Source organism: Streptomyces sp. NPDC111744, assembly GCF_055634995.1.
The window spans coordinates 169377-221619 of the sequence record NZ_JBVKCG010000007.1 but is presented as its reverse complement, the minus strand read 5'-3'; the positions used below and the strand labels follow the sequence as shown (position 1 = coordinate 221619).

The 52243-nt window shown below is 71.2% G+C and carries 77 protein-coding genes and 2 tRNA genes (2 of these 79 only partly in view); 66 read left to right on the top strand and 13 right to left on the bottom strand.

The features are described from left to right. Both ACZ7OO_RS18615 and ACZ7OO_RS18610 read right to left on the bottom strand, forming a co-directional pair. A protein-coding gene (locus ACZ7OO_RS18615; RefSeq protein WP_471505837.1) for an ABC transporter permease crosses the window boundary here: on the bottom strand, positions 1-1462 show its 5' portion. Its footprint begins 1067 nt before the window's first position; the window shows 1462 of its 2529 coding nt (coding positions 1-1462); it begins with the start codon at positions 1460-1462; its stop codon lies off the left edge, out of view. Continuing rightward, entirely contained in the window at positions 1462-2235 is a 774-nt protein-coding gene (locus ACZ7OO_RS18610) for an ABC transporter ATP-binding protein (protein ID WP_471505836.1), read from the bottom strand. The genes ACZ7OO_RS18615 and ACZ7OO_RS18610 overlap by 1 nt, the downstream gene beginning before the upstream one ends. A 424-nt stretch (positions 2236-2659) precedes the next feature. Between ACZ7OO_RS18610 and ACZ7OO_RS18605 the strand changes: the two genes are divergently transcribed. Together ACZ7OO_RS18605 and ACZ7OO_RS18600 are read left to right on the top strand one after the other, a co-directional pair. Next, a tRNA-Leu gene (locus ACZ7OO_RS18605) sits at positions 2660-2742 on the top strand. A 104-nt stretch (positions 2743-2846) separates the two neighbouring features. Continuing rightward, a complete protein-coding gene (locus ACZ7OO_RS18600; protein WP_471505835.1) occupies positions 2847-4667 on the top strand; it encodes a tyrosine-type recombinase/integrase in 1821 nt (606 codons plus the stop codon). 138 nt (positions 4668-4805) lie between these two features. Here ACZ7OO_RS18600 and ACZ7OO_RS18595 read toward each other — a convergent pair whose 3' ends face one another. After that, the gene (locus ACZ7OO_RS18595; protein ID WP_471505834.1) at positions 4806-5624 is read right to left on the bottom strand and encodes a hypothetical protein; all 819 of its coding nucleotides are present in this window, start codon (positions 5622-5624) and stop codon (positions 4806-4808) included. A gap of 103 nt (positions 5625-5727) precedes the next feature. Continuing rightward, the gene (locus ACZ7OO_RS18590) at positions 5728-6144 is read right to left on the bottom strand and encodes a hypothetical protein (protein WP_471505833.1); all 417 of its coding nucleotides are present in this window, start codon (positions 6142-6144) and stop codon (positions 5728-5730) included. A gap of 262 nt (positions 6145-6406) precedes the next feature. Between ACZ7OO_RS18590 and ACZ7OO_RS18585 the strand changes: the two genes are divergently transcribed. From ACZ7OO_RS18585 to ACZ7OO_RS18495, 19 genes are all read left to right on the top strand, one after another. After that, positions 6407-6667: a helix-turn-helix domain-containing protein gene (locus ACZ7OO_RS18585; protein ID WP_471505832.1), complete on the top strand. Its 261-nt coding sequence runs from the start codon at positions 6407-6409 to the stop codon at positions 6665-6667. Then, positions 6664-6993: a hypothetical protein gene (locus ACZ7OO_RS18580; protein ID WP_471505831.1), complete on the top strand. Its 330-nt coding sequence runs from the start codon at positions 6664-6666 to the stop codon at positions 6991-6993. The genes ACZ7OO_RS18585 and ACZ7OO_RS18580 overlap by 4 nt, the downstream gene beginning before the upstream one ends. Positions 6994-7075: 82 nt before the next feature. Continuing rightward, a complete protein-coding gene (locus ACZ7OO_RS18575) occupies positions 7076-7471 on the top strand; it encodes a hypothetical protein (RefSeq protein ID WP_471505830.1) in 396 nt (131 codons plus the stop codon). Further along, entirely contained in the window at positions 7471-7719 is a 249-nt protein-coding gene (locus ACZ7OO_RS18570; RefSeq protein WP_471505829.1) for a hypothetical protein, read from the top strand. The genes ACZ7OO_RS18575 and ACZ7OO_RS18570 overlap by 1 nt, the downstream gene beginning before the upstream one ends. A gap of 59 nt (positions 7720-7778) precedes the next feature. Further along, entirely contained in the window at positions 7779-8588 is an 810-nt protein-coding gene (locus tag ACZ7OO_RS18565) for a hypothetical protein (RefSeq protein ID WP_471505828.1), read from the top strand. Then, on the top strand, positions 8585-9664 hold the full coding sequence (locus ACZ7OO_RS18560; RefSeq protein ID WP_471505827.1) for a YqaJ viral recombinase family nuclease: 1080 nt from the start codon (positions 8585-8587) through the stop codon (positions 9662-9664). Before ACZ7OO_RS18565 ends, ACZ7OO_RS18560 begins: the two co-directional genes overlap by 4 nt. Beyond that, on the top strand, positions 9664-10668 hold the full coding sequence (locus ACZ7OO_RS18555) for a recombinase RecT (protein WP_471505826.1): 1005 nt from the start codon (positions 9664-9666) through the stop codon (positions 10666-10668). The genes ACZ7OO_RS18560 and ACZ7OO_RS18555 overlap by 1 nt, the downstream gene beginning before the upstream one ends. A gap of 188 nt (positions 10669-10856) precedes the next feature. Continuing rightward, entirely contained in the window at positions 10857-11207 is a 351-nt protein-coding gene (locus ACZ7OO_RS18550) for a hypothetical protein (RefSeq protein ID WP_471505825.1), read from the top strand. Continuing rightward, positions 11204-11923, top strand: coding sequence for an exonuclease domain-containing protein (locus ACZ7OO_RS18545; RefSeq protein WP_471505824.1), 720 nt, complete (start codon positions 11204-11206; stop codon positions 11921-11923). The genes ACZ7OO_RS18550 and ACZ7OO_RS18545 overlap by 4 nt, the downstream gene beginning before the upstream one ends. A 77-nt stretch (positions 11924-12000) precedes the next feature. Then, positions 12001-12762 carry a hypothetical protein gene (locus ACZ7OO_RS18540; RefSeq protein WP_471505823.1) on the top strand — a complete coding sequence of 254 codons (762 nt, stop codon included), beginning with the start codon at positions 12001-12003 and terminating at the stop codon, positions 12760-12762. Further along, complete coding sequence (locus tag ACZ7OO_RS18535) at positions 12759-13331, top strand: RusA family crossover junction endodeoxyribonuclease (protein ID WP_471505822.1); 573 nt, start codon at positions 12759-12761, stop codon at positions 13329-13331. Before ACZ7OO_RS18540 ends, ACZ7OO_RS18535 begins: the two co-directional genes overlap by 4 nt. Then, entirely contained in the window at positions 13328-13774 is a 447-nt protein-coding gene (locus ACZ7OO_RS18530) for a hypothetical protein (protein WP_471505821.1), read from the top strand. Before ACZ7OO_RS18535 ends, ACZ7OO_RS18530 begins: the two co-directional genes overlap by 4 nt. Next, complete coding sequence (locus tag ACZ7OO_RS18525) at positions 13761-14393, top strand: hypothetical protein (protein WP_471505820.1); 633 nt, start codon at positions 13761-13763, stop codon at positions 14391-14393. The genes ACZ7OO_RS18530 and ACZ7OO_RS18525 overlap by 14 nt, the downstream gene beginning before the upstream one ends. After that, entirely contained in the window at positions 14390-14674 is a 285-nt protein-coding gene (locus tag ACZ7OO_RS18520; protein WP_471505819.1) for a hypothetical protein, read from the top strand. The genes ACZ7OO_RS18525 and ACZ7OO_RS18520 overlap by 4 nt, the downstream gene beginning before the upstream one ends. After that, positions 14674-14970, top strand: a complete 297-nt coding sequence (locus ACZ7OO_RS18515) for a WhiB family transcriptional regulator (RefSeq protein ID WP_471505818.1) — start codon at positions 14674-14676, stop codon at positions 14968-14970. Before ACZ7OO_RS18520 ends, ACZ7OO_RS18515 begins: the two co-directional genes overlap by 1 nt. Before the next feature lie 216 nt (positions 14971-15186). Continuing rightward, positions 15187-15396 (top strand): helix-turn-helix domain-containing protein, encoded by a 210-nt coding sequence (locus ACZ7OO_RS18510; RefSeq protein ID WP_366026527.1) that lies wholly within the window; start codon positions 15187-15189, stop codon positions 15394-15396. An 80-nt stretch (positions 15397-15476) separates the two neighbouring features. Beyond that, a complete protein-coding gene (locus ACZ7OO_RS18505) occupies positions 15477-15818 on the top strand; it encodes a hypothetical protein (RefSeq protein WP_471505817.1) in 342 nt (113 codons plus the stop codon). Positions 15819-15850: 32 nt separating this feature from the next. Continuing rightward, a complete protein-coding gene (locus ACZ7OO_RS18500) occupies positions 15851-16333 on the top strand; it encodes a hypothetical protein (RefSeq protein WP_471505816.1) in 483 nt (160 codons plus the stop codon). Further along, positions 16330-16764 (top strand): hypothetical protein, encoded by a 435-nt coding sequence (locus ACZ7OO_RS18495; protein ID WP_471505815.1) that lies wholly within the window; start codon positions 16330-16332, stop codon positions 16762-16764. The genes ACZ7OO_RS18500 and ACZ7OO_RS18495 overlap by 4 nt, the downstream gene beginning before the upstream one ends. A 77-nt stretch (positions 16765-16841) precedes the next feature. Here ACZ7OO_RS18495 and ACZ7OO_RS18490 read toward each other — a convergent pair whose 3' ends face one another. After that, the gene (locus ACZ7OO_RS18490; protein WP_471505814.1) at positions 16842-17114 is read right to left on the bottom strand and encodes a hypothetical protein; all 273 of its coding nucleotides are present in this window, start codon (positions 17112-17114) and stop codon (positions 16842-16844) included. Between the two features lie 228 nt (positions 17115-17342). Between ACZ7OO_RS18490 and ACZ7OO_RS18485 the strand changes: the two genes are divergently transcribed. The 12 genes from ACZ7OO_RS18485 (at position 17343) to ACZ7OO_RS18430 (ending at position 24851) form a co-directional block, all read left to right on the top strand. Further along, a complete protein-coding gene (locus ACZ7OO_RS18485; RefSeq protein ID WP_471505813.1) occupies positions 17343-18629 on the top strand; it encodes a hypothetical protein in 1287 nt (428 codons plus the stop codon). Next, complete coding sequence (locus ACZ7OO_RS18480) at positions 18626-19036, top strand: hypothetical protein (RefSeq protein WP_471505812.1); 411 nt, start codon at positions 18626-18628, stop codon at positions 19034-19036. The genes ACZ7OO_RS18485 and ACZ7OO_RS18480 overlap by 4 nt, the downstream gene beginning before the upstream one ends. Continuing rightward, positions 19033-19491, top strand: coding sequence for a hypothetical protein (locus ACZ7OO_RS18475; RefSeq protein ID WP_471505811.1), 459 nt, complete (start codon positions 19033-19035; stop codon positions 19489-19491). The genes ACZ7OO_RS18480 and ACZ7OO_RS18475 overlap by 4 nt, the downstream gene beginning before the upstream one ends. After that, positions 19481-19963 carry a hypothetical protein gene (locus tag ACZ7OO_RS18470; protein ID WP_471505810.1) on the top strand — a complete coding sequence of 161 codons (483 nt, stop codon included), beginning with the start codon at positions 19481-19483 and terminating at the stop codon, positions 19961-19963. Before ACZ7OO_RS18475 ends, ACZ7OO_RS18470 begins: the two co-directional genes overlap by 11 nt. Continuing rightward, entirely contained in the window at positions 19960-20304 is a 345-nt protein-coding gene (locus ACZ7OO_RS18465; protein WP_471505809.1) for a hypothetical protein, read from the top strand. The genes ACZ7OO_RS18470 and ACZ7OO_RS18465 overlap by 4 nt, the downstream gene beginning before the upstream one ends. Then, on the top strand, positions 20301-20777 hold the full coding sequence (locus tag ACZ7OO_RS18460) for a hypothetical protein (RefSeq protein ID WP_471505808.1): 477 nt from the start codon (positions 20301-20303) through the stop codon (positions 20775-20777). Before ACZ7OO_RS18465 ends, ACZ7OO_RS18460 begins: the two co-directional genes overlap by 4 nt. Beyond that, on the top strand, positions 20777-21703 hold the full coding sequence (locus ACZ7OO_RS18455; protein WP_471505807.1) for a hypothetical protein: 927 nt from the start codon (positions 20777-20779) through the stop codon (positions 21701-21703). Before ACZ7OO_RS18460 ends, ACZ7OO_RS18455 begins: the two co-directional genes overlap by 1 nt. A gap of 365 nt (positions 21704-22068) precedes the next feature. After that, a complete protein-coding gene (locus ACZ7OO_RS18450; protein ID WP_471505806.1) occupies positions 22069-22350 on the top strand; it encodes a hypothetical protein in 282 nt (93 codons plus the stop codon). Then, positions 22347-22784 (top strand): hypothetical protein, encoded by a 438-nt coding sequence (locus ACZ7OO_RS18445; protein ID WP_471505805.1) that lies wholly within the window; start codon positions 22347-22349, stop codon positions 22782-22784. The genes ACZ7OO_RS18450 and ACZ7OO_RS18445 overlap by 4 nt, the downstream gene beginning before the upstream one ends. Further along, positions 22781-23047: a hypothetical protein gene (locus ACZ7OO_RS18440; protein ID WP_471505804.1), complete on the top strand. Its 267-nt coding sequence runs from the start codon at positions 22781-22783 to the stop codon at positions 23045-23047. The genes ACZ7OO_RS18445 and ACZ7OO_RS18440 overlap by 4 nt, the downstream gene beginning before the upstream one ends. Then, on the top strand, positions 23044-23217 hold the full coding sequence (locus ACZ7OO_RS18435; protein ID WP_471505803.1) for a hypothetical protein: 174 nt from the start codon (positions 23044-23046) through the stop codon (positions 23215-23217). Before ACZ7OO_RS18440 ends, ACZ7OO_RS18435 begins: the two co-directional genes overlap by 4 nt. Then, entirely contained in the window at positions 23217-24851 is a 1635-nt protein-coding gene (locus ACZ7OO_RS18430) for a hypothetical protein (protein WP_471505802.1), read from the top strand. Before ACZ7OO_RS18435 ends, ACZ7OO_RS18430 begins: the two co-directional genes overlap by 1 nt. A gap of 109 nt (positions 24852-24960) precedes the next feature. Here the strand turns inward: ACZ7OO_RS18430 and ACZ7OO_RS18425 are convergent, their stop codons facing one another. After that, positions 24961-25194, bottom strand: a complete 234-nt coding sequence (locus tag ACZ7OO_RS18425; RefSeq protein ID WP_471505801.1) for a DUF8108 domain-containing protein — start codon at positions 25192-25194, stop codon at positions 24961-24963. A gap of 167 nt (positions 25195-25361) precedes the next feature. Between ACZ7OO_RS18425 and ACZ7OO_RS18420 the strand changes: the two genes are divergently transcribed. After that, positions 25362-25430: transfer RNA gene (locus tag ACZ7OO_RS18420), tRNA-Ser, on the top strand. Positions 25431-25543: 113 nt separating this feature from the next. Here ACZ7OO_RS18420 and ACZ7OO_RS18415 read toward each other — a convergent pair. Together ACZ7OO_RS18415 and ACZ7OO_RS18410 are read right to left on the bottom strand one after the other, a co-directional pair. Next, entirely contained in the window at positions 25544-26710 is a 1167-nt protein-coding gene (locus ACZ7OO_RS18415; RefSeq protein ID WP_471505800.1) for a UDP-N-acetylglucosamine--N-acetylmuramyl-(pentapeptide) pyrophosphoryl-undecaprenol N-acetylglucosamine transferase, read from the bottom strand. Between the two features lie 123 nt (positions 26711-26833). Continuing rightward, entirely contained in the window at positions 26834-27064 is a 231-nt protein-coding gene (locus tag ACZ7OO_RS18410) for a hypothetical protein (protein ID WP_471505799.1), read from the bottom strand. Between the two features lie 269 nt (positions 27065-27333). On the opposite strand from ACZ7OO_RS18410, the gene ACZ7OO_RS18405 reads away from it, so the two are divergent. Continuing rightward, the gene (locus ACZ7OO_RS18405) at positions 27334-27894 is read left to right on the top strand and encodes a hypothetical protein (protein WP_471505798.1); all 561 of its coding nucleotides are present in this window, start codon (positions 27334-27336) and stop codon (positions 27892-27894) included. Positions 27895-27900: 6 nt separating this feature from the next. Here ACZ7OO_RS18405 and ACZ7OO_RS18400 read toward each other — a convergent pair whose 3' ends face one another. The 4 genes from ACZ7OO_RS18400 to ACZ7OO_RS18385 all read right to left on the bottom strand — a co-directional run bounded on the left by ACZ7OO_RS18400 (position 27901) and on the right by ACZ7OO_RS18385 (position 30368). Continuing rightward, positions 27901-28773 carry an ATP-dependent DNA ligase gene (locus ACZ7OO_RS18400; protein ID WP_471505797.1) on the bottom strand — a complete coding sequence of 291 codons (873 nt, stop codon included), beginning with the start codon at positions 28771-28773 and terminating at the stop codon, positions 27901-27903. Positions 28774-28813: 40 nt separating this feature from the next. Further along, on the bottom strand, positions 28814-29164 hold the full coding sequence (locus ACZ7OO_RS18395; RefSeq protein WP_471505796.1) for a DUF6233 domain-containing protein: 351 nt from the start codon (positions 29162-29164) through the stop codon (positions 28814-28816). 396 nt (positions 29165-29560) lie between these two features. Further along, positions 29561-30067 carry a hypothetical protein gene (locus ACZ7OO_RS18390; RefSeq protein WP_471505795.1) on the bottom strand — a complete coding sequence of 169 codons (507 nt, stop codon included), beginning with the start codon at positions 30065-30067 and terminating at the stop codon, positions 29561-29563. Next, positions 30036-30368 (bottom strand): hypothetical protein, encoded by a 333-nt coding sequence (locus ACZ7OO_RS18385; protein WP_471505794.1) that lies wholly within the window; start codon positions 30366-30368, stop codon positions 30036-30038. Before ACZ7OO_RS18385 ends, ACZ7OO_RS18390 begins: the two co-directional genes overlap by 32 nt. A gap of 146 nt (positions 30369-30514) precedes the next feature. Between ACZ7OO_RS18385 and ACZ7OO_RS18380 the strand changes: the two genes are divergently transcribed. From ACZ7OO_RS18380 to ACZ7OO_RS18330, 11 genes are all read left to right on the top strand, one after another. Further along, positions 30515-30907, top strand: a complete 393-nt coding sequence (locus tag ACZ7OO_RS18380; RefSeq protein WP_471505793.1) for a hypothetical protein — start codon at positions 30515-30517, stop codon at positions 30905-30907. Continuing rightward, positions 30904-31053 (top strand): hypothetical protein, encoded by a 150-nt coding sequence (locus ACZ7OO_RS18375; RefSeq protein ID WP_471505792.1) that lies wholly within the window; start codon positions 30904-30906, stop codon positions 31051-31053. The genes ACZ7OO_RS18380 and ACZ7OO_RS18375 overlap by 4 nt, the downstream gene beginning before the upstream one ends. A 109-nt stretch (positions 31054-31162) precedes the next feature. Continuing rightward, positions 31163-31405, top strand: coding sequence for a hypothetical protein (locus tag ACZ7OO_RS18370; RefSeq protein ID WP_471505791.1), 243 nt, complete (start codon positions 31163-31165; stop codon positions 31403-31405). Between the two features lie 85 nt (positions 31406-31490). Further along, on the top strand, positions 31491-32645 hold the full coding sequence (locus ACZ7OO_RS18365) for a hypothetical protein (protein WP_471505790.1): 1155 nt from the start codon (positions 31491-31493) through the stop codon (positions 32643-32645). Continuing rightward, positions 32645-33337: a nuclease-related domain-containing protein gene (locus tag ACZ7OO_RS18360; protein ID WP_471505789.1), complete on the top strand. Its 693-nt coding sequence runs from the start codon at positions 32645-32647 to the stop codon at positions 33335-33337. The genes ACZ7OO_RS18365 and ACZ7OO_RS18360 overlap by 1 nt, the downstream gene beginning before the upstream one ends. Further along, positions 33334-33489, top strand: a complete 156-nt coding sequence (locus ACZ7OO_RS18355) for a hypothetical protein (RefSeq protein ID WP_471505788.1) — start codon at positions 33334-33336, stop codon at positions 33487-33489. The genes ACZ7OO_RS18360 and ACZ7OO_RS18355 overlap by 4 nt, the downstream gene beginning before the upstream one ends. A gap of 114 nt (positions 33490-33603) precedes the next feature. Beyond that, positions 33604-33813 carry a hypothetical protein gene (locus ACZ7OO_RS18350; protein ID WP_471505787.1) on the top strand — a complete coding sequence of 70 codons (210 nt, stop codon included), beginning with the start codon at positions 33604-33606 and terminating at the stop codon, positions 33811-33813. Continuing rightward, positions 33810-34751, top strand: a complete 942-nt coding sequence (locus ACZ7OO_RS18345) for a hypothetical protein (RefSeq protein ID WP_471505786.1) — start codon at positions 33810-33812, stop codon at positions 34749-34751. The genes ACZ7OO_RS18350 and ACZ7OO_RS18345 overlap by 4 nt, the downstream gene beginning before the upstream one ends. Positions 34752-34770: 19 nt before the next feature. Next, positions 34771-35232, top strand: a complete 462-nt coding sequence (locus ACZ7OO_RS18340) for a hypothetical protein (RefSeq protein WP_471505964.1) — start codon at positions 34771-34773, stop codon at positions 35230-35232. Then, on the top strand, positions 35229-36176 hold the full coding sequence (locus tag ACZ7OO_RS18335; protein ID WP_471505785.1) for a hypothetical protein: 948 nt from the start codon (positions 35229-35231) through the stop codon (positions 36174-36176). The genes ACZ7OO_RS18340 and ACZ7OO_RS18335 overlap by 4 nt, the downstream gene beginning before the upstream one ends. Before the next feature lie 354 nt (positions 36177-36530). Further along, on the top strand, positions 36531-36767 hold the full coding sequence (locus ACZ7OO_RS18330) for a hypothetical protein (protein ID WP_471505784.1): 237 nt from the start codon (positions 36531-36533) through the stop codon (positions 36765-36767). A gap of 60 nt (positions 36768-36827) precedes the next feature. Here ACZ7OO_RS18330 and ACZ7OO_RS18325 read toward each other — a convergent pair whose 3' ends face one another. Then, positions 36828-37439, bottom strand: coding sequence for a hypothetical protein (locus ACZ7OO_RS18325; protein WP_471505783.1), 612 nt, complete (start codon positions 37437-37439; stop codon positions 36828-36830). A gap of 165 nt (positions 37440-37604) precedes the next feature. Between ACZ7OO_RS18325 and ACZ7OO_RS18320 the strand changes: the two genes are divergently transcribed. The 20 genes from ACZ7OO_RS18320 to ACZ7OO_RS18225 form a co-directional block, all read left to right on the top strand. After that, positions 37605-37775, top strand: coding sequence for a hypothetical protein (locus ACZ7OO_RS18320; protein ID WP_471505782.1), 171 nt, complete (start codon positions 37605-37607; stop codon positions 37773-37775). Positions 37776-37932: 157 nt separating this feature from the next. Continuing rightward, a complete protein-coding gene (locus tag ACZ7OO_RS18315; protein WP_471505781.1) occupies positions 37933-38424 on the top strand; it encodes a hypothetical protein in 492 nt (163 codons plus the stop codon). Between the two features lie 75 nt (positions 38425-38499). After that, entirely contained in the window at positions 38500-39264 is a 765-nt protein-coding gene (locus ACZ7OO_RS18310) for a PP2C family protein-serine/threonine phosphatase (protein ID WP_471505780.1), read from the top strand. Between the two features lie 123 nt (positions 39265-39387). Continuing rightward, positions 39388-39744: a hypothetical protein gene (locus ACZ7OO_RS18305; protein ID WP_471505779.1), complete on the top strand. Its 357-nt coding sequence runs from the start codon at positions 39388-39390 to the stop codon at positions 39742-39744. Positions 39745-39877: 133 nt separating this feature from the next. Beyond that, a complete protein-coding gene (locus tag ACZ7OO_RS18300; RefSeq protein ID WP_471505778.1) occupies positions 39878-40345 on the top strand; it encodes a hypothetical protein in 468 nt (155 codons plus the stop codon). Positions 40346-40366: 21 nt separating this feature from the next. After that, the gene (locus ACZ7OO_RS18295) at positions 40367-41296 is read left to right on the top strand and encodes a hypothetical protein (protein WP_471505777.1); all 930 of its coding nucleotides are present in this window, start codon (positions 40367-40369) and stop codon (positions 41294-41296) included. 120 nt (positions 41297-41416) lie between these two features. Further along, on the top strand, positions 41417-42046 hold the full coding sequence (locus ACZ7OO_RS18290) for a hypothetical protein (protein WP_471505776.1): 630 nt from the start codon (positions 41417-41419) through the stop codon (positions 42044-42046). Positions 42047-42131: 85 nt separating this feature from the next. After that, entirely contained in the window at positions 42132-42662 is a 531-nt protein-coding gene (locus ACZ7OO_RS18285; RefSeq protein ID WP_471505775.1) for a hypothetical protein, read from the top strand. Between the two features lie 78 nt (positions 42663-42740). Then, positions 42741-43265: a hypothetical protein gene (locus tag ACZ7OO_RS18280; protein ID WP_471505774.1), complete on the top strand. Its 525-nt coding sequence runs from the start codon at positions 42741-42743 to the stop codon at positions 43263-43265. 13 nt (positions 43266-43278) lie between these two features. Further along, positions 43279-43722, top strand: a complete 444-nt coding sequence (locus tag ACZ7OO_RS18275; protein WP_471505773.1) for a DUF6884 domain-containing protein — start codon at positions 43279-43281, stop codon at positions 43720-43722. A gap of 111 nt (positions 43723-43833) precedes the next feature. Then, a complete protein-coding gene (locus ACZ7OO_RS18270; protein WP_471505772.1) occupies positions 43834-44097 on the top strand; it encodes a hypothetical protein in 264 nt (87 codons plus the stop codon). Between the two features lie 56 nt (positions 44098-44153). Next, entirely contained in the window at positions 44154-47003 is a 2850-nt protein-coding gene (locus ACZ7OO_RS18265; RefSeq protein ID WP_471505771.1) for a DUF3560 domain-containing protein, read from the top strand. A gap of 118 nt (positions 47004-47121) precedes the next feature. Then, the gene (locus tag ACZ7OO_RS18260; protein WP_471505770.1) at positions 47122-47799 is read left to right on the top strand and encodes a hypothetical protein; all 678 of its coding nucleotides are present in this window, start codon (positions 47122-47124) and stop codon (positions 47797-47799) included. A 164-nt stretch (positions 47800-47963) separates the two neighbouring features. Continuing rightward, complete coding sequence (locus ACZ7OO_RS18255; RefSeq protein ID WP_471505769.1) at positions 47964-48359, top strand: hypothetical protein; 396 nt, start codon at positions 47964-47966, stop codon at positions 48357-48359. Positions 48360-48424: 65 nt separating this feature from the next. After that, on the top strand, positions 48425-48943 hold the full coding sequence (locus tag ACZ7OO_RS18250; protein ID WP_471505768.1) for a hypothetical protein: 519 nt from the start codon (positions 48425-48427) through the stop codon (positions 48941-48943). A 30-nt stretch (positions 48944-48973) separates the two neighbouring features. Further along, positions 48974-49444 (top strand): hypothetical protein, encoded by a 471-nt coding sequence (locus ACZ7OO_RS18245; RefSeq protein WP_471505767.1) that lies wholly within the window; start codon positions 48974-48976, stop codon positions 49442-49444. Positions 49445-49461: 17 nt separating this feature from the next. Beyond that, entirely contained in the window at positions 49462-50487 is a 1026-nt protein-coding gene (locus ACZ7OO_RS18240) for a DUF3560 domain-containing protein (protein ID WP_471505766.1), read from the top strand. A 133-nt stretch (positions 50488-50620) separates the two neighbouring features. Next, complete coding sequence (locus ACZ7OO_RS18235) at positions 50621-51187, top strand: hypothetical protein (protein ID WP_471505765.1); 567 nt, start codon at positions 50621-50623, stop codon at positions 51185-51187. A gap of 80 nt (positions 51188-51267) precedes the next feature. Next, positions 51268-52095 carry a class I SAM-dependent methyltransferase gene (locus tag ACZ7OO_RS18230; protein WP_471505764.1) on the top strand — a complete coding sequence of 276 codons (828 nt, stop codon included), beginning with the start codon at positions 51268-51270 and terminating at the stop codon, positions 52093-52095. A 114-nt stretch (positions 52096-52209) separates the two neighbouring features. Then, a protein-coding gene (locus tag ACZ7OO_RS18225) for a hypothetical protein (protein WP_471505763.1) crosses the window boundary here: on the top strand, positions 52210-52243 show its 5' portion. The gene runs 272 nt beyond the window's last position; the window shows 34 of its 306 coding nt (coding positions 1-34); the start codon lies at positions 52210-52212; its stop codon lies beyond the right edge, outside the window.

Genomic DNA, 52243 nt, shown 5'->3' with positions numbered 1-52243 from the left:
GCGGGTTGCGCACCGAGTTCTGCCGGGCGAGCTTGCCGGCGACACCGAACCCGCGCAGCAGCGGGGCGGCGGCCGCGATCAGCGGACGGGAGAGGAGGGGGGTGAGGACGAAGACGCCGATGATGAGGAGTACGGCGCCCAGGCCCATCGGCGCCTGGCCGTCGGAGCCCGCCATCGTCGTCGCCGCCAGGATCACCGCGACGCCCGCCGCGGAGAACAGGGCGCCGATCGTGTTGCGCAGCACCAGCGACTTGGTGGTCGGGGCCGAGTGGAGCGCGCTCATCGCGGCGACCGGCGGGATCTTCGCGGCCCGGCGGCCGGGCAGCCAGGCGGCCAGCATGGTGATGACGACACCGACGGCGAGGGCGGCGGCCACTGTGCCGGGGCTGACGACCAGAGGGCCGTCCGGGACGGTCGCGCCGAACGAGCCCAGCAGCGCGCGCAGTCCGGCGCCGATGCCGATACCGGCGACCAGACCGGCCACCCCGGCCACCGCGCCGACCACGAACGCCTCGATCAGCACCGAGCGGGTGACCTGGCGGCGGGAGGCGCCCACCGCCCGCAGCAGTGCCAGCTCCTTGGTGCGCTGGGCGACCAGCATGGTGAAGGTGTTGGCGATGATGAACGTGCCGACGAACAGGGCGATACCGGCGAAGACCAGCAGGCCCTGGCGCAGGCCGCTCATGCCGTCGGCGATGGACTTCGCCTGGTCGTCGGCGAGCTTGTGGCCGGTGGTGGTCTTCACGAGCTTCTTCGGCAGCGCCTGGTCCAGCTGGGACTTGAGGGCGGTCTGGCCGGTGCCGGACTTCGCGGTCACGTCGATCTCGTCGTACGCGCCTTTCTTGCCGAACAGCTGCTGCGCGGTCGCCGTGTCGAACAGGGCGAGGCTGCCGCCGGCCGCGACATTGCCGTCGTCGGTGGTGAAGACGCCGGCGACGGTGGGCGTGAGGACCGGGCCGTTCACCGAGACGCGCACGGTGTCGCCGACCTGGTAGCCGGCCCGCTCCGCGGTCTTGGAGTCGATCAGCACCTCGTTCGCGCCGCTCGGCGCGTGCCCGCTGACCAGCGGGTAGCGGGCGTCCTTGGTGCCCCAGTAGTTGCCGCCCTCGGACTGCCAGCCGCCGCCGATCAGCTTGCCGTGCTTGTCCGCGATCGCGGTGAAGCCGGAGACGACACCGGTGGCGGAGGCCGCCCCGGGGACCTTCGCGGCCTTGTCGAGCATGGCCTGGGTGAGGTCGGGCGTCCTGCCGACCTGGTCGCCCTTGGAGTCCTGGTACTCGGCGGTGACGGCGACGTCGACGCCCTTGAAGCCCTTGGCGGAGCTGTTCTGGTAGGCGTCCGAGATGGTGTTGGTGAAGACCAGGGTGCCGGAGACGAAGGCCACGCCGAGCATCACGGCGAGCACGGTCATCAGCAGCCGGGCCTTGTGCGCGAGGACGTTGCGCAGGGCGGTGCGGAACATCAGCTGGTACGGCCCTTCGCGTCGAACTGCTTCATGAAGTCGAGGACGCCTTCGGCCGTCGGCCGGTACATCTCGTCGACGATCCGGCCGTCGGCGAGGAAGACGACCCGGTCGGCGTAGGCCGCGGCGACCGGGTCGTGGGTCACCATGACCACCGTCTGGCCCAGTTCGCGCACCGAGTTGCGCAGGAAGCCCAGCACCTCGGCGCCGGAGCGGGAGTCCAGGTTTCCGGTCGGCTCGTCACCGAAGATGATGTCCGGCCGGGAGGCGAGCGCGCGGGCGACGGCGACGCGCTGCTGCTGGCCGCCGGAGAGCTGCGAGGGCCGGTGGCTCAGCCGGTCCTTCAGACCGACCATCTGGATGACGCTGTCGAGCCACTGCTTGTCCGGTTTCCGCCCCGCGATGTCCATCGGGAGGGTGATGTTCTCCAGGGCGGTCAGCGTCGGCAGCAGGTTGAACGCCTGGAAGATGAACCCGATCTTGTCCCGGCGCAACTTGGTGAGCTGCTTGTCCTTCAGGGAGCCCAGTTCGGTGTCGCCGATCCGCACGGAACCGGAGGAGAAGGTGTCGAGGCCGGCCACGCAGTGCATCAGCGTGGACTTGCCGGAGCCGGACGGCCCCATGATCGCGGTGAACTCGGCCTGCCGGAACTCGACGGTGACGCGGTCCAGGGCGACCACCTGGGTCTCGCCCTGGCCATAGATCTTGGACAGCTCCGTGGCGCGAGCGGCCACGGAGGTGGTCCGCCGGTCGGCGATGGGTGTGGTGGACACGGAAGGGCGCTCCTGTCGGGACGACGGCTTTCATGGGGACCTCACCATCGTCTCGGCCGTACGGGCCCGTGTAGTCAGCCGCAGTTCCGGTTCCGGAGGGCGACCAAGGGGGGACCGGGAGTGCGCCGTGTCATACCTGGGGATGACGGCGGACCCTTAGGCCCTGTCCAGTCCGGTGACCCGGAACCGGTCGTTCCCACTCGTCGAGAACAGGTGGAGCCCCCTTGTTCGGACGGTGAAATTCCGTCATTCCCGGTACGCGTGCACCCACCGCGCGTAACGCTATTGGCAAGTGCGGATGGCCCGTTCCGGTGGCTGATGCACCCTCAGACGTCAATAAAATAAGACAACATCGGGTCGTCCGTCCGCTGTTCGGGGGACGCCTCCCGATAGGCTCGGAATCTCGTAGCGGAGCCCATGGCCTGCCCGGATGGTGGAATGCAGACACGGCGAGCTTAAACCTCGCTGCCCCTCGCGGGCGTACCGGTTCAAGTCCGGTTCCGGGCACCTTCCCCTGTACGGCGCCTGACCTGCGAGTACATCGGTCGGGCGCCGTATCTCTTCCGCACAACTGGCGCACCGCTGGCGCACGCTCCCTTACTCTGCCCCGCATGGCATACGTGAAGGCGATGAAGAACAAGGACGGCGAGGTCACCAGTCATCGCGTTCGCTGGCGCCTGGGGGGCGCCCGGACGGGGGAGTGGCAGGCCGAGCGGTTCGACGGCGACGAGGCCGGCGCGGAGGCGGCAGAGATCTTCTGCCAGGCCGTCAACGACAACGGCCAGCAGTGGCCGCCCGGGTGGGTGAAGGGTCAGGGGTACATCGATCCGACGGCCGGCATGGAGGAGCGGTTCATCTTCCGCGAGTACGCGCGGGAGGTGATCAAGAACAAGACGGGCGTGGAGGAGCGCTACCGGGAGGACTGCTACCGGGAGCTCGAGACGTACCTGGTGCCGACGTTCGGCAACTGCGACATCCGCTCGTCCGAGCACTTCTCGAAGGCGACGGTCTCGGCCTGGGTCAACAAGATGGCCAAGACGTACGTGTGGCGCGGGTCCACGCGCAAGCTCATGTCGCCCAAGACGCTGAAGAACCTGCACGGCCTGTTGAGCAGCATCCTCAACGAGGCGGTCCACGCGGAGCCGCCGCTGCGGGAGCGCAACCCGTGCGCGGGGATGCGCCTGCCTCGCCTCGATGACGACGGGATCGATGACGACGGCGACGGCGAGGACATGACGTTCATGACGCCCGTCGAAGTGGCGGGCATCGTGGAGTGTCTGAAGCGCCCGGAGGACAAGCGACTGGTCCTCGTCGCGTACGGCACCGGCATGCGGTGGGGCGAGATCACCGCGCTCGCCAAGATGCACGCCCGCACCCCGGCGGCCGGCGAGTTCGAGCTGCGGGTGGCGCGTGCGTGGAAGCGCAAGCCCGGTGAGGGCTTCGTGCTGGGCGTGCCGAAGTCGAAGGCGTCGAAGCGCAACGTGTCGATCAGCGCGGGCCTGTGGCAGGTCCTGCTCGATGGCGGCCTGGCCGGTATGGCGAGCAAGGCTTTCCTGTTCCACAACGGCCAGGGCGAGCGGCTGGTGTACTCGACGTTCTACGACCGGTGGGTGGCGGCCGTCGCCGAGGCCCAGGAGCGCGGCCTGCTGCCGGACTGGAAGCACCCGACGTTCCACGACCTGCGGCACTCGCACGTGGCCGCGCTGCTGTCGGACCGGCACAGCCTGACGTACGTGCAGCGGCGCCTCGGGCACGAGTCGATCAAAACGACGTCGGACAAGTACGGGCACCTGCTCAAGGAGGCCCACGAGGGCGCGTTGGCGACGATCGACCGGGCGCTCGGCATCGAGCCGGTCGCCCAGACGGTGGACGTCGCGAACGAGGAGCACGAGGCGCGCATCCCGGTGCAGGACCCGGGCCGCTCGGTGTACGCGCTGCACGTCGGCTCGAAGACGCTCGGATTCTGGCGGGCGGAAGACGCCGAGGAGACCGCGGAGCGGTGGGCACGGGACCGCGGCGGCCCGGTGCTGGTGGAGAAGTGGTCGACGGACTGGTGGATCCGGATCCAGGGCGGCCAGGTCGGCAGCGACAACGGGCTGAAGGCGGTGCGGTCGGAACTGCCGGCGCGGGCGTTCATCTGGGAGGTGGGCCCGACGGTGTACGCCGCGGACGGCACAGAGATGGTCTCGGCTCCGGGCGTACACGAGGCACGCGGCCTGTGGGTGTGGGACTGGGAGCCGGAGTTCACCGACGAGCCGGCCCACAGTGCGGCGGAGTGGCGGCGCGGCGACCTCGCGGAGACGGAGGCGCGGGCGTGGGGGCCCGACAAAGGCGCTGTCCTGGCCGCCTACGCGTCCGCTCGGGCGGACGCCCTGCGTATCTGCGGGCTGCACCCGGACCGGGCTGCGAGCGGGCGTGAGCCGGTCTCCTGACGGCTCCGATGCCGCCACCCGGCCGTGGTCGGAGATGAACCGCAGCAGCGCCGGAACCGGTCGCGCGACCGGTTTTCCCAGTAGACGACCAAGGGGCCCTTCGAGGGCCCCTTGAGGTCGTGTGCGTCGTGACTCGTTTCAACGGCCGTGCTGCGTCGCGACTTCCGCGCATAGCCCAAGGACCGGTCGGACGCCGATGCCGACGCCACGGCAGTCGTCGTTCTTCCCGTCGTGCCTTCCGTGTGCTGGAGGTGTGTGGTCCCTGCCCGGCTTGTCCGTGGAGGACGGCCGGGTCTGGGTGGGCGGTGCAGGATCGGCCGGGCCGGTTGCAGCGGGCGCGGACGGACTTTGTTCGGGCGTCGGTGTGTGGCCGGGCTCCTCTGGGGCGGTCGGGTCGACGTCGCCCGACGGCTCTTCCTTCGGCTCGGCTCTGCCGCTGTCTGTTGGCCTTGGGCTCCCGCTCTCGCCTGTGGTGACGTAGCCCGCATCGTCCTGCGCCGCCACCTGGTCCTCGCCGTCGTTCCCGGAAGAGGCCGCCGACGGGGCGGCGGCGGGCGGGGTGGCTGGGCCGGGCACTGCCGGCGCGCTCTCGGTGGATGTGAGGTACAGCGCGGCGGCGGTTCCAGCAGCAGCGACGACTACGACGGTGCCCGTGGCGGTCGCGGCCCGCTTCCGTTGCCAGAGGGAGCGGAAGCGTTCACCGAGTGACGTGAGGACCGCTGCGACGCCGCTGCCGATGTAGAGCGCGAGATGCCGCTTGCGTCGAACCGGCTCCGGTTCCTCGTCGTCCTCGGGTTGGGTGGCCAGCGGTTGCTGCGTGAGGGCAGCGATCTTCTGGGCGGTGACCTCGGCACGCAGTTCGTTGATCAGCGCCGCGTGTTTCTGCTGGGCCCGGTAGATGAGGACGATCGCCAGGACCGCCGCGCCGAGGACCCCAGCGAGTAAGACGTCTTGCACGTATGCCCCCTGGGAAACAGCTTTCTATCTGTTGGGGCATGATGTGACGCTTAGTCAGCCGTTGTGTGCGTTATGTGAAAACGTAACATTCTTGTGACATGCGTCAACTCGCGTGACGGCGCTGAACATCTGATCCCTGTGCCGCCCTGGCGGGCTCGGTGCGGCCGACCCTGCGGAGGACTTCGTCCTGGGCCTCGGGCGGCAGGGTCGCGAGGAGTGCCGCGATGGCGTCGATGTGGGCGTCGTTCGCGTAACCGGTGGCGGCTGGCGTCGCGGTGGCGCCCGTCGGCGCCTCCAGTTCCGCCAGGAGCTCGGCGGCCTCGGTGCGGCCGGTCTCGGCGAGCTGTGCGGAGGTGACGCCGACAGCCAGGCACATGCGGGCCAGGGTGTCGTCCGGCGCGTTCACCTCGATCCGCTGGCCGCTGACCGACTGGTAGCCGGCGATGATCTGGCCCCAGCGGGAGCGGCTGATGCCTGCCTGTCTCGCGGCGTCTTCGACGCGGATCCGCTTCCGCTTCAAGGCGGCCTTAATGAGCGCGGCCTCAGGCGGAGGGGCGGGGCTCGGGCTCTTAGTCATGCTGTGCAGCTTCCCACGACTAGACGCTAGTCCGCCATCCAGGGCGGTGCGAATTTGTAGTGAAGTTCGTCAAGTCTATGCGCACTAGTCCGTCTAGTTTACGCCCCGTGCGCCCCCCCTGAGCTACTACACGCCACTACACATCCACTACACGGCACTACGTCTAGTGGTTGCACTAGACGCTAGTGGCGACTAGTTTGATCTCATGACCCATCCGCCCGGAGGGCGCCGTAGGCGTCCGCTGAACCATGAGCCGAGTGCCGTGATCTACGCCCGCGAGAAGGCGGGCCTGACACAGCAGGAACTCGCAGAGCGGTGCGGCATCAGCCAACAGCTCGTGAGCAAGATCGAGTCGGGGGCCCGCAATGCCACCCCGCGGGTTCTGAACAAATTCGCTGACGCGCTCAACTGCCCCGTCGTCGTCTTGGAAGCAAAACGTCAGACGGCAGGGGCGGGTGCCTCATGACCGCCTGGACGCGCAAGCACTGCGTCTGTACCGAGGTCCGCAACCTCGACTACGACGAGGCCGCAACGGCGCTCAAGATCAAGCGCCGATGGCTGGAGGACAACATCAGCCGCCTGCCGCACCAGAAGTTCGGTGGCAACCCGGCGGTCTTCTGCATGTGCGACCTGCGAGTGATCCAGGCGATGCAGGCCGTCTTGCCCGCCGACGCCCTTGCCGTCATCGAGCCGGTCGAACCGGCCGAGCAGACCCCCACCACGCCGCCCGTCCGGGCGCTGGCCGCCATCAAGCCCGCCAAGGGCCGGGGACGCGCCGTCGCCCAGGTGTGACGGCTTGCGGGGCCGCCAGACCGTGCCGGGTCCAGCAGCCCCACAAACGCAGGCCACCTCAATCCCGTGAATCGAGGTATCCGTGAACCACGATGTTAGCCCCGAGCAGGCCGCCGCGGCGGCTCTCGCTCATCTCCTCGGCCAGCGCCCTGAGCTGTCCAAGCTGGTGTGGACTGTCGGCGAGACGCCGGGAGTTCTGAAGGGCCACCAGATCGCCGAGTCCGGCAACGGCGAGGTCATCGACGTCTGCGCCGACCTGATGGGCGGCACCGTCGCCCGCTCCAGCTGCAGCCGACGTGGTGACGACCGCCAGGGCGTCGCCCAGCTCGTCACCGTGTACGCCGGCGTGCCCGTCGAGGTGTGGGCCAGCTATCCGCTGCCCGACAACCGTGGCCTGATCGCCGCCGACCTGCGTGACCTCTTCGCCGCCCGCCCGCTGGGCGCGCTGGTCTGCCTCCCTGGCGGAGGTGCCCGGTGATGGACGCACTGATCCTCGGCGCGATGGCCGCCTGCTTCGTGCTCCTGGTCGTGGCCGTCGTCTTCGGCCGCACCGAGACGGACCGGTCGGCGCACGGCGCGCAGATCCCGCACCCCCGCAAGCACGACCCGAGGACCTGCCTTGCGTGCGCGCAGATGCGGCACCCCTCGCAGTCCGGCGCCCGCCACCAGTTGGCCGCTGCCCTGATCGGCCCGCGCCGGTCAGTGGAGAACGGAGGCACGAAGTGAGCCCCAGGGGACCGCGAGTTGCAAGGCCTCGCCCGAGCGGCTGGGCGGAGCCGACGGTCGTGGACCACGAGGCCGTTGCCGCCGACGCTCAGACCCACCCGGGTCAGTGGAGGCATTGCGGCAACTACCGGACCATGCAGGCCGCCGACGGCGTCGCCCGCATGATCGGCATGGGCAAGGTCCGGGCGTACCGGCCGGGCGGCACCTTCGAGGCGTACGCGGCACGGATCACCAGCGGCGAGGGCGCCGTGTGGGTCCGGCACGTTGCCGGGATCGACGTGACGCCGCTGCCCGCGTCGCTGACGGTCCGGGTCCCGGACTACGGCAGCCAGCCCGGCTACGAGGGCATGCAGGTGCGCACGGTGCAGATCTCCGCGTGCTGCCCGGTGTGCGGCGGCCCGCGCGGCAAGATCCGCCCGGACCGGTTCGTCCGGGAGGGCGTGCGCCACGTCCGTGACGCGTGGGACAACCCGTGCGGCCACAAGGACCTGTATCAGGCGGTCCTCGTGGAGGCCCGGCGGCGGATCACCGACACGACGACCCGAGACCGGCGCAAGCCTGAGCTTCGGGGCGTGCCGGGCGGCCAGCACGAGGCCGCCGTGAACCACCTCGTCCGCCTGATCGCCGACAACCCGAACCTCAGCGCGCACAAGGCGGTCCCGCTGCTGCAGGAGGCCGGACACATGGCGGCGGCCGTCGAGATCGCCGCCTACCTGCGCAGCGCACTGACGGCGGGCAACACCACCGTCAGGTCGGCCGTGCTCTACCTCAACCACCGCGACGAGGAGGAGCTGAGCGCCCTCGACTCCGCCGTGACATGCCTCGGCGACCAGACCAACACCAGCACCACCACGGGGGACAACCAGTGACTACCGCAACGCTCGACCGCGAGGACACCACTTCCGAGGCGGGCCTGCCCGAGGCCCCGACCGCCCGGCTCATCCTGCCCGCCGGGGACCTGAACGACCCGGACTACTACGCGGCTTGGCTGGCCAAACGCCGTCAGGGGATCGGCGGCTCGGACGTCGCCGGGATCCTCGGCCTAGCCGGGAAGTACAACAGCCCGCGCCGCGTCTTCGAGGAGAAGCACGGCCGGCCCACGTTCCAGGAGACCGAGCCCGCCGAGATCGGCCGGGAGATCGAGGACTTCATCGCCTCGATGTTCTCCAAGCGGTCCGGCCTGGGCGTCGCCCATCCGCCGGGCACGCTGCAGAACCTTGAGCGGCCGTGGATGCACGCCAACGTCGACCGGTACGTCCTCGGCGAGACCGGCGCCGTGGTGGCGCCGCTGGAGTGCAAGAACCGCAGCGAGTACCAGATCGACCAGTGGGAGGACGGCGTCCCGGACGCCCCCGCCATCCAGTGCTACTGGTACATGGCCGTCGGTGGCTGGGACCACGGCTACGTCGCCGCCCTCGTTGGCGGCAACAAGCTCCGCTGGCACCGGCTGGAGCGCGACGAGGAGATCATCGGCGAGCTGGTCGAGCACTGTGAGAGCTGGTTCCACAAGCACATCGTGGAGGGCTTCCCGCCGCCGCCTGACGGCCTGGAGGACACCGCGAACCTCCTCGCCCGCCTGTGGGAGGTCAAGCCCGAGGCGGTCGCCGAGATCGACGCGGCGAAGGCCGCCGACGTCCTCGCCCGGCTGGAGAAGGCCGACCAGAAGGTCAAGGCCGCGCAGGACGAACTCCGCACCATCCAGAACGAGATGCGGCTGCTGACCGGCGCGAACGAGATCGCCAAGGCCAACGGGCAGGTCGTCTGGACGAACAAGCAGAACGGCACCTTCGCGCCGAAGCGGTTCGCCGAGGAGCAGCCCGAGATCGCCGCGAAGTACCAGACCACCGTGCAGGTCCTCGACGTCGACGCGCTGAAGACGCAGCAGAAGGACCTCTACCGCAAGTACAGGGCTCGCCGTCTGGTCGTGCCTGGGAAGGGACGCTGATGACGACCGCGCTCACGCTCAAGGACCGTATCCGGGCCGCCCGTCAGGCGGGCGGCCCCGCCGCCCCGGCCGAGCAGCACGACCAGGCGCCGGACAGCCCGGCCGAACTCGCCGACATCCAGGGGCACGAGCAGGTAGAGCCCGCCATGAACCAGACGGTCATGGAGTGGCTGAATGTCTACCGCGGCCACTTCGAGGAGGCCCTGCCCGCCTGCGTCGACCAGGCCGCGTTCTTCGCGGCCGTCCGGTCGGTTCTCCCCGAGCTGGCCCGGTGCACGCCGGCCTCCGTGCTGCAGGCGCTGCTCACTTGCGCCCGGTTCGGACTGGTCCCCGACGGACACCAGGCCGCCATCACCCGGCAGGGCACGACGGCCGCCTTCGTGCCGATGTACCAGGGCTACATCGAGCTGATGTACCGCTCGGGCCTGGTCCAGTCGGTGCACGTCGGCGTGATCCGCGAGCACGACGAGTACGACTACGTGCCGACCGCCCGCTACCCCGACGACTTCGTGCACCGGCCGAACCTCAAACTGTCGCAGAAGGAGCGCGGCGAGGTCGTCATCGCGTACGCGTACGCCTGGCTCAAGAACGGCGCCCGCTCGCAGGTGATCCTCCTGACGCGGGAGGACGCCGAGGAGATCCGCGACGAGTTCAGCGAGTCGTACCAGCGGGCCGAGACAGCCGGGACCCGCGATTCGTACTGGCACCGCTTCTTCCTGCGGATGTGGGAGAAGTCGGCGATCCGCCGCCTGATCCGGGTCGTGCCCAAGTCCGCCGAGCTGCGGGCGCTTGCCAACGCCGACGACGCCGGCGACCGGGGCGAGGTGCAGATCCTGCACGCGCCCGACACCGAGGCCGCCCAGCTCCTCGCCGAGGCGGAGCGGGCCCACACCGCGGCGGAGGCGTCCCAGGACGTTCGCCCGGCCCCCGCGAAGGCGCGGCCTTTCAAGAAGCGGTCCCAGCCCCGTCGGTCGACGCGCGCGGGCCGCAAGGGACGGAGGTAGCTGTGTGCCCTCGTCCTCGCACCATCCGGTCAGGCGAGAGGTACGGCCGCCTGACCGTCACCCGGGACCGGCGCCCCGGTGAGCCGCGGGTGCAAGTCCGCTGTGACTGCGGCACCGAGACGACCGTGAACTTCCGGGACCTGGGCCGGTGCACGAACTCGTGCGGTTGCCTTCGGACGGAGCTGCTCGTGGAGCGGAGTACCACGCACGGTCACAGCGGCACGTCGATCTACATGACCTGGCAGGACGTGATCGGCCGCTGCACCAACCCCAAGCACAAGAGGTGGGCCGACTACGGCGGACGCGGCATCACCGTGTGCGAACGCTGGCGGGACTTCGCCAACTTCCTTGCCGACATGGGGGAACGCCCGGCCGGCCTGGAGCTGGACCGCATCGACAACAACCGCGGCTACGAGCCCGGCAACTGCCGCTGGGCCGACCGCTCCACCCAGATGAAGAACCGGCGGGACGTCGCGTACGCCGGCACGGTCCGCGACGAGCTGACGGGCCGGTTCCTCTCGAAGGGAGACCACGAGTGACCCGAAAGACATGGCTCGACTTCCCCTTGATCGGGTTCGACACGGAGACCTCCGGTGTGAACGTCCGCGAGGACCGGATCGTGTCGGCCTGCGTTGTCCGCTGGGGCGGCGGTCTGCCGACCGAGCCCCGGAACTGGCTGTCGGATGTGGGCGGGATGGAGATCCCGGCCGAGGCGAACGCGATCCACGGCATCAGCACCGAGCGGGCCCGCACGGAGGGCCGCCCGGCCGCCGAGGTCATCCGGGAGGTCACCGAGGTGCTGTCCGCGTACTCGATGGTCGGCCTGCCGATCGTGGCCATGAACGCCCAGTTCGACCTGACGTTGCTGGAGCGCGAGTGCGAGCGGTACGGCGTCAAGAGCCTGTGGGACTCGACGCCGGTTGTCCTGGACCCGCGCGTGCTGGACAAGCACGTCGCGAAGTTCCGCAAGGGCAAGCGGAACCTGGGCGCGATCTGCTCGTTCTGGGGCGTCAAGCTCGACGGCGCGCACAACGCCGAGGTCGACGCGAAGGCGGCCTGCGGGGTCGTCTGGAAGATCGCCCGCCGGTACCCGTGGCTGACCCGCGAGGAGCTGGGTGACCTGCACGAGATGCAGGCCGCATGGGCGCGGGAGCAGACCCGCGAGTTTCGCGAGTACCTCGCCAGCGTCGGCCACCAGGTGGACGACGACCCGTTCGATTGGCCGCTTCTCCCGGCCCCCGCCGCCACGGCCTGACCGGCCGCTGCCGCCGCCCGGGGGCGCACCCCGGGCGGCGGCCCTCACCGCTTCCACCTCACCAGGCAGGACACCCCATGAGCTACGACGAAGAGGGCACTTTCCACGAGCCGTTCGGCCCCGAGTACGTGCGACCCAAGCAGGCCGACTGCCCCAACTGCCCGTGCTGCAGCGCCGCCCTGTGCGAGCGGGGCCGGGCGGACGTGACCGGCTGTACGAACCACACCAGCGACGAGACCCGCGCGACGGTCGCGGGCTGCCCGTGCTCGGCGGAGTCGACGCACGGCACGATGGCGTGGCACATGGCGCGGATCCGCGCCGTCACTGCGGCGAAGACGAAGCCGCTGCTGCCCGCCGCCGAGACGCTGCTGCGGGAGATCGCCACCGAGCAGCCGGTCAACGACCCGGACGGGACGCTGCTGCCGCAGCTGACGGTCCGCCGCTACGTCGAGCTGGGCGAGAACGGGCCGAGGCTGACCGCGTTCGGCCGGCTGTACCTCGACGCCCGGGTCGAGCAGTGGGCGGCCACCGCGGTCACCGTCGTGGACGTCGACAAGAAGGCCGGACTGGCGCGCGTCGTTCTTGCCCGCCGGGTGGCCGACTCGACGGTGTCCGTGCCGATGTACCAGCTCGCCAACCCCGGCACCGGCCTGGGCGTGGACGAGTTGCCGGGCGTGACGCTGCACGCGTACGCGAACACCGCCGCCGCCCGGGACGAGGACGTAGTCCTGTTCGGGATCAGCAACCCGCGGGTCCCCGCTCCGCCGTACAAGCCCGGCGGCATCGTGACCGCGCCGGTGGCCCCGGTGGGCACCGAGCCGGCCGGGGGTGAGGGATGACCGTTTCGGCAGCCGAGCGGCCGGGGGACCGCGAGCGTGCTGAGCACATTGGGGGCTTCCTGGCGCCCGGCCGTACGGACGACACGTGGGGCACGGTCTACCCCGGCGAGCCCCACAGCAAGGCGCGTCCCCGGTTCGACAAGGAGGGCCGCGCGTACAAGGACCCGGCGGACAAGCAGGCCGAGGAAACGACGAAGTGGTGGCTGCGGCAGCGGTGGCGGAAGGCGCCGCTGACCGGGAACGTCGCCCTCGGCTGCGTCTTCTTCCGGTCGTCCATGCAGCTGATCGACGGCGACAACATGCTCAAGCACGTCTGCGACGCCGGTAACGGCATCGTGTGGCTGGACGACTCGCAGGTCACCGCGAAGTACTGCGAGGTCCAGCTCGACCCCGAGCACCCTCGCACTGTGCTCGTGGTCGGCCCACACGTCTCCACGATGCGCCGGGGCACCGACAACGTCCGCACCTGCCCCGGCTGCATGGAGCAGTTCGTGCCGTCGCGGGGCGCGCAGGTGTACTGCAACGCGGACTGCTACAAGGCCAACCGCCGGAAGGTGGTGAGCCGGTGACCGCCAGCTGGGAGAACATCGCCGCCGTCCTGGAAGGGGAGACGGTCTCGGACGCCGAGTTGGCCGAGCGGCTGGACTGCGGCCCGGACCTGGTGGCCCGGGTCCGCGCCAGCCTCGGCCAGCCGGCTTTCCCGGCACCGCCCAGTGCGACCGCCTCCTCGGAGGAGCAGCGGTTCCGGGAGCTGGCCGTTGAAGGCATCGACGGCCATGTGCGGTGGTCGGGTCGCACCACCCGGGAGGGGGTGCCGCTGGTCGACCACTTCGTCACCGCGGCCCGAGTCGCGTTCCGGCTGCACCACGGCCGGGAGCCCGAAGGGCAGGTGCGCGGCACCTGCCTGGTGAACCACTGCCTGGCGGGCGAGCACCTCGCCGACCGGGTCATCCGCGAGCGTCGCCGCGAGCAGGCCAGGGCCGACAGGGAGGCGCTGGATGACCTCGTATAAGGCCGACGTCCGCGCCGCGCTGTGGGAGCAGATCGCCCGCCTGTTGAAGTCCGAGGACGTCTCCAACACGGAGGCTGCCGTACGGCTCGGCGTAGATCGCCGATTCGTCGCACGGGTGCGGGCCGACCTCGGTCTGCCGCAGTACCAGCGGCCCCCGGTGCGGTGGACGCAGGAGCGGTTCGACCAGATGACGCGGCAACTGCGCGGCGGCCACCGCCGATGGCTGGGCCGCACATCCCCGGACGGCGTGCCGATGGCGAGCCGTGACGAGTCCGCGTACCGGGTCGCGTTCCGGCTGCACCACGGACGTGACCCGGTGGGCCGCGTCGAGGGGACGTGCACCAGGAAGCGCTGCGTGGCGGGCGGACACCAGCGGGACGACGTCATGCGGAAGACCACCCCCGAGCTGCCGGTCGGGCTCACGCAGAACGGCATGGACCTGGTTGCGATCCGGCGCGCGCTGAGCGGCGAACCGCCATACCCGCCGCTGAAGCCGAAGGAACGGCGGTACGCCTTCCGCCAGGCCGACCCTGACCTGTCCATCGCCGAGCTGTCGGCGCGGCTGGGCTGTGCCCCGCGCACGATCTCGCGGTGGCGGGAGAAAGGGGTCCCGGCGTGATCCTGCACCTGTTCCTCGCATGGATCGACCTCGCCCTGGCCGTGGACGCCGCCGTGTCCACCGCGCCCGAGTGGGGACCGCCCGCAGCAGCCTGCGCCGTCCTGCTCGCCCTGGCCTGGCTCGCCCTGTCGGACAGTGCCCGGACCCGTGTCCGGACACTGTCGGCCCCTCTCCTTCACCTTCCCCGCTTCAAGCCGCTGACCTGCAAGGACACGTGTCCGGACACGTCAGCGGACACCAGCCCGGACACGTTCGGACACGACTCCCGAGGAGGCCGCTGATGCGCACCAGCTACGACGCCCCGAAGACGCACAGCCGACCCGACTGGTGGGGTGACGACGCACTGTGCCGCGAGTACGACCCCAGCCAGTTCTTCCCCGAGGACTGGCGGCGCGGCCCCGGGAAGCTGCAAGCGATCGTCGCCAAGCAGATCTGCGCCCGCTGCCCGGCCATCACGCCGTGCCTGGACGGGGCCCTCGAGCGCCGCGAGCCGGTCGGGATCTGGGGCGCCCTCGACCCCGACGAGCGAACCGAATTGGTGAACAGCCGTGGCCGGACGCAAGCCCCGGCGGCCTAGACAGCCCAAGCGGCCAGAGCCGCCACCGACCGGCGTCCTCGACTGGACGCACGGCCACTGGGGCGGCGTCGAGAGGAAGTGCCGCTACTGCCCCGGCCTCACCCCGCTGCGAGACAGCGACGGGAGACCCGCGCACAAGGTGTGCGCGGAGGAGGCCATCGCCCGACAGGTCGAGGAGTACGCCGAGGCCTGGGAGAACGAAAGGCTCCGCGAACAGTGAAGTACGCGAAGATCCCCGCCGACCAGCGCGAACGGATCGCGCTCGAGATGAGGGACCGGTATTACCGCGGGTCGTCCATCCGCAACCTGCGCGACCACTACGGCTACTCGTACGGCACCGTGCACAACCTCCTGCTGTCGGTCGGCACCACGCTGCGCGGCCGTGGCGGCATCAAGGGCGCCAAGCCCAAGAAGAAGCAGGCCTGACCCCACCGACCGGCCCGGGGCGGCTGCTTCCCCGCCAACGCCGCCCCGGGCCCCTTCAACGACCAGCCAGGAGACACCTCATGGAGAACCGAACCGTCGTCGGCCTCGCCGCCGCCGCGGTCGCCGCGCTCATCATCGGCACCGCCTGCAGCGGCCAGCTCGGCGACGACGACAGCGGATGCCAGGGCGCCGCGCAGCTGCACGCCGCCCCGGCCGCCGCGGCGAAGCCAACCCGCCTCCCGGCCGGCTCGGTACGGAAGGTCCCCGCCGCCCCGCCCAAGACCACCAAGGCCCCTGCCACCCGCCGACCGGCCCCCCGGATCTCGAAGGCCCCGCACGCCACGAAGACGCCGCACACGGGCAGCCACGGCCACCACGGCGGCCACGGACCAGACATCGACATCGACCTCGACGGCTGCTGACCCACCCTCACGAGCACTTCCCGGAGCACCCCATGATGGACACCGACGCCGCCGCACGGCGCATCTACGCGGCCCTCGCCGCAGCCATGGACGGCGACGCCGACACCGCCGCCGACCACATCCAGGCCGTCGCCACCGACGGCGACATCAACCGCATCTACGGGATCTGCTGCGCCCTAGGACACGCCGCCACCCGCTCCCTGCAGATCATGTTCGGCGACCAGGCCCCGCGCCCCGAACGCGGCGACATGTGGGTCCTGCACCAGCTGGAGCCCGAACTGCGGCCCGACCGGGCCCGGTCCGGCGAGGACAGCCCGGCGCAGATGTTCTCGCTGCGGTTCATCACCGCGTACGCCAACGGCGACGCCGCCAACGACGAAGCCCTCTTCGAGGCCGCCGCGCAGATCGGCGGCGAGCACCTCGTCCGCTGCGTCGTCCAGCTCGTCGCCGACACGGCCGGCCTGTGCAACGCCGGACACGCCGCCCTCGGCACCACCCCCGGAGCAGCCGCGTGACCACCCCGCCGCCCGGCGTCCGCCTGTTCCACGGCGGCGTCCCCGGCCTGCGCCCCGGCGCCCTCGTCCTCCCGCCGGTCGTCACCGGCGTCGAGCACACGCTGACCGGCACCGCGCAGGCCCTCGGCGCCAGCCCCGAACACGCCCGAGGCGACCGCGTGTACGTGACGACCGGCCGGGACGTCGCCCGCGTTTACGCGGCATTCAAGCCGGACGGATCGCTGTACGAGGTCCAGACGGACGCGCCGCTGGAGGCTGACCCGGACTGCACGGTGCCGGGCGTCTCATTCGCGTGCACGGCCGCCGTCGTCGTACGGGTGGTCGACCCGGTCGTGCTGTTCCGGGACCGGCCGTTCGACGCGTGGGTGCGCATGCTCAACCGGGCCACCGAGGCGGCCGGAGCACTGGCCGGCGGGCGGCAGGCCGGATGATGGCAAGAACAGCGCACACGCGCGAGGCGGGGACGGCGCTGGTCTGCTGCCCCCGCCTCGGCGTGCCTCCGCGCGGCTCAGTCCTCGTCGGCCTTACGCCGGCTGGTGACGGTGGGTTCACGCAGGCGCTCGACCTCGGCGGCCCGCGCGATGCGGCGGATGGTTTCGTAGCTGACGCCGGTGTGCTCGGCGACCTCGCCGGGCTTCATGCCGTCCTCTGTGAGGGCCTTGACGACGGCCGCAGCGAAGATCTCAGCCCCTTCCTTACGGATGTCGTCAGCCCTCTTCTCGGCGGCCTCCTTCGCCGCCACGGCGTCCTTCAAGCGGGTCACTGGGGTCTCCTCCGGCATGAACTGATCTTCCCACAGGGCTTTGGCCACAGGGGGCTTGGCCTCGTGGGTTTGTGCGCCATCTACTACTACCGCATAGCCAACATGATGGTTGGCCAAATGCTATGTTGGCTAAGTCTTGATCATCGCGATGTGGGCGGTGATCAGCCCACCAGTCATGCCCGCCCGACAAGCCACTGGAAAGCCCGTGAACGACTTGATCGATGAGGGACCGAGGGGAGGTGCAGAGTGAGCCTGTATCCGATCCTTTGGGCTGCAGAGCACGCCCCCGTCCGTGACGCCGAGGAACGCGCGATCCTGATCGCCCTCGTGATGAAGGGCGACTTCGACGGCTGCAACTGCTTCCGGTCGTACGCGACGCTGGCCAAGGTCGCGCGCGTCGACGCGAAGACGGCCGGTCGCCGATGCCGCGAGATGGAGAAGCGTGGCATCCTGCGGCGGCAGGAGGAGTACCGCTCCCAGGCCTGGCTGGCGATCCCGGAGAAGCAGCGTCCCGTCGTCTGGGAGGTCATGATCCCGGCCGAGTTCTGGAGCCCTCTCCAGCTCGCCGAGGTCAACGAGCAGCGTGCCTCGATCGGCCGCCGCCCGCTGACCGCCGAGAACCGGCCTGCGCTCGCCGAGGCACCTGCCAAGAAGACCCGCGCCGACAAGGGCATGAAGCGGTCGAAGAAGGACGACCAGCCGGGTGATGACCCAGGGACTGAGAGTCCCCGGGGCGAGCCCGAGGCCGATGCTTCCGACGTCGCGGACCCAGGGACTGATAGTCCCCACCCCCAGGACTACGAGTCCCGACCCCCAGGACTAGCAGTCCCACAACCTTCTGAGACACCTTCCCAGTCACCATCCGAGGAATTGGCGCCTTCGGCGCGAAGCGCTGGTGACGCCCGTAGGGCCTCTACCGGTAGTGGCGCGCGCGCTCGAGGCGGCTCCGCCGCGCCGAAAAAGCGCACGCCCTCGAGGAACAGGACCCGGCTGACCCGCGACGAGCTTGCGGCCGTTGCCGTCGTGGAGCGGGCGGTACCGCCGTCGCTGCTGGAGCTGCTGGACGGCGAGAAGGTCCCGCACGGCTGGCGGGTGGCGGTGGCCCGGGAGCTGGAGAACCGCACCGCGGAGCAGCTTGCCGACCGCGTGGCCCGCCGCTGGGTGCGGCACCGGTACCAGAGCGCTCTCCTTGCCGGGAAGGGCATCGCGAACCCGTACGCGGTCCTGCAGGCGCTCTTGAGGCCCGGCGAGTGCCCGGATGCCGGGTGCGAGGACGGCGAGTTGATCGACACCGGCGCCGACTGCCGGGCCTGCCAGGAGCGCAGGGCCAACCGGCGCGGCGGCGTGGCGGTGCCGTCGCAGCGGACCGGGCGGTCCTGGTGGGAGTGCCGGTTGTGCCGCAACCCGAAGCACAGCGAGCCCGAGCCGGAAGACCGCGAGTGCCGGGACTGCAAGCAGGAGGCCATCGCGGTCTGCGAAGCCCTCGCAGCCCGCCTGAACGCCACCACGAGCCAGGAGGCAAACACCGCATGAGCACCGAAGTGACCGAGCTGGGCGAGGCGCTGCGCGCCTTGGGTGAGCGAGGTGAGCACCTGATCGCCCTGCAGCCCGCTCCGGAGGACCTGGACGAGATCCGCGAGGAGATGGACGCTGCCCGGCGGCTCCTCGTGGTGGCCCGCGCCTCGCTGGCCCGCAGGTGCGCGCAGCACCCGAACGCGCCGACCGACCCGGCAGCCGGGGGCGCGTGCCTGTTCTGCGCGACGAACCGCCGCCGCGGCGAGGCGGCCACCGTCACCCAGGCGGTGCCGCTGCAGACGGTGGCCCGCGCGGTCGCCGAGCTGGGCCAGGAGGAGGCCGTACGCCGGTACGGGGCGCAGGTGGTGACCCGGGCGGTGCTGCGCTGCCGCACCGACATCGCGCTGCTGCAGGAGTCGGCGTGAGCGGCGACCTGACCCCGCGTGAGCAGGCCGCCCGTGCCATCGCTGACTTCGATCAGGCGATGCGCGACCCGCACCGCGCCGTCGACCCGATGGGTGTGCTGTTCGCGGCGCTCGGCGACGCGGCCAACCGGCATGCGACTGAGGCGCGGGCCGCTCGGACCCGGTGGCGGAACCGGCCGGAAGCCAAGGCCCGCCGGTCGGCCGCCGCGAGGAAGGCCGCTGAGACCCGGGCGGCGAACAAGGCCACCGAGCGGGCCGCTGCGCTCGCCGAGTACGAGCGCGATGCCCGCGTGCCCACGGTGACGTGCCCGCACATGGACTTCGTCCCGTACGGCGGCGGCGAGACGACCTGCATTCGAGAGCCAGGCCACCGAGGCGAGAACCACGAGGACATCGACGGCCACACCTGGCCGAACGAGTGCGACGAGGACTGTGGAGAGATCTGTGACTGCTGAAACGACTACACAGGCCGAGGGGCCCCGGATCGTCGGCGAGGCCCTGGCGAAGGGCGTGACCGGCGACCTGGAGGGCGGCGTCGACCTGATCGTGCCGCTGATCGCGGCCGGTTGGGGCAGCGCGTACGCGCTGGCGGCGATGCTCGCCGAGACTGCATCGCACATCGCCCGCCGCGACCACCAGCCCGGCACGGTGTTCGGGATGCCGGTCCAGAACGCGGTGACCGGCGAGTGGGCATCGGCGGAGGTGCTGCCGCCGCACGTGCGGTTCGCCGCGCAGTTCACCACCGCGTGGGCGAACCGTGACCGGGCGCACGCGGAAGCCATGTTCACCGCCCTGTACGAGCACTCCGCGCCGGACGGCAGTGAGCTGGTCGACGGGCTGCTGACGCTGTTCCAGATGGCCGTGTGCACCTCGCAAGAGGTGGTCGCCGAGGAGCGGGCTAAGCGGGAGCAGGGGAGCGGCTCGTGACCCTGGTGACCCGCGACAAGAGGACCGGGCTGCGTCGGGGCCCGATCCGCTTCCCCGACGGGCATCCGCCGGTGCCGTCCGGGTGCCGCTGGTGCGGCATCCCCGAGGCCACACACGGCCGGGGCTACATCGCGTCGGCCGGGATGCACACGTGGGAGCAGCCGACCAGCGCGCAGGTCCTGCGCCGTTTGCGGGCCCGCGCCCAGGCCCAGCAGGAGGCCCGCCGCATGGCGCCGATCCTCGCCGCGTTCGAGCGGGGCGCCGACCTGGTCGGCCCCCGCGAGCGCCGCCGACGCGAGCGTGCCGAACAGACCACCCCGACCAGCGGAAGGACCGCATGACCACCCTGACCCCGGCGCGGCTCGTGACCGCGGCCGATCCGACGCCCGTCGAACAGGCCGTTGTGGACGGCATCGCCGACGAGTTCGGGCCCGAGACGTTCCTGTGGATCGTCTTCCACCGGCCTGATGGCGGAGCCCGCATCTGGTTCGCGTGGACCGACGGCGGGCCCGCGCTCGGCGATCGCGTCGACCAGCTGGCCGTCGCGACCGGCCTCGACGCGGCGGACTGGCTCCACATCGGCGACCGGCACAAGCAGCTCCACCACCGTGGCCGCATCCGCACCGAGGCGTACCCGCTGCGGCCGGTCCTCGCCGATGTCCAGGCCGGCGAGCGCTGCCCCGGCGACCGGCGCGAGCGGCTACTCGCCGTGATCGCCGCTGCGATCGCCGACGCCGGACGCACCACCGAACCGGCCGTGCCGCACTGGCACGGCTTCGGACCCACCCTCATCAACCGGAAGGACCAGCACTGATGAAGGACCTGCGTACCGAAGACGACGTCCGTGGCTTCCTCCGCCTCTGCCTCAACCCGGGCCATGGCATCGATCGGGCGCCGCTGCAGCTGACCAAGGTCATGCCAGAGCCGCTGTACGAGGCCGTGGTGCGGTATGCGCCGCACCTGGCCGAGCTGCGGCAGGCTGCCGAGTTCCGTGAGGAGCAGGGGCACATGGCACGCCAGATGTACGCCGACGGCCTCGCCGAGTTCATCCGCGGCGACAAGGCGAGCCCAGCCCCCACAGCAGTGACGCCCGAGCCAGTCAAACCGGCGCTGTGCCCGCAGAACCGGGTGAACGACGTCATCCGCCTCGGCGACAAAGCCGAACTAGGCGAGCACTTCTTCAAGACCCCGGCGCTCGGCGGCCCGGCCCGCTGCGTGTACTGCGGCAGCCGCATCCCCGAGCCGCCCGCCTACCGCACACCCGACGGCCGGCTGTGGACGCTGGCCGCCGAGCCGCACCCCACCACCGGGCAGCCGCTGTTCGAGAACCCGACCGCCCCGGTCCGCTACGACTCGGCGAAGCTGCGCGAGGTGTACGCCGGCGAGGTCTTCGAGGTGTGGCCCGAGAGCAGCAAGCCGAAGACGGTGCAGGACTGCCCCGGCGTCGGCGAGTACGGCAAGGGCCTAACCGGCAAGACGGTGCACATCGGCTGCTGCGAGCCGTCCAGCAGCGACGGCGGCGCCGAGCGGGCCGCGGCCGACGCCGCGGCCCCGGTCTGGGTGTTCAACGACCGCTCCGTGAACCGGATGACGAAGCACGCCCGCCACCCGGAGAACCCGGCCGTGACGCTGTGCCCGCGCGAGTACCAGGCCAGTAAGCCGATCCGTGCCGACCAGGCCGCCCAGCTCGCCATGTGCGGTAGCTGCCGCCGCGCCCTGACCGGCGCCGTCGAGGACTGAGGCCTCGTGCCGCAGCGAACGGCCGCCCTGCCCGTAACAGGGCGGCCGTCCAGCCCCAGCAAACCAGACGGGCCGGCGAACGCCAGGCCCCACCCCGGAAGGCGCCACACACGTGACCGATCAGCACCAGCGCGTCGGCTCCTGCCCCTGGGGGTCCTGTGCGCGGCCGTGCTTCGAACGACTGCCCGCCTGCCCTCAACACGGCTACGACTGCGAGCCCGACGGCCACTGCGAGCCGCCCACCGTGAACGGAGAGGTCGTGTGATGCACCCGCTACTCGGGGTGGTCCTGGCGTCGCCGCTGCTGCTGGCCGCCGCGGTCGGATCCGCGCGCCGCTGCGTGCGTGCCTGGCGGCGGTGGGCGCAGTGAGCCGGGTGGGCTGCCTGGCGTTCGTCGCGTACGGCGTCGTCTTCCTCGCCTCCGCGACGAAGGGCGCCGTCCTCCTCGGCAGCCACGCCCCGCTGTCGCATGCGACCAGCGCTTACGTGGTCGCCCTCGTCTGCCTCCTGGCCATGCTCCGGGAGGCCAGCCTGCAAGCCCTCGAGGAACCTCGCCCGCAAACCCGAACCTGCACCTGCGAACTGTGGTGGACGTCCATGGGCCGCCTTCACGACGACTGGTGCCCACACAACCGGAGCAACCGTTGATCAAGCCCGAGATCGTGCACGCATGCCCGCCGCCCGGGCAGGGCCTCACCCCGTGCTGCGGCCGTTCGCCGATCGAGGTGGCTAGCCACCGCATCAGCAGCGACCCCACGGCCGTGACCTGCCGTGAGCGTTTGGCGGCCGAGCTGGTGGTCGACGCCGACCGCGGCGAGTCCCCCTTCGGCTGGAGCGGCCAGACCACGGCCGGCGGCGAGCCCGGCATGACCGTTGAGGCCCTCGCGCACGCCGTCGACAACGCCAGCCCGTATCCGTACGACCTGCCGCGCGAAGTCCGCGTGTTCATCGCCAGCCAGCTGCTGGAGATGTGCGACGTCCGCGCGCGCCCCGACCACCCGCTGTGGCGCTACAACCCCGGCCGGCCCCCGCCGACCGCCCAGCCCGAGCCCGCCCCCGCCCAGCCCGAGGAGTCCGCATGAAGGTCACAATCGAACAGGTCGCCGCCCTGCGCACGGCGAGCCGCAGCTACCGGCTCACGCCCAGCGACAGCAAAGCCAAGGAGGAGATGGAGATCCCCTCAGAGGAGATCGTCATCACCTGGCAGCAGCTGAACGACAACACCCCCACCGTCACCGTCACCGCGGCGACCGGCCCCGACGGATGGCACCTGCCCCTCCCGCAGCGCCCCGACTGGCTGGTCAACCTCATCCGCAGCGGTGCCCCCGAATGGTGGCAGTCGTGACCGACGAGCCCCGGCGCCTCGACTGCGCCCAGCAGTGCCTGATCCCCGACGGCGTCACCCTCCGCGAAGTGCCCCGCCCCCGGCACGCCTGGAGCGACGTCGTCAACTGCCCCAACGACGACTGCGACCGCTCTTTCATGGTCGCCACCGACCCCGCCCCGGAGACCTGATGACCGACCCCAAGACGCCCGAGGACAGCCGTCCGGACACTGTCCGGACAAGCCGCACCAGCGGGACTGACGCCCTCGGCGTCCTGCTGGGCATCCCGCTGCGCGACCGCATCGACAGGCACCTGCTCGACGGGCAGCGCGCCGAGGCCGCCATCGAACGCGTCCGCGCGGTGCCCCGCCACCCCGAGCGGTTCGTGCCGTCAGGGCACGAGGGCCGCATGTACGCGCGCGGCTGGGAAGCCTGCCGCAACGAGGTGGACCTGGCGCTCGCCGAGTGCTGCGTGTGCGACCGAGCCCCCGTCACCTACCGCAACTACAAGGAGCAGCCGTTCTGCGCCAAGTGCGCCAACTGCGACTGCGGACAGGACGTGTGCGTACGCACCCAGCCGGGCCGAGCCGCCGACACGGCCGACGACGGCCGGCCGTTCGCCGAGCTGTCCACCGCGGGCCTGCTCTGGCTGATCAACAGCGCCCTGTTCCACCCGAGCGGTCTCGCCCTCGCCCTGCACACCGACGACCTCGGCCGCGCCACCGGCTGGAGCCTGGCCCGCAGCCCCGACGGCGAACCGTGGACGTTCAGCGACGAGACCAACGCCGACGGCGAGCGGCGCGCCCGCGCCACCCTCGACGCCGCCCTGCAGCAGCCTGAGACCAGCCGCCCGGACAGTGCCCGGACAGCCGAGGACGACCGTCCGGACATTAGCGGGATCTTGTCCTTCCCGCCCGTCGGCGACGAAACCGAGAGCGGGCCGACCAGCACGGACACTGTCCGGACAGCGTCCGAGGACACCCGCGCGGACAGCCCGGACAGCGGATCGTCCGGGTTCCGATTCGCGTACCGCACCACCGTGCCCCGCCACCTCGCCGACCACGCCTTCGCCGAGGCGTTCGGCCTCCTGCACAAGGAGATGGACGCCCCCGGCGAAGGCCTCGCCGAGCTCGTCCAGCGCGACACAGAGACGCAGGTCAGCGCCCCGGACCAGGTGGACGAAAACCCGCTTCGGCTGCTCCACCTCGTCCACGGCACAGTCCCCGTGCACGAGCACCTGGCCGCCGCCGAGGCCGCCCAACGCGCCATCGAGGAACTGCGCCGCCGCAACGCCGACTTGACCGCCACCCTCGGCGACGTCCTCGCCCGCTTCACGATCCAGACCATGGTCGGCGGCAGGGTCGTCCGTACCGGCTACCTGCCCACCAAGACCGTGGAGAAGTGGCGGCAGGTCCTCGCCGGCGAGACCCGCGCCGACGCCGAAGCCGGACGAATGCCCAAGGTGCAGGGCATCTGCCCGGCCTGCCGCCGCGAATCCCTGTTCCTCGGCTCCGGCGGGTTCGTCACCTGCGCCATGCTGTCCTGCCCCAAGCCGGACGCCCCCACCGACGTCCTCGAACAGCCGCCGTACGCCGCCGACGAGTGCGGCCGACCCGACTGCACCGCGGCGCTCGCCGGGGCCCTCGAGCGTGCACGGCGCGCGACGGACGCCTACGAGGCGCTCCGCGTCGACGTCATCACCGCGGCGAAGTACATCGCCCAGCAGCAGCACCTCGGCCGCTTCGGGCGCTCCAGCCGGACCACGATGCTCGCCGCGCTCGCGGGCTGGGTGAAAGACCCTGGCCCTCTTCACGCCGCCAACTGAGCCGAAACAGCCACACGACAGCCCCCGGCAAGGCTGACGCTACGCTGACCCCGGACAGCAACGAGGCCCTTCCCGGCGTGAACGGGAAGGGCCTCGCCGTGTTCGCGGGCTACCAGCCGTGGTCACGGTTCCAGCGGCTGATGTACATCGCATAGATCACGTTGCCGATCCCGGCCGTCAGGCAGAACAGCCAGAAGTGCACCCAGAACGACTGACGCCGGCGACGTCCACGGCCGCCCGCGTACGCCGCTGCGGACGCCGAAGCAGCGACGTTGTTGTTGATGATGATCGGCGGCTGCTGCGCGTACTGCTGGGCAGGCTGCTGCTGGTCGGATGTGGTCATGCTGTGACCCCTCGGTGTGCGTGGTGTGCAATGCGCGGCCCCGCACCCTAGGGCGGCACAGGCGATCACCGAGGAGAAACCGGCCCGCGGTCACTCGGTCGAGCGGCCCGGCCGACCGGAAAACCCGCGTGCGCGTCCGACTCGGCCCGAGCTACCGTCACGGTCGTGCAGGTGCGCAGGAAGCGGCTACTTCTCCTGTCAAGAGCGTGACGTGGGTTCGAATCCCGCCGCCGGCGTCGAGCCGGTGTCGTCTAGCCGCCTAGGACACGTCCGTTGCCGCAGCCGACCTTGATCTCTGCACACTCAGGCACGAGCCGCCCGCCACGGGGAGTTCCGGCGGGCGGCTTCGTCACGTCCGACCAGCCGCAACGGACAGGACCACGTCCACGAGCCTGTCCGCCGCGTCTGGACGGCCGTAGGCGCGAGCCTGCTCCGCCATGCCCCTCCGGCGATCCGCATCGACCAGGAGGGGACCCAACGCGCCCCGCAGCCGGTCCGCCGTCACCTCGCCCTCCAACGCGACCGCGGCACCGCCCCCCTGCAAATGCCGAGCGTTGTGCGCCTGCTCGTTACCAGCCGACGACGCCAGAGGCACGAACACGGCCGGCTTGCCGAGCGCCGTCAGCTCCGCCAGCGTGCCCGCGCCGCTGCGGGAGACCACCACGTCGGCCAGCGCCAGCACGTCTGGCAGCTCAGGCCCTACAAACCCGGCCAGGTGGTACCGGCCGGTCAGCTCGGGCGGCAGTTCAGCCGCCCGCGCCCGCAGCTCCTGCTCGTTGGCCGGGCCGCACTGGTGCACCACGTTCGCCGCCTGCAGCAGCCACGGCAGCACCGCGGCCACCAGCTCGTTGATCTGCTGCGAGCCCTGCGCCCCGCCCGTGACGTACACCGTCGGCAGGCTCCGGTCGAAACCCCACAGCTGCAGCGCGTGGACCGCCTTGTCCGCGTGCCCGGCCAGGACTTCCGGGCGCACCGGATTCCCCGTCACCACGGCAACCGCGCGAGCCGACTCCGACAGCAGGTCAAGCGTCGACTCCGACGACACGCAGATCCGCGCAGCAGACCCCGACAGCTTCCGGTTCGCCAGCCCCAGCCGCACCGTCTGCTCGTGAAGCACGAGCGGCCGGTGACACATCCGCGCCGCCAGCCCGGCCGGGACCGCCGCGTAGCCGCCCGTCGCCAGCACCACATCCGGCCGGAACTGGTCGATCGCGCGACGGGCTTGGATCACGCCGAGCGGCACCCGCGCCATGTCCCGCACGTTCGCCGGCGACACCATCTTGAGCGGGTTCTTCGAGCGGCGGACTTTGCCCGTCGCCACCGCGGTGAAGGCGATGCCCTCCGCCGGGGCCACACGTGCCTCCAGGCCGTCAGCGGCGCCGATCCACAGAGTCTCGAGCGCTCGGCCCTCCCCGGCGAGCCGGGCCTGCAGCGTGCGCACGGCGGTCAGCGCGGGGTACGTGTGTCCACCGGTCCCGCCGCCCGTGACGACGAGACGGAATGGAGCGCTGTGCATCGGGGCTGCTCCTCGGCAAACGGAGATCAGACGAGCCGCCACAGTAGCGGCTGCAGCGCCCCCACTTGCCCGCCTGACGTGAATGCACGCCACGCGTTGACCCCACGAGCGACCCCACTGCCCTCAGCTCGCCCAGCCCACGTTCACGACCTCGATACCGTCGCGGTAGGCGACGAACTGGATCCACGAGCGCGCCCCGAACCACAGGGCACCCTCCCAGCTCCCGGCCGTCGGCCACTCATCAGGCCGGACCAGTACCGAGGCGATCGTCTCCATGACCTCCCGGCGGCCGTCCTCGGGAAGCTCGCCCAGCGCCTCCTCTACATGGAACGCCAAGTCCACGCTGTACTGCATCGCGCACCCCCGTGCTCGTGATCAACCAAGGGCAGCACCGTACGACCGATAAGCGAGATGCGTGACGGCCTGTGGATAACCTGGCGCGCTAAACGGCCCACAGGCGAGAGCGGCGTGTGTAAGATCCCGCCGAGGCGGCGCGCACGCCAGACTCCCCGCGGAACAGCACCCACGCCCCCGTAGGCGGAGAAGGTTCTCCGAATCGCGCACAACCATCAGACTTTTCCTCGCTTCGGCGCGGGCGTGGGCGTGCCAGGGAGGACCTCGCGATGACTCGCAACCGCCGCCGCAAGCTGGACAACCGCGCCGCCGCAGCCAGCGCAGACACCCGCTACACGCAGGGCCGCCGCAAGGCCCTCGCGGCACCCGGCGCCAGCATCCGCACCTACAAGGGCGACATCGGCATCTGCGTCACCTGCGGGCAGCCGGCCTACGACAGCACCAGCGGCGCCAGCCACTTCGCCGAGCAAGAAGTGTTCTGCCCGGCGTACCCGTCCGCCGCCAGCGTGCTCCGCATGAAATGGGACTGGCAGTCCCTGGAGCACGTCAAGGAGCGGTACCCGAGCACCGACTCCCCGATGCCATGGAGGTGCGGGCGACTGCGCGCGGACAGCCCCTTCCAGGTGTTCACCGGCCAGGTCACCGTGTGCACCCACTGTGCCCAGCCCGCGTACTACGACCCGGAGGTCGGCCCGAGGCACTTCACGAACCAATGGGACGGTGTCCACTGCCCGAGGTTCCCGCTCGCTGGCAAGACCCACACCATCCAGTGGCACCCGCGATCCCTGGCCGACTGGAAGGCCGGATACCTCGACACCTACACGGGCTGACCTCGCTCAGCGGAGCCGGGTCACCGTCACCACCGCGTGACGCGTGGTCCCGGCCAGGACCTCCACCGTGAGACCCGGCACCGCCGCGGTGTAGGCGTCGCCCGCCGACGTCCGCGCCCGCCCCGCCACCGCGGCGGTCGCCAGGTACGGGGCGACCTCGGCGACCAACCGGGCACCGATCCGCTGCGACAGCGCCGTACGCCCGTCCGGCAGGCGGACCGCCAGCGTCCTCGGCCGCAACGGTGCACCCGTGTAGCCGACGACCTCGGCGTCCACCGTCTCCGCATGCCTGACCTTCTGCCACCCCGACGAGCGGCCCGCCCGGTACGGCGAGCCGCCCGGCTTGGCCACAACGCCCTCAACACCGGTGCCCCGCAGCGAGTCGTACCAAGCCTGCGCCACCTCGCGGTCATCCGTCGCCGACACCGCCTGAATCCTCGACGGCGACGGCAACCCGGCCAACACATCGAGCATGGCCCCGCGCCGCCACTCGTACGGCCGCGCCCGGACGTCCCCGGTCGGCAGCGCCAGCACATCCCACACGACCAGCAGCGCCGGATGCGCCTCGGCCAGCCGCGCCGCCCGGGCCGGCGACGACGCCGCCCGCGCCTGCGCAGCCCCGAACGAGATCTCACCACCCACCACGACGACGGCCTCACCGTCCAGCACGACCCCAGGCGGCAGCGCCATGCCCTCGGCCGCAAGGTCCATCCACGACGCGGTCACGTCCCGCCCGGACCGAGCCTGCAGGCGCACGCTGTCCGCTGTCCGCCACAGAACCGTCCGGTGGCCATCTAGCTTGATCTCGAACCACCACCGCGGCCCCGTCGGCAGCGTCGGCACCAGCTGCGCGAGCGCGACCTGAACGGGGAACTCCACACCGACAGCCTGCGACCGCGGCCGCCAGTCCGCCCCTCGGCTATCCCGGGAAGCCGAGGACAGTGTCCGGACGGCAGTGGACACACGGCGAGACGTGATGCTGCAGCGCCTCCACCGCCTGGTCCCGTGACACCGGCCGGCACCGCCCGGACTTCTTCGCCGCCCAGCAGTCACCCACGTGCACCGAGTCGACGTTCTGCCGGTTGAGGCCGAACTGGACGAGCCACTCGGGCCGCTGCTGCTCCCGCTCGACCGCATGCCGCCGGGCCGACTCCCGCCGCCGCTCCTCGGCGATCCACCCGTCGACCTGCGCCAGCGCTGCCGCGTGCTGCTGGACCAGCACGCGCCGCGCGAACAGCAGAAGATCCAGACGAGAAGGCGAATCGGTCACGAGTTCGAATATGCATCCGGTGTATGCCAACGGGTGCACCCCGGACGACCCGTCCGGACGATGTCCGGACACAACGAACATGCCAGGACCAGGCACCCATAACGCCGTAGCCCCGCGGGCCCACACCCCACGCCCCGCTAGGGTCGCCCGACCCCCCGGCGGCCGGGCGCCTACCTCCCCCCGTAGTGCCCGGCCGCCCCCACCGCAGCAGCGCCCCTGAATCCAAGAGCGGGGAGGCGGGGGCGCTGTACGGCGACAAACCCGCAGAGCGACCACCCCGCTACCCTCCGTACCGGAACTTCCAGGAAGCGTCCTGTCGATGACCGAGCAACCGTCGGCGTCCATGCAGAAGCCCCCTGTTGCTCCGTAGCGACGGGGGGCTTCGTGCTAGTCGGGCTACGTCGCCAGCCTGGTCGCCCAGTCCGGCCGCTGCCGATCGCGCAACCGCTCGACCCAGTCCTGAAAGACGCCGGAGGCGTCCAGGAAGTCGATGAAAGCCTGCCTGCCTCGATTCCGCGCGTCTCGGTGGTCCGCGCCCGCAGCCTTGGCCTCCTCGCGGACCCGCTTCTCCAACCTGTATGCCTCGCTCTGCACGGCACCGCGCACTCGGCTCAGCTCGGCCTGTCTGCGGGTCGCCTCGCTGCCCCTGCCGGTGCCGTACACGTTGTGCGTTGGATTCTCGGCCACGATGGCGTCGAACTCCGCGCCGTACGCGGCGGCGCGGGATTCGTGCCACTCGTCGGTGCGCGACGTCACCTCTGACCACCAGGGCTTGCTGTGGTGGCTCAGGCATCGGTGGTCCGGGTTGTACGAGGACCCGATGTAGAGCAGACCCCCGTCGGCGCCCCAGAGGCGGTAGACCGCCGCCGGCCTAACTGTTCCTGCTGTCCCCTTCGTCTGCATCCTTCGCCTTCCGTGGCCGGGCCTTGCCGGACCCGGAGTAGCCACGCTCGATGTCCTGGATCGTGGACGGCGACACGCGAAGCTCGGCAGCCAGGTTGCGCACCGAGACTTTCTCGGCCCGCTTCTTCAGTACGTACTCCCGGCGGATGCCGCTGAGGGTCTTCACCAGGCTCTGCTGCTCGCGCAAGACGGCGCTGATCGCGCGGGCGCGGGCGCCCTCGTCCTCCATTGCCATGAGGTCGCGCAACGCGTCGAACACTCTCTGCGCCTCCTCGTCCACACCCGCCTGCTCATCGGCCATCCGGTTCCTTTTCGACGTGGCCGCTTGCCCGACTGTATGGGGGTCCCATACAGTCGGGCAAGCAACACGATGTTGCGGCTACAAGTCGGCCCCCGGTCGGGGCCTAGGAAACGCCGACCGGGGGCCACGTCAGATGGAGCTGACGCATGGCAAAGATTACTGAGGCGCGCCCGCCTGTGAACCGGGACGTCACCGGTGAACACGAGTCCAAGGCCGCGGAGGTCCTCGCAAATGTCGCGGGAGACCTCGCGACGAACGAGCCGGGCGAGACTCTCGACGGGATCGACTTCGCCGTCCTGGTGGGCGCGAAGGCGTACGAGCAGGCTGGCCGGTCCTGCCACGGCGGCGGGGTGAACGTCTCGCGCATGGCGCTGAAGACGGTCGGCGAGGTGCCCGCAGGCGTGACCCGCGTGGAGTTCGCGGTGACGGTCGCTCAGGCCGCGCAGCGGCTCGGCTACGACTGGACCGCCGACGACAACCGGCGCGTGATCCCGACGATCCCGGCCCCCCGGCAGGAGCCGAAGGCGGGTGCCCTGTGAGTGCCCAGTCCGAGCAGCAACGGGCCCGCGAGGCGTACGCGGCCGGCCGTCAGCAGCGGGAGAGCGGCACGGTCCGTATGGGCCAGGACAACGCCCGGATCGACGGCAACAACACGTCCGCTCAGAACCCGGGGGGTGCCCGGTGAACTGCTGCGGACAGCCCATGAAGGAAGAGAACGGGCAGCTCGTCTGCGGGCGCTGCGGCGGCTGGTGGCAGGGCGGTCTCGTCCTGGCCCTGGCGGGGGGTGGCCGCTGATGGGCGCCCGTGACTTCCTGCGCTCCCTTCGCCCGGGCGATGACCGTGCCCTGGCCCAGGAGCTGCGCCAGAAGCAGCAGGCCGCTGGGAGGCGGCGCGCGGCCGATCAGGCGGCGGCCGTGCAGGCGATCTCCGACCGCGACAGGCGGCGCACGCCCGCCGAGGTGGCGGCAAGCAGGGAACGGGGCCGCCGCAGCAAGCGGGGACCGTTCGAGCCTCCTGCCCCTGGCATCAACCCCTGAGACCGGCCCGGGCCGTCCGTCGCACTTCCCCCTCGGGGCGGCGGCCCGGGCCTCCTGACCGATCCACGAGCCCGAAGGGCAAGCCATGTCCCAGACACCCGAGACGCCGCAGCCCCGGCAGCCGGGCGTGCGCTACAGGAAGGTCACGCGGGAGCGGGAGGAGACGACCGTCATCGACGGTCGCCCGTCCACGCGGCGCGTGCCGTACACCACGTACGTGGCCCTCCCGCCGCGCGACTGGGACGAGATCATTCGGCGCGGGGTCACGGGCGTGGCGATCGTCGTCACGGTCCTGGCTGCGGCGGGGACGACGGCCAGCATCGGCGGGCTGCTGTCCCGGATGCTGCACCCGGCCGTCGCGTACGCGGTGGGCGTCGTCTTCACGTCCTCGTGGCTGGCCTGCCTGGGCGTGGAGCACATCGAGCGGGTCGACGCCACGCGGGCGCAGCAGGCACGAGTCGGCGGATGGGTGGCCCTCATCATCAGCATGGGGTCGGTCATCACGTACGGGGACCAGCTGCACCAGCTGCCCGCCGGCGTCGTCGGCTCGTGCCTCGACCTGCTTGCCAAGGGCCTGTGGTTCCTGGTGATGGGCCTGGACCGGGTGAACCTCGACCCGGGCGTCGCGCACTGGGTCGCCCAGGAGGAGCAGGCGATCGCCGGGCGGTTCCTGCTCGGCACTCGCCTGGCCCGCCTGAACCGGCGGTCCAACGCCATGCGGGCTGTGGAGTCGCCGGAGTTCCGGGCGGCCGAGGCAATCCTGACGCAGGCCCAGGCCCCGCAGATCGCCGCGCCGGACACGTCCGGACAGGCGGCCGAGGCGTCTGGACAGGCCGTCCAGACGCCGCCCGAGCCGCCCACGCCGCCGGTGCCGCCGCCGTCCGGACACGGCCCGTCCCTGTCCAAGACGGTGCCCGGACAGCCGCCCGCGCCGGTGCCCCCGGCCGCCCCGGTCCAGCCCGCCCAGCCGGTGGGCACGGGCGTACCCACCGGCCAGCAGACCCCGCCGCCTGCGCCACCGGCCGGGGGAGCGCACCCCATCGGCCAGTCGATCGCCGCGACGGTCCGCGACCTGCTCGACAAGAACCCCGCATGGGCTGCCGACGCGCCGCTGGACGAGACCGAGCTGAGAGCACTGACGGACGCCGTCCGCCAGGTCCACGGCGACCGGCCCGACCTGCAGAACACCGTGCGCCGTACCCGTGACCGCGAGCTGAAGAAGCGAAGGAAGACGGCCTGATGCGCACCGTCCTGCTGTTCGGGGCCGCGGTCGCCGCCTACTGCTGGTGGCGCTACCGCGGCCCCGGCCGCCAGATCACAGGCGCTGGGGCCTCGGCCGCCGCCCGGGCGCGGCAGTTACGCACCCCGCTGGTTCGGCTGGCGACTGCCCTCGGCATCCACACCCACGCGGAGGCCAACGCCCAGAAGTGGGAGCGCGGCGCCGAGGGGGAGCGGCTCGTCTTCGAGCTGCTGCAGGACCTCGTCCGCGAGGGCTGGGTGTTCCTGGCGGACCGCAGCATCCCCGGGATGCGCACGAACATCGACTTGCTCGCCATCAGCCCGCGCGGCTGGGTGTACCTCCTCGACCCCAAGAGCTGGGACGCCAGCCGCCGGCTGTCCATCCTTGGCGGCCGGCTCTACCGCGGCCGCCCCGGCGGCCAGCTGCAGGACGTCACCGACTGGCTCGGCGGCCTGAAGCGCGGCACCCAGGCCGTGGAAACGCTCCTCGGTGTCCGACCCGAGGCCATCGCCGTCATGGACGGCCCGATGCGCAGCGGTGAGCGGCTGCGGTTCCAGGGCCTGCGCCTGGTCCCGGCCGCCGACATCTGCGACGTCCTGCGCACGGCCGACCGCAAGAAGCTCCACACGAACCGTGCCGCGCGGCTCGCCGACACCGCGGCCCGCGTGCTGCCGCCCTACCTCGGAGAGTGACCGTGCCGCCCCTGATCTACGTCATGCAGGTCGCCGGACTCGGCGGCCTCTTCCTCGCCCACGTCAGCCGGGACGAGGGGGAGCGGTGGCTGGGCCGGTTCGTGGCCGTCATCGCCCTCCTCGCCTCCATGTGGCACTGGGCCGACTGGTGACCGGCCACCCCGGTCGCCGCTGCCGCTGGCTCGTCCTCCTCGTCTCCGCCGTCGCGTGGCTGCTGCTGGCCGCCTCGATCGTCCAGCGCGTCCGCCACGGCGCCCCCTGACCCTTTGACCGCCACCACCCGAAAGCGATCTCCGATGGTCTGCGCCCTGCTGATCACGTTCTTCGCCTGCCTGATCCTCGTCCGCGTCATGCCCACGCGCGCCCTGGCTGTCCCGTTCTTCTGGGTCGGTGCGTGGGCGCTGCTCTCGCTCATCGCCATGCCGTTCGTTCACGCCATCTACGCGATCACTGCGGCGATGGGGTGGCGTCGATGACTCCCCGGGAGAAGATGCTGAAGCGCGTCATGGACGGCCTCGGCGTCCGCCCCGTCGGCCACGCCGACCCGCGCGATGACGAGCCGGACGGGACCGGGGCACCGCCTCCGCCGCCGTCCACGCCCCCGAGCCAGCCCCGCGTGCCGGACTGGTGGAACAGCGAGCGGCCCTCCCTGGACGAGCTGCACGGCGACGACGGCCCGCAGATGCCCGTCGACCCGGACCACTCCACGCCCGAAGACGAGGACCAGGACGTCGAGGAGGAGACCGCCGACGACGGCGAGGACGCTGACGAGACCACCCTGGCCGGGACAGCGACCAAGACGAGCAGGAAGCGGCGCATGCTGCGGGCTCCGGTCGCGCCGTCGCCCGCGCCGGGCGGTCCCATCGAAAAGGTTCCCGCGGGCACAAAGCGGTCGGCGGTGCGCTCCCGGTTCGCCGCGGCGACCGACGACCACAGCATGCGGATCATCGCGTTCAACCTGTCCGCCGCCGGCGTCGGCTACGGCGTCGGCCTGGTCCCAATGCTGGAGGAATTCCTGCCCGCCGCCGAGCACGGCGCGGTCGGCATCTTCCAGCTCGTCAGCGCAGTCGCCGCCGGATACGGCGCCTGGTGGGTGACCCGCTGGCCCGCCGTGCGGCGCATCCTGCCCGTCCCGCCCGTCTCCCGCGCGCTCATCATCGCCGGGGCCGCAGAGATCGGCCGCCGCCTGGCCCCCGTCCCGGTCGCCTACCTCAACCACTACGGCACCGAATGGGGCCTCGGCCCCAACGCGATCAGCCTCCTGCTCACCGCGGGCGGCATGTGCGGCGGCCTGTACTGGCTGATCGACCGGCGCACCCGCAGCTGGCACTGGATCGGCCGCTGGGTCGTCCGCATCCCCCTCGCCTCCGCCCTGCTGGCCACCGCGCTGTACGCGCCCGGCCCCGTCGTCTGAAAGGCTCGACGTGTCTTTGATGCTTGCCGCCCCGGACGCCGTCCCCGCCATGAGCGGCGGCGCCATCCTCGGCACGATCACCGTGTCAGGCCTGGCCCTCGGAGCTGGAACCGCCCTCGTCTTCGGCGTGCGCGGCTCCGACTTCGTCAAGATCCAGAACAAGAAGCAGGCCGCATGGTGGGGGATCGTCACCGGCACGATCTGGGTGGCCGCCGGTGGGGTCTGGGGCGACATGGCGAACGGCGTCGGGGGAGTCGCCCCCTCCCTGTTCGGCAACGGCAGCGGCCTCGGCAACCCCGGCCAGGGCGGCATCGCCCTCTTCCTCACCCTGCTCACCTTCGGCCCGAGCTGGAAGAAGAAGGTGTACCCGGCCGTCCTCGGCATCGCCGCCGCCGTCGCCTACGGCACGGCAGGCGGCGTCTGGGGCATCTTCGTGAACATCGTCCGCATGGGCATCGCGCAGATCGCGAAGCTCGGATGAGCGCCGTCGACCAGGTCATGGAGGTCCTGCAGCCCAAGAGGCTCGCGCGGGACTTGTTCGCCGGCTCCGTCGTCCTGCTGCGGCTGATCCTGCGCGGCCTCCTGCGCGCGGCCCGGTCGGCCGCCAAGGCGAGCGGCGGTGCTGGGGCCGCCGCTCCCGCCCCCACCGGCAAGACCGCCGCTGCGGCGAAGGCCGACGAAGGCGACGACCAGGAACAGGACGAACCCGCCGACGCCGAGCCCCGCAAGCAGCCGGCCCCAGGGAAGAAGGTTCCGCCGAAGGCCGCCGCGGCGGCGAAGACGGGCGCCGACCGCATGGAGCAGGCGGCGATGCTGCTCCTGGTCGGCCTTGTCGCCGTCGGTGGCCTAATCGCCGTCGGCGAGCCCGTCCTCGTCGCGCTCCGCCCGTACCGCCCGATCATCGTGAGCGTCCTCGTCGTCGGCTGGATCGTGGCCGCACTCGCCGCCGCACCCCAGCCCGCCGCACCCCAAGACGATCAAGAAACGGCGGGGAAGACCCCGGACGATCTTGAAACGGAGGCGGGGGAGGAGGACGCAGAAGAGGAACCAGAAGAGGACCCCTGGCCGGTACAGCGCGAATCGATCCGGAAATGGGTGGAAGAACTCGCGGCGTCCGGAGCAGCCGGTCACAGGGACGCGAAAGGGAAGGGCGTCCCGGTCGATGACCTGGTCGCCGAAATGCACAGCCGGGGAGTGCCCGCCAGCTTCGACCGAAAAGACATGATCGAACTGCTGGAGCGGGCCGGAATCACCGTCCGCGACCAGATGAAATTCCGCATCGCCGGACGCCAGAAAACACCCCCCGGCGTACACGTCGATGACCTCGCAAAAGACCTCGGCCACCGGCCCCGATTGCCCGCCCATTTGGTGCCCGATTTGACCCTCAAGCCGGGCCGTCCCCGAGAGGCAGAATCGGTCGGCTGACGGCCCCCGCTCCCGGCCCCCGTACGCGGCCCGTACGGCGGCCCGCCTGTGGGTGGCGCCAGGGTGGCCGCAGGGGAGTGGCGCCGCCCCCTCCCCTCCCCCGCCCCGAGAGGGGCCCCGGTCCAGTACCTACTACCGGATACCTACCGCCGGTACCTCGCCCGAGGAGGGGAGGAGAGGGGCGCTCCCCTCGTCCACTGCCCCGCCCGACCGGCCCCGCCGAACCCGAGCAGAAGTGCGAGGGAATTCGAACTCCGGGCGACGGACTCCCTCTTGAGGGCAGTTCCCGCTACCTTGGTGGAACGCCGTTTGATCTCGCGGCGCACCGACAGACCGCCCGGGGAGATAAGGACCGTGCTCGACTTCCGCTACGAGTGCCCGAACTGCCGCGAGGTGTCCGACCCGTACGTGACGCGCAGTCAGGCCGAAAAGCACGGTCAGAAGCACCGGGACGAACGGCACAGTGGAATGCACCCGATCGGCGAGGCGATCCTGCAGCCGGAATTCCGCGCTCCGCAGGGGAAGGAATGGCAGGCCGTCGCCATTGCCGCCGCGCTCATCCTGATCGCGCTGATCGCCAGCCACCTGTAACCGGCATACGAAGGGGCGGCACGCGCAATGCGTGCGGCCCCTTCGACGTCCCCGGCCGCGTTACCGCTTCACGATGCTCGGGTCCGCGCCCGGCTGCTGGATGTACCAGTCGTAGGGGACGACGACCTGCTTCGGGCGACCCTTGTCCTCGATCAGCTTGTGCTCCGAGCCCCGCTTGCGGCGGCGCGGCACGTTGTGCGCGCGAGCGATGAGCCGCACCTGCTCCTCGGCCCACGGCAGATGCACGGCCATCTCCGCGTTGGTCAGGGTCGGGTTCGCCTTCAAGTCGTCGGCCACGGCCTCTTCGACCGCCGCGCGGGCCTTCTTCTCGTCGTCCAGGACCTGGTGCCAGTCGGCGAGCCGGTCGCGGAGCTGCTCGCTGGGCTTGTAGACCGGCGGGTCACCTTCCTCCTTGCGATGCCGCTCGCGCGGCGGCACACCCCGGCCGGCCATGAGGAGCCGGATGTTCTCGGCCGTCCACGGCAGATGCTCAGCGATGGTCGGCAGGTTCAGCCGCGTGTTCTCGGTCAGCTCCCGCGCGATGCCCGCGAGCAGCGCCTCGCGGGCCTGCGGCTCCGTCTCGTCCTCGATGGTCTGCCAGGCGGCGAGGCGCTCCTTGAGCCGGTCGCTGGGCTGGTAGCCGCTCGAGGGCGGGCTGTCGGTGGTGGCCATACCGCGAGTCTTACACAAAGCGGCCGGGATAAACACGGATGGCCGACCCAAGGCAAGGTCAAACCCTGTGTGACGTGGTCTTTTCTCGCCCAAATGAGGGTGGACAAGGGTGGGTTGGGGAGGAATGAAGTACGACAAACAGCACGACACCCCAGGGAGAGACCGATGGGCACCCCCACTACCGCCACCGCCCCCGCCGTCATCCCGGCGATCCGGATCACCGAGCCGCTGCCGGAACTGCCCCACCTCGGCACGTGCGACTGCGGGCGCGAGTTGGTCTGCCTCATCGACGGCAGCGGCATCGTCTTCTGCGAGCGCTGCGACCTGGGCGCCTGACCCGGCGGCCGATCCGTCGAAGGTCCCGCCCTGCGCGGACCGGACGTCAACCCCGCCAGATTTCGACCAACTCATTCGGGATAATGAGAGTAATCCCGGCCGATATGGGCCAGGATGAATGAGGACACACCACCCGCACCACAGAGAGGACCCCGCCGTGTACGACGTCATCATCGAGCACCCCGCCCTCACCGAGGACCGCACCTACAGCGCCGACGGCCCCGGCCAGCTACGGAACATCGTCTGGGGCGTCGCCCGAGCGCAGGGCAAGCCGGTCACCGACGACCGCGCGATGATCGCCGAGGTCGGCACCCTCCGCTCGGACTGCGACATCACCGGCGAGGGCGTGCTCAAGGTCCACGACGTCACCGTGACCGTCCGGGACGCCGAGGGCTGCGAGGGCCACGCCGGCGAGGACAGCGTCCTCCTCGGCGGCCCCGAGTTCTGTGACGGCTCGTGCAAGCCCCGCCCGCGCTTCGACAAGGAGGCGCTGATCGACCTGTCGAGCGCGCTGGACGACGCCGAACTGGACGCGACCGGCGGCTGCGGCCCGTGTGGGCTGGAGGCTGACCAGATGTGCGCGGGCTGCGGCAAGTGCAACTGCCACACCCACGAGACGTGCGTCCGCCCCGCCGGCGAGCAGGCCTGACCAATCCGATGGCGCCCCCGACCACCGGCCGCGGGGCGCCCCCACCGTCACCCCTCAGTGAACGGAGTACGACTCATGCGCAGCTACACGACCGCCCAGAACACCGGCGGCAGGGGCATCCAGTGCGACGCCGCAGCCGTCCGCACCGCCCCCGACGGCACTCACGCGTACGTGGTCCTCGACGGCATCGGCACCTCCGAGACGATCCGCGATTGGACCCGCAAGGCAGCCGCCCGTCTCGCCAGTCGGGCCGCCCGCCGAGGCGACGCCGAGAGCGCCCTGCGCTCCCTGTACGAGGAGTGCGCCGCCGACCCCGACCGCCAGGACCCCTACGAGCGGCGGTACATGCCCAGTGCGGCGGCCGTCGTCGCCGTCACCGTCCCCGGCCAGCCGCTCACCCTCGCCTGGGCCGGCGACTCCCGCGCCTACCTCCTGCGACGTGGCATCGCCCACCGGCTCACCGACGACCACAACGGCCGCCGGGTCTACCCGCCCACCGCCACCAACCCCGACGGCGGCGACCGCAACGCCATCACGTCCTACCTGGGAGCCGTCGCCACCGACGAGGAATGCCTGGCCATCTACGGTCACCCGGTGATCGAGACGGCCACCCGCCCGCTAGTCGACGGCGACCGGCTCGTCCTCTTCACCGACGGGGCGTACGAGCCGCACGAGGAAGCCGGACACGACCTGTACGTGGAGCTGGACGACGACGAGCTGACGGACGCCGCGCGCCGCTTCGTGGGCCTGGCCGTGGAGACCTCCCGCAAGGGTCGACCGGAGAGCGAGCACTTCTACGTGGACAACGCCACGGCGCTCATCGCCGAGCTGACCGCCTGACCTGCGGCGGAGCGCCATCCATTGGCGATTCTTTGACCAAATCAACCGGGATAACGCGGATAATCCCGAGTAATGCGGTCAATGATGAATGCACGACACACCACCCACCACCAAGGAGCCGCCATGGACGCCAAGCCGGAAGAGACCCGGTGCACGAAGTGCCACAGGCGGCTCCGCAACTACTCGCCCGACGGGCTCGGCCCGAAGTGCAGGCGCAAGGTCCGCAAGGCCCAACGCTCCGAGACGATCACCCGCCGCTACAAGACGCACCTGGTCGAGCGGGCGGTCGAGCTGCTGGAGCAGGGCGGACTGATCCCGCTCCGCGACACCGGCAAGAACCGCGTCTACCTCGCGGTCAGCAGCGACGGCAGCACCGCCTACCGCACCACCCACTCCGCCTGCAACTGCCCGGCCGGCCTGCGGTCGGCCCACGACTGCAAGCACCGGATCGCCGCGCACGTCATGGCGCTGGCCAGCTGAAAGGAACGTCCCCGATGGCCACCCGAGTCACCCGCTGCGAGGACTGCGGCGACGAGATCGAGATTGACGACGATGGCTTCCGCACCCTCTGCGCCTGCGACGCCGCCGAATGACCCGCGAGAGCGGAGCACCGATGGAACGCCTGCCCCACCTCCACCCCGTCCGCCCGGACTGGCCCGAACTGGCCCCGCCTGGCGAGTTCCTGCCCGACGACCAGCCGCTGCCCGCCGACCAGTGGCCGCAGCTGAACCTGCGCTGGTTGGAGATCCGCCCGACCGTCCTGGAACCGGAGTCGTTCTCCCGCTCCTTGACCGAGAGCCTGCTGCAGGCCGTCGGCGCCCCGGCCCCCGTCGCCCGCGTCCTCTACAAGCGCGAGTACGGCGCCCGGCATGGCCGCTGGATCTGGATCTGTGAGGTCCACGTCGTGGCCGCGGCCGTCGAGTCGGCCGCCTTCTGCAACTACGACTGCACCGGCAACGGCCGCTCCACCACCCGCGACGGCGCCCGCGAGAACGCCCTCCTCCACGTCCGCAACGAGCACCGCGACGCCGCGGTGCCCTACCTCGGCCGCCGCCAGCACGCCCTGCGCCGCTGGGCCTGAACCGACACAGGAAGGAACGCCATGACCACCACCGACACCGCCACCACCGAGGCCACCGCCCGGCGCCTGCTCGCCCTCGCCCGGATCGTAGAGGAGCGCGCCCACCACCCCGAGCCCGCCCACATCGGACGTCTGGCCGCTCACCTCCGCTTCGCGGCCCTGACCGCCCCGACCTACCCGATCGAGGACGGCCGCCGGCTGCCCGCCGAGACGCTCGACAGCCTGCAGGAAGCCCGCGACCTCATGGAGGCCCACGACTTCCACCTCTCCCCGGCCGGCATCGAGTACGCCGTCGCGCCCGCGCTCGGCCAAGTCCCCGAGATGAAGCCGCTCGGCGCGGTCAGCGCCCAGCTCGCCCGCAAGGACTTCGACCTCCAGGCCCGCCGCAACGCCGTCGTCCAGCACGGCCACCTCGACTCGGCCGACGACGAGACCGTGGCCTGGGCGCTGCGCGCCCTGACGACGATCCACTACCAGCACGAGCAGCTCGCCAAGGTCGTGGCCGTCGACAACGCCCGCCCGTGCAACCAGGGCAAGACGCCGTTCCACCTCGTCCGCCAGCAGGGCTACGCCAAGAAGGCCGCCGCCGCAGCAGGGCCGCACAACGGGGGCAAGCTGGTCGCAGCGCTGGCGGAGTTCGGCATCCCGGCCTTCCTCCACCTCGACGACGGCGGTATCTCCTACGTCCTGGTCGCCGTCGACCGGAGCACGGACGAGGGCGAGGCGCACACCGGCCCGAAGGTCTACCTGTACTCCGGCGAGAACGCCGACCTGGACCCGGCCGAGCATGAGGAGCCGTGGGTGGCCGCCCTGTACGGCGCCGAAGGCGAGCACATCGACGTCCTGTTTCAGGCTCCGTCCGGGCTGGACCTGGCCGGCGAGTGCGCGGAGACCGCGCTGCGGCTGGCCGCCTGGCTGGACGCCAACGCCCACCGCCACCCCCGCGCCTGACAGCGGTTTCCTTGTCGATCCCTTGACCAAATCCACCGGGGTAACACGGTTACCCCGGTGGGTGGGGTCAATGAATGAAGACGTCACCACCACTCACCAACCCGGATCGGAGTAGCAGCCATGACCGCCACCCACTTCGAGCAGTTCCTCACCGACGGCACCAACGACGTCCACTACAACCTCCGCCTCGCCGACGGCCAGGTCATCAGCATCAAGGCCGCCTCCTGCGCGGCCACCGTGGACGTCTACCTGCCCGACGAGATCGGCACCCCCGACGGCGAGAGCTGGGAGCTGGAAGACCCGTGGGAGGCGTGGCTGACCGCCGGTGACGCCCCGGTCGACGGCCGCTACTTCTACGAGGTGCAGGTGGACGACGTCCGCAAGCTCATCGAGGAGCACGGCGGCGAGCACGCCGACCAGAGCGACCCCGTCACCGACCGCTTCGACCAGGCCGTGGCCGACGGCACCGGCACCGGCCGCCGCCCCATGCTCCGCATCCGCCTGGCCGACGGCGAGGTCATCGCCATCAAGGCCGACGCGGGCGACGGCTACGTGGACGTCTACCTGCCTGAAACGATCGAGGCTCCCGGCGGCGACGCCTGGCAGCTGCAGGAGCGCGAGCTCCAGCTGACCCGCCTCGACGGCGAGCCGCTCACGGGTCGCCTGTTCTACGAGGTCCCCGCGGCCCACGTCCGCGCGCTCATCTGGAAGCGCGGCGGCGAGCACGCCGACCAGACCAACTTCTCCTGACCCACCGCCCGGACGGCGTCCGGACAGTGTCCGCCCAGCTCAGCGGCCCCTGTCCGGACGCCCCCTCACCCCATGAAAGGCCGCCATGAAGGTCACCGAGGCCACCATCCGGGGCATCTACGCCACCGCCGCCACCTTCCTCCCCGACGCCGACACCCCGGCCGCCCCGCGCCACCTCTTCCGCGCGCTGGACGACGCGATCCACCGCCGCCACGAGGACGAGCCGCTCAGCCCGCTGGAGCTGCGCCAGCTCCGCGAAGCCAGCGCCGAACGGCTCGGCTGGTCGTCCACCTGGACCCTCCGCACGCTCGCCGAGGAACTGCGGGACCTCTCCCTCGAAGGGCTCGACCTCTCCGAGCTGGTCGGCCTGCGCTACGCCAACGCGGCCGGCCGGATCTGGTTCCACGGCGCATGGAGCGGGCGCAGGGTCCTCCCCTGCCGCCCCGTCCCACCGATGAACGGGCGGTCGCACTCCGGGCGGCCCTGGGTGCACCTGTGGGTGGACAACGGCTGGTGGCGCAACCCGATCGTCCTGCACGCGGACATCAACCCGGACAGCGTCCAGGCGGAGCGTCCGGACAGTGTCCGCGCAGCTCAGGCCGCACACATCTGGTAGCCGCCCCACCGCGTCCGGACAAGATCCGGACGCCGTCCGGACAGATCGAATCCCTCACCTCACGACGGAAGGAACCCCATGGCCAGGAAGCACCTGGAGACGCCCGAGAGGTACGGCGGCGAGCCCCTGTACGGCAACCTGCCCGACGACTACCGGCAGACGGAGCGCCCGTTTACCGTCGCCGTCCGAGGACCCGAGCGGCACGACGTCAGCGGGCGCAGCGGCGCCACCCGGTACGTGCTCGACGCCTGCTCGACCGAGAAGGCGTGGGCGGCAGCGCTCGCCTGGCACATCGCGGCCGAGGAGACGCCCGACTGCTACGTGGTCGCCGACGAGTCCCACGAAGGCCTGCCCCAGGGGCGGGCCGGGCTCGACTACAGCGACCTGCGCCCCGAGCACAAGCGGCAGCGCGACATCGACGACCTCGCGGACCAGGCCACCGACCTACTGCACCGCTACGACACGCTCACCGGCACGTACGTCAGGGACGACGGCCAGGTCCCGCCCGAGTGGCGCGAGCCGTACGACAACACCCGCCGCTCGTTCTGGCGCGACGGCTGGGACCTCGTCCGCACCCTGTCCACCCTCGACGGCCGCGACTGAACGGAACGACGCCATGACCACCAACCGCCTCGTCGTCATCCCCTGCGCGGCCCGCAAGTTGGACCACCCCGCACCGGCCGGCGAGCTGTACCTCGGCAGCTACCACCGGGCCTGCAGGGCCGCAGCCGATCGGCTCACCGCCGACAGCGGCACCCTCCTCATCCTCAGCGGCCTGTACGGGCTCGTCCCCACGACGCAAGTCCTCCAGCCGTACGACATGCGGATCGGCGACCCGCACAGCGTCACCGCCGACAAGCTCCGCCAGCAGGCCCGAGAGCTGGACGTCGACCAGGCGGAGGAGGTCATCGTGCTCGCCGGACGCGCGTACGCCGAAAACTGCCGGGCCATCTGGCCGCACGCGCAGACGCCGCTGATCGGTCTGGGCATGGGGATCGGCCGCCAGCTCCAGCGGCTGGCCGACATCCGCGACGGCCGCGCCCCCTGGCACTACAGCTGACCTGGGCGTACCTGACGATTCTCAACCAAATCCACCGGGATATCGAGGTTATCCCGGCGAATCGGGTCAATGATGAAGGTGTCACCACCCACCAACCCCAGGGAGCCCGACATGGCCACCATCCCCGCCAGCACCCTCACCGCCATCTTCGCCTCGGCCGCGGAGGCCACCAGCTGGCAGCGCACCAACCTCGGCCTCACCACCGAGATCCGCCACGCGGGCTACGGCTGGACCGTCATCCTCCCTCAGAGCGGCCCGGCCTACCTCGCGGGCCGCGACAGCTACGGCAACGACGAGTGCCTGTACATCGAAGCGACCGCCACCGAAACGATCGGAATCACCGAGGCCGCGGTGTCCGCCACCCGCGTCCTCTGACCACCCGGCCCGGCCCCCTCGGGGGCCGGGCCGCCCGCATCTCCGAAGGAGGCATCATGGCCACCACCCCGCCCGCCAAGACCCCCACCATCGCCATCGCCCGCGCGCTGCGCCGCCTCGGCCTCACCCAGGGCAAGGGCAAGGACTTCAAGGTGGAAGGCGAGTACAACCAGGCCGGTGAGCGCGTCGCCACCCACGTCCTCACCCTCACCGCGCACGCGGACGAGACGGTCGCCGCGCGAGCCGACGACATCGAGCGCTGGGCGAGCGAAGACGGCGGCTGGTCCTTCACCGTGTGCGTCAGCTACAGCGACAAGGGCCGCCCGCACTGCACGATCAGCAACGGGGCCGTCGAGAAGGTCCGCAAGGAGCCGCCCGCCCCGCCCGCCGACGAGCCCGAGCCGCAGCCGGAGGAGCTGGCTGGCGAGACGGCGGCCCTCGAGGGCCCGGCGCAGCCGGAAGAGGACGAGCAGCCCCCGGCCGACGAGCCGCCCGCCGAGGAGCCCCCGGCCGACAAGCCGAAGCCGAAGGGCTTCATCACCATCACCCACACGCGGGCCGACGGCACGCTCCTGGAAGGCTCCAAGAAGTACGACGGCGTGTATGAGATCGTCCGCCCGATCGGCTTCCGGTCGTTCCGCTCGCTCGGCGTGCTCGGCATCCAGCGCTCCCGAGACCGGGAGGCCGACCGCTGGCGCATCAACCGCGCGGCTGCCGCCCTGCGTGAGGCCGGCTGGGAGGTGACCGTCAAGATCGACGAGACCCAGCGGCGCAGCTTCGAGGAGGCCGAAGCCGAGCGGCTGGAGCGGGCCGAGGATCGCGCCGAGCGGTTCAGCGACCGCGCAGGACGGGCCGCCTCCAACTCCAACGCCCGGTACAAGGCGGCCCTCGGCGCGCTGGACGGCATCGAGCCCGGCCAGCCGATCCTCGTCGGCCACCACAGCGAGCGCCGTCACCGGCGGGCGATCGAGCGCAGCGACAACCACATGCGGAAGTCGATCGAGGAACGCGACAAGGCCCAGTACAACGCCGACCGCGCGGAGGCTGCCGCGCAGTACGAGGCGCGCCGCTACGACCCCAACCGCACCCGGCGGCGGCTGGAGAAGCTCGGCGCGGAGCTGCGCCAGCAGGAGCAGCACCGGGACAAGGCGCTGGCCGCGGGCCGGGACGCGGGCCGGTACGAGCGGCGGATCGAGGACCTGAACGAAGAGATCGCCGCCTGGGAGAAGGTGGTCGAGCAGGCCCGCCAGGAGGGCGTCAAGCTGTGGGAGGCCGACGACTTCGCACCCGGCGACTTCGCGCTGTACTCCGGAACTTGGTACCAGGTAAAGCGGGTGAACCCGAAGACCCTCTCGATCGCCTGGAACTTGAGGCTGGCCCCCAAGCAGGTGATGACGCTGGAGGACGCCACCGAGGGCGGCAGCACCTGGACCTTCGGCATGGACTACACGAAGATCCGGGCCCGCTGCCCGGAGGCGGCGATGCTCGCCTTCCTCGCGGAGGGCAAGGTGCCCGGCACGAAGTCGGCGTGGAAGGCGCACGAGGCGCAGCCGGCGAGCGAGGTCCGCGCGGCCCAGGCCGCGAAGCCGAAGTCGAAGCTGAAGCGGAGCAGCAGCGATCCGAAGGTGCCCAAGCGGATCTACGTCGAGTGCCCACTGGGGGGAACTGAGGCGACGCTGACGTGGCTCAACGGGAATAGCCAACCGCACAAGGACTTCGCCCCAGTGAGCATCGAGGCCGGGGAGGAGAGGTTCCACCGGTCGGTCTGGTCGCGGGCCCTGCAGGTCGAGATCGCGAGGATCCTCGCCGAACGCGGTTACGAGGTGGACGGGGCGGACTGGACGCTGTCCCGGGACCGCAGCGGCTTCGTCCGGCCCATCAAGCTGAAAGAGGAGCCGCAGTCGGCGCCCGCCGCGGCGGACGCCGGGCAGCCGGAGCCCCCGGCGGCGGAGATCGCCCTGGTCGACGAGCCCGCCACGCCCGCCGACGGGCCCGAGACGATCGAGGAGCGGCCTGCCGAGGAGCCCGCGTCGGCCGAGGAGCCCGCGTCGGCCGAGGAGCCCGAGGCGGTAGAGCCCGAGCCCCCGGCTGAGGAGCCTGCACCGCCCGCCGATGAGCCCGAGGCGGTAGAGCCCGAGCCCCCCGCTGAGGAGCCCGCACCGCCCGCCGAGGACCCGGAGGAACTGCGCCTCCAGCGCGAGCAGGCCGCCGCGCTCGGTTGGTCGACCGGCCAGGCCGAGTTCGTCATCGCCGCGGCGGCCGGACGGCTCTACCTCCACCAGTTCGGCTCGCTGTACTGCCGGGACATCCCCGGCACCGCTGGCCGCCTGGTCTCGAACCACCGGCTGAGCGCACTGCAGAAGGCCGGATTCGTCACCGTCGGCCCGGCCGACGCCAACCGTGAGCGGCCGGTCCTGGTGACGGTCGACGGCCGCCGGGCGGTGGCCGTGTGGAAGCGGTGGAAGCCGCGCCCGGTGGAGAAGAACCGCGAGCAGGAATGCGAGCGGCTGCGGCCCCTCCTCCACGGCGTCCAGGCCCGACGGCTCGCCGAGCAGGCCGCGAAAGAGGAGGCCGAGCGGAGGGCGGCCAGCGCGGAGTTCCGGGAGGCTCACAAGCTGCTGATGGAGTGGGAGGACCGGGAAGACCGGCTCTGGGCGGCCTGGGCGAAAGTCCAGGGCATCGTCTACCGGCTGCAGCGGCGGCCGGCCGGATGGGTGCCGACCGAGGAGGAGATCGCGACGCACTGTCTGGACCCGGAGGTGGTCGCCGAGCTGCGGGCGGACGCGGAGAACCCGCAGCCGCGGCCGGTACTGCCGGACCTCAAGCAGCGGCCGATGCCGGAGCTGCCCCCGCTGGAGGCGGACGACCAGACGCCGGAACAGCTCGACCTGTTCGCAGTCGCCTGACCTGCGGTTTCCCTGACGATTCTTTGACCAAATTAATCAGGTTAGGGAGGTTACCCCGGAGGTCTTCGGTCAATGAAGAGGATGTCACCAACCACCATCAACCACCACGGAGGGTGCCATGCAGGCCAAGATCACCGAAATCCTCACCAGCCTCGGCGGAACCCGCATTGAGGCCGAGGGCAAGGCCCGCGAGGCGCTGGCCACCGAATCGGGCGACATGACCCGGGGCCTCACCTCCTACAGCATCCGCAAGGCGATGGAGAAGACGGCGGACGCCATGCCCTGGCGGCTCCTGCTGGAAGAGCAGGAGGAGAGCGACCCGATCGCGGCTTTCCTCAAGCTCCGCAAGAAGCTGACAAAGCAGCTCATCGGCACCACCTCCAGCAGCTCCAGCTGCACGATCTCCAACGAGCAGGACCGGCTCAAGTGGGACGGCGTCCGCCGGTTCCTCCAGGACACCGACTACCTCGTCAGCGCACTGGAGGCCGCCGAGCAGGCCGCGCAGGAGCCGACGCCGGAACCGGCGCCCACGCCTGAGCCCGCCAAGCCGGTCAACGCCCGCCGTCCCACCCCGGCCCAGTACAAGGCCCTGGAGCTGATCGCCCAGGGCGGCGTCAAGCGCAGCCAGCGCTTCAAGGATGCGATCCGGATCGGAAGCCTGAACGGCACGATCTACGCCGACACCTTCGAGGTCCTGACCCGCGAGGGCTGGGTCAGCGTGGACTACTCGCAGACCCTGTTCCACGGCCAGCCGATCGAGCTGACCGACGCCGGCCGGGCCTACCTGCCCGCCTGATCGCCAGGCGGCCCCCGGCCCGGAAGGGTAGGGCCGGTGGCCCCTGACCAGCAGCTTCCTTGTCGATTCCTTTACCAAACCAACTGGGGCAGGGAGGGTAACCCCGAAGCATTTGGAACATGATGAAGATGTCACCAACCACTACAAACTCCAAGGAGCCCGACATGGCCACCCTCACCGCCCCCACCACCACCGCCACCGTCCCCGCCGCCAACCTGGAGGCCGGCGCGCTCGTATGGCTGGACGGCGCCAGCCGGCGAGTCTTCGAGGCCACCCCCGAGGGCGACAACATGCGGCTCCGCATCGACGGCTTCCCTGGCCGCCCCTTCAACGTCCCCGCTACCTGGACGTACACGGTCCACACCCCGATCGCCCCCACCTGGGTGCGGGCATCGGAGCTGGAGGCCGGAACGCAGATCCGGCTCGACGGCGCTATCCGGCGGGTCTACGAGGCCACCCGGGACGGCGACAGCATGCGGCTCCGGATCGAGGGCTTCACCGGCCACTTCACCGTCCCCGCCGCCTGGGAGTACGTGGCCTACATCACCCCGGCCGTCTGATCCTCCAGCAGTTCCCCGGCCCGGCGCCCGCCGGGCCGGGCCCCCGCCCCCAGAAAGGCCCAGCCATGACCGCCCAGACCCAGCCCGCCATCACCGCCGACGACCTCGGCGAAGCCGTCGGCAAGATCGCAGCCTTCGCCGCCCTCTCCCTCCACGAGTCGTTTCCGAACCTGAACCTGGACGAGCTGGTCGAGACGTTCACCCGCGACAGCGCCACCGACTTCCTCGCCAAGCGGTTCCTCGCCGGACTCCACGGCGGCCAGACCCCCGGCCGGGCAGCCGGCGCGGCCGGAACCGCCCTCATCCGGGCCTGGGCCGACGCCCGTAACGACGCCAGGGCCCAGCTCGACCAGCAGGGCCCGACGCCCCGCGACTGGGAGGTCTACTACCGGGACGCCGACGGCAACCGGCAGGTCTCCAAGGGCCACACCACCCGGGCCGCCGCGGACGAGGCGGCCGACAGCCTGCGCGCCCGCGGCACCAACGGCGTGAAGGTCGTGCCCGCCTTCGCCTCCCCGAGCGAGGCGCTCGGCTACCGGAACCGCTTCGCGGCCCCCGCCACCGACGCCGACCTCGTCTTCTGACCCACCCCCCTACCGCTCGAACGGAGAGCCATGACCAGCCGACCCACCCCCGCCCAGATGAAGGCCCTCGCCCTCATCGCGGGCGGCCGAGTCCGCCTCATCCAAGCGGGACTCGGCGAAGCCCGGATCGACAGCCCCGACGGGCATGTAGCCCACTCCACCCTCGAAGTCCTCGTCCGCGAGAAGTGGGTCAGCGCCAGCGGTCCGACGAGCCAGCCGCTCGGCCTCACGGCCACCGGCCAGTCGCTCCTGCCCGCCCGCACCCCGGACGCCGCAGCGCCCACGAGTACCGGCGGCTCCCTCGGTGACCTCGTCCTCGCCAAAGCGATGCGAAAGGCCATCCGCAGCGGAGACATCGCCATCGACATGCACGCCAGCTCGATCGAGTTCATCGTCGGCGGCGACGAGCTGCTGTACCGCCTGGGTGGCAGCTTCGAGACCGTCGCCGAGCTGGCCAGATTCCTCGGCCTCGACCCCGCCGACATCACCGACGCCCGCTGAACCAGAAGGGAACTGGCATGGCAGACATCACGATCAGGCACACGCGAGCCGAGGGCACGCTGATCATCGGCTCCGTCCCCGGCGACGGCATCCTGGAGCTGCTGAACCCGTGGGGCGCCCGCTACGCCCGCACCGTCGGCCACGTCTACCTGCGCGGCTCGCGGGACCGGGCGGCCGACATGCGCCGGATCCGAGGCGCACAGGTCGCGCTGGAGGGCAAACAGCACACCGTCACCATCTCCATTGACGAGACCGTGCGGCGCTCCTTCAAGGACGCCGAGGAGGAGCGCTACCAGCGGGCGGGGGAGCGGGCCGTTCGGCTCGACGGCCGAGCCGACCGTCTGCAGGAGTCCTCGGACGCGAAATGGAAGGAGGGGCGCCGCATCGCCGCGAGCTACCAGGGCGAGCCGGTGAAGGTCGACCACTACTCGGCCAGAAAGCACATGCGCGAGCTGGGCAAGGCACGCAAGCTGTTCGGCCAGTCCGTGGCCGAGCAGAAAGAGGCCGACCGATGCCGGGACCTCGCGGACGCGGCGGCCACCTTCGAGGAAGGCCGTAAGCACGTCGGAACGGCGCTGCGCCGGCTGGAACGGCTGCGGGCCGACCGCGGGCGCGTCGAGCGGCAGATGGAGGCCACCGTCGAGGCGGCCGTACAGCGGGCCGCGGCGGGCGACCCGATCGATCCCGAGACGCTCGTCGACAACCTCGTCCGGCTGGACGCCGACCACCACGACCTGTGCGAGCAGATCCGCGAGTGGGAGGCCCACGTCGAGCAGGCCGAGGCCGAAGGCGCCAAGGTGTGGCGGCCGGAGGACTTCACGCCGGGCGACTACGTCGGGCTCGGCGAGCGCTGGTACCTGGTCCTCCGGGTCAACCCGAAGACGCTGACCGTCCCGAAGTCGGTGGACTGGAAGGCCCGGGTCTACAACCGCGCCAACCAGCTCGGCAAGAGCACGAGCACCCTGCCCTACGACAAGGTCACCGGCCGGATGAGCGGCGACGAGATGGCCGCCCAGCTCGCGGCGGAGGCGTTCACCGCATAGCGGGCCAGGGGCCCGCACGGCGCGGGCCCCTGGCGACTCCTTGGCCAAATTTACCGGGATATCGAGGTTACCCCGGTGGGTGGGGTCAATGATGAGGGTGTCACCACTTCACCACCACACCGGAGGGACCGACATGGCCACCATCACCGACATCACCCCCAGCATGGCCCGCGAGCTGGTCGTTCACATCGGCCGCAACGCCCCCCTGCGCGAGGCCAGGGCGTACCGCTACCTGCTGGACGCCGGGTTCACCGTCGAGGACCTGGCCGTGATGGCGGACAGGCGCCCGGCATTCATCGGGTGGCGCCTCGACCTCCTCAAGCTCTGCCAGCGCGGCCAGAACAGCCTCAACGCCGGCCGGATCCCCTGGAACCTCGCTTGGGAGATCGCCCAGCTCAGCCACCCGAGCCAGAACGTCATGCTCGCCCGCTGGGCCCGCGGTGAGTTCGCCAGCTCCAAGGAGGCGGAGCGGGCCGCCCGTGCCATCGCGGCCGACGAGACCGACGCCGACGAACCGGAGCGGACCCGCGGCACCGGGAACGGCGGAATGCACTGGACGCCGGAAGAGGACCGCTGGCTGCTCGACCACTGGCACCACAGCAACGCCCAGCTCGCCGAGGACCTCGGCCGGACCGAGAACGCCATCCCGCACCGGCGCCGGGCGCTGCGCCCCGAGGAGTTCGCCAGCCGCACCCGCTGACCTGACCCACCCACCCTCAGCGCCCCGCCCTCAGTGGCGGGGCGCCCCCAGTTCTGCCCGCACGCATGAAGGAGCACCCGATGCAGATCCCGTCCGACGTCCTCGCGGTCCTCACCGACCCTCGCACCGTCATCAGCGGCGACCGCGTAGCCGTCCCCTTCGAGCTCGACCGGTCCCTGTACGACCGGATGAACCAGATGCTCAAGGACATCGGCGGCCGGTGGGACGGCCGCAAGGCGGTCCGAGCCCACGTCTTCCCCTTCCCGGTGGAGCAGTTCATGCGCGACTGCCTCGCGGCCGGCGAGTGGCCGTCGAGGTTCGAACAGGGCTGGTACCCGACCCCGCCCGCCGTGGTGTTCGACATGCTGGAGCACGCCTCGATCCGGGTCGGCCACACGGTGCTGGAGCCCTCGGCCGGAACCGGCTCGCTCGCCAAGCGGGCCGCCGAGGAGATGGGCATCGTGGACTGCGTCGAGATCGACCCCCGCCGAGCCCACGTCCTCCGAGAACTCGGCATCGCCCGCCAGGTCATCGAGGGCGACTTCCTCGACGTCGACCCGCTCGCCATCGCCGAGCCGTACGACCGCATCCTGATGAACCCGCCCTTCGGCAACGCCATCGCCCACGTCATGCACGCCCTTGGGTTCATGAAGGATGGCGGCACCCTCGTGGCCGTCATGCCCGAGTCCATCACCTGGCACATGGACCGGTCGGCGCAGGAGTTCCGCAAGCTGATCGCCGACAACGAAGGCGAGATCGTCAAGCTCCCGGAAGACGCCTTCGCCCCGTCCGGCACGAACGTCCGGACCGTCCTGCTGTGCCTGAACGGCGGCCCCGACAGCACCCTCCCCACCCACGGATGGCACCAGCGCCAGCCGCTCCAGCTCGATCTGTTCGCCACGGCTTGACCTGCGGTTTTCTTGTCGATTCCTTGACCAAATTCACCGGGCTAACGAGGTTACCCTGGTCTGTGTGGTCAATGAAGAAGGTGTCACCACCCACCACCACCCAGGGAGCCCGACATGGCCACCATCACCCGCACCATCACCGTCACCA

Coding starts and splice junctions, on each gene's coding strand:
- ACZ7OO_RS18600 (WP_471505835.1), top strand. CDS start 2,847: ATGGCATACGTGAAGGCGATGAAGAACAAGGACGGCGAGGTCACCAGT.
- ACZ7OO_RS18585 (WP_471505832.1), top strand. CDS start 6,407: ATGACCCATCCGCCCGGAGGGCGCCGTAGGCGTCCGCTGAACCATGAG.
- ACZ7OO_RS18580 (WP_471505831.1), top strand. CDS start 6,664: ATGACCGCCTGGACGCGCAAGCACTGCGTCTGTACCGAGGTCCGCAAC.
- ACZ7OO_RS18570 (WP_471505829.1), top strand. CDS start 7,471: ATGGACGCACTGATCCTCGGCGCGATGGCCGCCTGCTTCGTGCTCCTG.
- ACZ7OO_RS18555 (WP_471505826.1), top strand. CDS start 9,664: ATGACGACCGCGCTCACGCTCAAGGACCGTATCCGGGCCGCCCGTCAG.
- ACZ7OO_RS18540 (WP_471505823.1), top strand. CDS start 12,001: ATGAGCTACGACGAAGAGGGCACTTTCCACGAGCCGTTCGGCCCCGAG.
- ACZ7OO_RS18535 (WP_471505822.1), top strand. CDS start 12,759: ATGACCGTTTCGGCAGCCGAGCGGCCGGGGGACCGCGAGCGTGCTGAG.
- ACZ7OO_RS18525 (WP_471505820.1), top strand. CDS start 13,761: ATGACCTCGTATAAGGCCGACGTCCGCGCCGCGCTGTGGGAGCAGATC.
- ACZ7OO_RS18515 (WP_471505818.1), top strand. CDS start 14,674: ATGCGCACCAGCTACGACGCCCCGAAGACGCACAGCCGACCCGACTGG.
- ACZ7OO_RS18505 (WP_471505817.1), top strand. CDS start 15,477: ATGGAGAACCGAACCGTCGTCGGCCTCGCCGCCGCCGCGGTCGCCGCG.
- ACZ7OO_RS18500 (WP_471505816.1), top strand. CDS start 15,851: ATGATGGACACCGACGCCGCCGCACGGCGCATCTACGCGGCCCTCGCC.
- ACZ7OO_RS18490 (WP_471505814.1), bottom strand. CDS start 17,114: ATGCCGGAGGAGACCCCAGTGACCCGCTTGAAGGACGCCGTGGCGGCG.
- ACZ7OO_RS18480 (WP_471505812.1), top strand. CDS start 18,626: ATGAGCACCGAAGTGACCGAGCTGGGCGAGGCGCTGCGCGCCTTGGGT.
- ACZ7OO_RS18460 (WP_471505808.1), top strand. CDS start 20,301: ATGACCACCCTGACCCCGGCGCGGCTCGTGACCGCGGCCGATCCGACG.
- ACZ7OO_RS18455 (WP_471505807.1), top strand. CDS start 20,777: ATGAAGGACCTGCGTACCGAAGACGACGTCCGTGGCTTCCTCCGCCTC.
- ACZ7OO_RS18440 (WP_471505804.1), top strand. CDS start 22,781: ATGAAGGTCACAATCGAACAGGTCGCCGCCCTGCGCACGGCGAGCCGC.
- ACZ7OO_RS18430 (WP_471505802.1), top strand. CDS start 23,217: ATGACCGACCCCAAGACGCCCGAGGACAGCCGTCCGGACACTGTCCGG.
- ACZ7OO_RS18425 (WP_471505801.1), bottom strand. CDS start 25,194: ATGACCACATCCGACCAGCAGCAGCCTGCCCAGCAGTACGCGCAGCAG.
- ACZ7OO_RS18415 (WP_471505800.1), bottom strand. CDS start 26,710: ATGCACAGCGCTCCATTCCGTCTCGTCGTCACGGGCGGCGGGACCGGT.
- ACZ7OO_RS18410 (WP_471505799.1), bottom strand. CDS start 27,064: ATGCAGTACAGCGTGGACTTGGCGTTCCATGTAGAGGAGGCGCTGGGC.
- ACZ7OO_RS18405 (WP_471505798.1), top strand. CDS start 27,334: ATGACTCGCAACCGCCGCCGCAAGCTGGACAACCGCGCCGCCGCAGCC.
- ACZ7OO_RS18390 (WP_471505795.1), bottom strand. CDS start 30,067: ATGCAGACGAAGGGGACAGCAGGAACAGTTAGGCCGGCGGCGGTCTAC.
- ACZ7OO_RS18385 (WP_471505794.1), bottom strand. CDS start 30,368: ATGGCCGATGAGCAGGCGGGTGTGGACGAGGAGGCGCAGAGAGTGTTC.
- ACZ7OO_RS18380 (WP_471505793.1), top strand. CDS start 30,515: ATGGCAAAGATTACTGAGGCGCGCCCGCCTGTGAACCGGGACGTCACC.
- ACZ7OO_RS18370 (WP_471505791.1), top strand. CDS start 31,163: ATGGGCGCCCGTGACTTCCTGCGCTCCCTTCGCCCGGGCGATGACCGT.
- ACZ7OO_RS18365 (WP_471505790.1), top strand. CDS start 31,491: ATGTCCCAGACACCCGAGACGCCGCAGCCCCGGCAGCCGGGCGTGCGC.
- ACZ7OO_RS18360 (WP_471505789.1), top strand. CDS start 32,645: ATGCGCACCGTCCTGCTGTTCGGGGCCGCGGTCGCCGCCTACTGCTGG.
- ACZ7OO_RS18345 (WP_471505786.1), top strand. CDS start 33,810: ATGACTCCCCGGGAGAAGATGCTGAAGCGCGTCATGGACGGCCTCGGC.
- ACZ7OO_RS18340 (WP_471505964.1), top strand. CDS start 34,771: ATGCTTGCCGCCCCGGACGCCGTCCCCGCCATGAGCGGCGGCGCCATC.
- ACZ7OO_RS18335 (WP_471505785.1), top strand. CDS start 35,229: ATGAGCGCCGTCGACCAGGTCATGGAGGTCCTGCAGCCCAAGAGGCTC.
- ACZ7OO_RS18325 (WP_471505783.1), bottom strand. CDS start 37,439: ATGGCCACCACCGACAGCCCGCCCTCGAGCGGCTACCAGCCCAGCGAC.
- ACZ7OO_RS18320 (WP_471505782.1), top strand. CDS start 37,605: ATGGGCACCCCCACTACCGCCACCGCCCCCGCCGTCATCCCGGCGATC.
- ACZ7OO_RS18310 (WP_471505780.1), top strand. CDS start 38,500: ATGCGCAGCTACACGACCGCCCAGAACACCGGCGGCAGGGGCATCCAG.
- ACZ7OO_RS18305 (WP_471505779.1), top strand. CDS start 39,388: ATGGACGCCAAGCCGGAAGAGACCCGGTGCACGAAGTGCCACAGGCGG.
- ACZ7OO_RS18300 (WP_471505778.1), top strand. CDS start 39,878: ATGGAACGCCTGCCCCACCTCCACCCCGTCCGCCCGGACTGGCCCGAA.
- ACZ7OO_RS18295 (WP_471505777.1), top strand. CDS start 40,367: ATGACCACCACCGACACCGCCACCACCGAGGCCACCGCCCGGCGCCTG.
- ACZ7OO_RS18290 (WP_471505776.1), top strand. CDS start 41,417: ATGACCGCCACCCACTTCGAGCAGTTCCTCACCGACGGCACCAACGAC.
- ACZ7OO_RS18285 (WP_471505775.1), top strand. CDS start 42,132: ATGAAGGTCACCGAGGCCACCATCCGGGGCATCTACGCCACCGCCGCC.
- ACZ7OO_RS18280 (WP_471505774.1), top strand. CDS start 42,741: ATGGCCAGGAAGCACCTGGAGACGCCCGAGAGGTACGGCGGCGAGCCC.
- ACZ7OO_RS18275 (WP_471505773.1), top strand. CDS start 43,279: ATGACCACCAACCGCCTCGTCGTCATCCCCTGCGCGGCCCGCAAGTTG.
- ACZ7OO_RS18270 (WP_471505772.1), top strand. CDS start 43,834: ATGGCCACCATCCCCGCCAGCACCCTCACCGCCATCTTCGCCTCGGCC.
- ACZ7OO_RS18265 (WP_471505771.1), top strand. CDS start 44,154: ATGGCCACCACCCCGCCCGCCAAGACCCCCACCATCGCCATCGCCCGC.
- ACZ7OO_RS18260 (WP_471505770.1), top strand. CDS start 47,122: ATGCAGGCCAAGATCACCGAAATCCTCACCAGCCTCGGCGGAACCCGC.
- ACZ7OO_RS18255 (WP_471505769.1), top strand. CDS start 47,964: ATGGCCACCCTCACCGCCCCCACCACCACCGCCACCGTCCCCGCCGCC.
- ACZ7OO_RS18250 (WP_471505768.1), top strand. CDS start 48,425: ATGACCGCCCAGACCCAGCCCGCCATCACCGCCGACGACCTCGGCGAA.
- ACZ7OO_RS18245 (WP_471505767.1), top strand. CDS start 48,974: ATGACCAGCCGACCCACCCCCGCCCAGATGAAGGCCCTCGCCCTCATC.
- ACZ7OO_RS18240 (WP_471505766.1), top strand. CDS start 49,462: ATGGCAGACATCACGATCAGGCACACGCGAGCCGAGGGCACGCTGATC.
- ACZ7OO_RS18235 (WP_471505765.1), top strand. CDS start 50,621: ATGGCCACCATCACCGACATCACCCCCAGCATGGCCCGCGAGCTGGTC.
- ACZ7OO_RS18230 (WP_471505764.1), top strand. CDS start 51,268: ATGCAGATCCCGTCCGACGTCCTCGCGGTCCTCACCGACCCTCGCACC.